Here is a 57,494-nt window from a genome sequence, read left to right as displayed (position 1 = left end):
CGGCCGCGCACCTTCGCGCTGAGTTCGGGCGGCTCGTCGGGATCGCCGATGACGCCGCGCGAGGCGGTGAACTCGCCTTCCTGTTCGGTCTGTTCGTAGCGCGTGCGTCCGGCGTCGAGCGACGCGCCGACCTGCAGCTGATGGCTGCCGACGCTGCGTGACACGCTGGCGGCGACGCCGCCCGTGAGCTGCGTCGTGCGCGAGCCGTTCAGCGACGCTTCGGCATCGCCGTCGTCGGCAGCGTCGCCGTTGACGGTGCGGCGGCGGCTCGAGCGCACGTAGGCCAGCAGGTCGAGCTCGGTGGCGGCATCGATCGCGTGGCGGGCGTTGAATGCCAGCTGCAGCAGCTCGTTGCGCGTCAGGTCGGGGTGCGTGTAGATCGCACTGCGCCGCGCGGCGTACAGGTCGGGCTCGGTGTCGATGTCGCCGCCGTCGTCGTCGAGGGTGTAGGCGGGCACGAGGCCGTTGCCGATCAGACGGCTGCGTCCGGCCAGCAGTCCGAGCGACCAGTCGGTGTCGCCCTGGCTGCGGCCGACCTTGGCGAAGACCAGGCCGATGCGGCCGTCGGAGTGATCGCGCCAGCCGTCCTCGGCGAACGCCGTGCCGGCGACGTAGTGGTGCCAGCCGTCGTCGCCGGCGCGCCCGTGCGACGCGTCGAGGCGCTTGCGGCCGAAGCTGCCCAGCGTCAGATCGGCGCGCGTGCCGGCCGCCCGGCGGCCGTCGAGCGTCGTCAGTGAAATCGCGCCGCCAAGGGTATTCAGGCCGAACGCCGGGTTGGCGCCGGGCACGAGCGCGACGCTGTCGAGCGCGTACTCGGGCACGAGGTCCCATTGCACGATGTCGCCGAAAGCCTCGTTGATGCGCACGCCGTCGAGATACACCGACAGCCCCTGCGCGGCGCCCAGCAGCCCCGAGGCGCGGAAGCCGCGGTAAGTGAGGTCGCCCTGGTAGGGGCTGCCCTGGATGTCGTTGCGCTGCACACCGGGCAGCCGGCGGTCGAACAGGTCGATCAGGTTGTCGCTGCCGGCGCCGTCGATCTCGGCACGGCGCAGGACCTGCGTGCCGTAGGGCAGCCAGTTGCGGTCGATGCCCTGGCCGGGCAGCGGCGCCGTGCCGATGATTTCCACGGTGGCGGCCGGCGTCTGGGCGTGCAGCGCCGCCGGCATCAGGGCGGCGATGCACGCTGCCGCGAGCGCAGCGGGTCGTAGGGGGGTGAACGCGTGCCGGCGGCGCGCGATGCAAAGCAGTCGAGCGGTCATGGTCTCCTCGTCGTCGATGTCGCTGGGGCGCGGACGCGCCCGTAACGGCAATGCAGCTGCCGTGCCCGCGTGCCCGGGAAAAGCTCCCGATCGCCGGCGGCGTGCTCTCGCGGCGTCGCCGCGGGTGCGGGACCGACAATGCGCGCACGATGCAACGCTCGACACCCCTTGCCACCGTGCTTGGCGCTCAGGCCCGCGCCGACGCCGCGGCCGTGGCGCCCACCGTGTCGCTCACGCGGCTGATCGTCCGGCGCTCGGCGCTCATCGTCGTCATCGTCGTCGTGCTCGCGCTCGTGCTCGCGTGGGCGCGCACCGAGCGCGACGTCGGCGACGAGCTCGGCGGTGCGATGGTGCTGGCGCAGCTGGCCGCGACACTGTCGACGGCCCACACGCGCAGCGACGACGACGTGCTCGCGCAGCTGCATGCGCTCGAGGCGGCGCAGCGCCTGCGTCACCTGCGGCTCGTCGTGCACGACGCGCAGGGGCGCACCGTGTATGCCAGCGACGCCGTCGGGCCGACCGCGGCCGATGCGCGCACGCCTGCCGTGCAGTGGGATCTGCCGCGGCCGTCGGCGCCGGCGTGGCGCGTCACGCTGCAGCCGGCGCCGGACAGCGAGCGCGCCGAAGCCCTGGCCAGCACCATCGAGTCGCTGCTCATGATGTTGCTGCTGGCCGCCGGTGCGCTGGCGGCGATGGCGTGGAGCGTGCGGCGCGCGCTGGCGCCGCTCGACGCAATGCGTCACGCCATCGTGCGCGCCGAATCGCACGACCGCGACGCTTTGCGCCACCTGCCGCCGATGCCGGTGACCGAGCTCGAGGCCGTCGCGGCGACGCTGCGCCACCTCGCGCAGGCGCTCGACGCGGCGCAGCAGCGCCAGCGGCTGCTGACGCAACAGCTGCTCGGCGTGCAGGAAGAAGAGCGCCAGCGCATCGCGCGCGAACTGCACGACGAACTCGGCCAGCGGCTGACGGCGCTGCGCGCCGACGTCGCCTGGCTGGCGCGCCGCCTCGACGAGCGCGGGGGCTGCTTCGGCGACGAGGTGCGCACCGTGCTCGCCGGCATCGCCGAGCATGGCGAATGTCTGCAGCGCGAGGTCCGCGACCTGCTCTCGCGGCTGAATCCGCTCGGCGGCGACGGCGCGGCGCCGACGCTGCGGCGTCTGGGCGAGCGCATCGAGGCGCTGGCGGCGGGCTGGCACGGCGTGCGCCAGGGCTTGCGCGTGACGGTGCACGTCGGCCACGGCGACGCGGTGGCCGACGTCGCGCTGCCGGGGCCGCTGGCGCTGACGGTCTACCGCATCACGCAGGAAGCGCTGACGAACGTCGCGCGGCATGCGCAGGCCACGCGCGCGCACGTGGAGCTGCAGCTGCACGGTGACGCGAAGCGGCCGCAGACCCTTCACTGGCGTGTCGAAGACGACGGCGTGGGCATCGACGACCTCGATGCCGCCTGGCGCCGCGGCAGCGGACTGGCCGGCCTGCACGAGCGCGTGTGGGCGCTCGGAGCGCGGCTGGAGTGCGAGCCGCTGCATCCCGCAGGGCAGGGCCGCCCCGGGTTGCGGCTGAGCGCGCGCTTCGCGTTCGACGCGTGGCCCGGCGGCCGCGTGGCAGGAGGCGCCTGATGCTGCGCATCGCACTGGCCGACGACCACGCCGTCGTGCGCGCCGGCTACCGCCGCCTGATCGAACTCGAGTCCGACATGACCATCGTGGCCGAGTTCGCCGACGCCGACGCCACCTACGCCGGCCTGTATGCCCTCGACGGGGCGCTCGACGTGCTCGTGCTCGATCTGGCGATGCCCGGGCGCAGCGGTCTGGACCTGCTGCGGCGCACGACGCTGCGCTGGCCGGCGCTGCACGTGCTCGTGTTCTCGATGCACGACGCGCCGGCGCTGGTGCACCAGGCGCTGGCGGCGGGCGCGGCGGGCTACGTCACGAAGTCGAGCGAACCGGCGCTGCTGGTCGACGCGCTGCGGCGCGTGGCGCGCGGGCAGCAGGCGCTGTCACCCGACGTCGCGCCAGATGCAGCCGGCGTGCCGTGCGACGGCGCACCGCACCTGCGACTGGGCGCGCGCGAACTGGACGTGCTGCGCCTGCTGCTCGACGGCTGTCCGCTGCCCGAGATCGCGCGGCGGCTGCACCTGAGCCCGAAGACGGTGGCCAATCACCAGAGTGCGATCCGGGCCAAGCTCGGCGTGTCCAGCGCGGTCGAGCTGCTGCGCTATGCGCGCCGCCACGGCCTGCTGGTGGACTGAGAGGGCGCCCCGGCCACCGGCCGCACGGCGTGCGTCACGCCGGCGGCGGATCGGCCACGGCCGCGCGGTAGGCGTGCCAGCTCGCGTGTCCGATGACGGGGCCGACCACGACCAGCCCGACGAACCACGGCAGCATCGCGAGCACGACGAGCACGGTGATCACGGCACCCCAGAGGATCATCACCAGCGGCTGCGTCAGCACGAGCCGCAGGCTGGTCAGGCCCGCGGTGATCGCGTCGGTCTGGCGGTGCAGGATCATCGGCATCGCGACGACGCTCACCGCGAAGATCAGCCCGGCGAAGACGCCGCCGACCGCGAGGTAGGCGACGATGAACTGCACGTTCTCGGGGTCGAGCAGCGCGCGGATCGAGCCCTTGAAGTCGGGCATGCCGTCGAAGCTGACCGCGAACACGACGAGCGCGGCGCGGCCCCACAGCATCTCGAGCACGAGCAGCACGAAACCGAAGATCGCCAGCGTGCCGGTGCGCGTCTGCCACGCGAGCAGCGAGTCGCCGAAGTCGGGCTTCTCGCCGCGCTCGAGCCGCAGGCTGGTCTGGTACAGCCCGAGGCACAGGAACGGCCCCATCAGCAGGAAGCCGGCCGACAGCGCCAGCGTGTACGCCGGCGCGTGCTCGAACACGCGCAGCAGCGCCCAGCCCATGACCATGAAGCACGCGCCGTAGAACAGACCGATGAACGGCGCGCGCGCGAAGTCGCGCGTGCCCAGCGCGAGCCAGCGCACCGGCGCCGACAGCGGCAGCCGGTTCAGCGCGATCGAGAACGCCGACGGCGATGGCTGCGGCGGGGCCGGCGCCTCGGTCGCGGCGCGTTCGGGCGCCGCCTGCGGCGGGGTCGGTGGCGAAGACGGGGCGGTCTGCATGCCGGGCAGGGTAGGCGCGGCGCGCCGCATCGTCCATCGGGCCGACCCCCACCCGGCGGCCGGTGCGGTTCAGCGCTTCGGCCACCCGACGGTCTGCGACAGCAGCACCTGCTGGTCGGGGTCGAGGCCGAGCGCGTCGGCGATCGCGGCGCGGTCGATCCACGCGCGGATCACGGCGGCCAGCCCGGCGCTGGCGGCGAACAGGTACACGTTCTGCGCGATCGCGCCGGCCGACGCAGCGGCATACAGGCTGCGCTGCTCGGCCGGCACCATGCGCTGGCGGCGGTGGTCGGCGACGTAGACCAGGTGGGCCGTTGACGCCGTCGGCGGCCCACAGCAGGTCGGCGAGCACCTGCGGTGGCAGCGGCGTCGAGGCGAACTCGCGCGACGAGCGGCGGTGCGCGAGCGCGGCCATCAGCGGCATGCTGCCGTGGCGCTGCGGGCGCGGCAGGCGGATCTGCGCGGCGGCGTCGCCGGCAGCGGGCCTCGGGCGCAGCTGGCCCATCAGGCCGAGCGCGAGCTTGGTCAGCGTCGTCATTGCGGTCCTCCGGTGTCGCGCTCGTAGACGAGCAGCAGGTTGTTCGCCGGCATCGCGACGCGCTCGCGCCGGCGCAAGCCCGCGCACCGCGCCTGCGTGTCGACGTCGTCGAGTGCGCGCAGCCCCCACGCCGGGTCGCGCTGGCGCAGGTCGGCGTCGAACGCGAGGTTGCTCGGCGCGGTGGGCACGTCGTGCTCGACGAACGGCCCGTAGACGATCAGCAGGCCCTGCGGCGCCAGGTGGCGCGCGGCACCGGCCATCAGCGCCGCGCACGCGCTCCACGGCGCGATGTGCAGCAGGTTCGCGACGTAGATCGCGTCGACGCGCGGCGGCGCGCCGCGCCACTCGGCGTCGTGCACGTCCAGGCGCAGCGGCGGCCGCACGTGGGGCAGGCCGGCGCACCACGCGGCGATCGACGCCAGCGCGTCGGGCGACGGGTCGCTCGGCTGCCAGGTCCAGCCCGGCAGCGCGGCGGCGAAGTGCGCCGCGTGCTGGCCGGTGCCGCTGGCGATCTCGAGCGCGACGCCGCGCGGCGGCAGCACGCGCTGCAGCACCGCGAGGATCGGCTCGCGGTTGCGCTCGGCCGCGGGGCTGTGGCGGCGGGCCTCGGGGACGGCAGCAGGGTCCATCGCGCGAGCATAGGACGCCGGTCGTGCCGCGGCCAGCGGGCGACGACAATCGCCGCCACCATCGCCCGAGTCCCAGATGCCTGCCGCCAGCCTGCTCGCCCTGCTCGACGACGTCGCCAGCGTGCTCGACGACGTCGCGACGATGACCAAGGTCGCGACGAAGAAGACCGCCGGCGTGCTCGGCGACGACCTGGCGCTCAACGCGCAGCAGGTCAGCGGCGTGCGCGCCGACCGCGAGCTGCCGGTGGTGTGGGCGGTGGCGCGCGGCTCGCTCGTCAACAAGGCCATCCTCGTGCCGGCGGCACTGGCCATCAGCGCGCTCGCGCCGTGGGCCGTGACGCCGCTGCTGATGGTCGGTGGCGCGTTCCTGTGCTACGAGGGGGCCGAGAAGCTGTGGCACGCGTGGCGCGGCCCCGACGCGGCGGACGCGGCCGACGCCGGGCCGCGGGCCAAGCGCCTGCAGGCGCTGGCCGACCCGCAGGTCGACCTCGTGCAGCTCGAGCGCGACAAGATCCGCGGCGCGGTGCGCACCGATCTCGTGCTGTCGGCCGAGATCATCGCGATCACGCTGGGGGCGGTGGCCGCGTCGCCGTTCGCGACGCAGGTCGCGGTGCTGGTGGCCGTCGCGCTGCTGATGACGGTGGGCGTCTACGGCTTCGTCGCCGGCGTCGTCAAGCTCGACGACCTCGGGCTGTACCTCAGCCGCCTCGATGGCGAGCGCGCCGCCGCCCGGCGCGCGCTCGGTCGCGGCATCCTGCGCGCGGCGCCGTGGCTGATGAAGGCGCTGTCGGTGGCCGGCACCGTCGCGATGTTCCTCGTCGGCGGCGGCATCGTCGTGCACGGCGTGCCGGCGCTGCATCACGCGGTGGCCTCGCTCGCCGCGCTGGCGCCGGGCGCGGCGCTGACGTGGCTGGCGGCGCTGCTGCCGACGCTGTTCGACGCGCTGGTCGGCGTCGTCGTCGGGGCCGTCGTGCTGCTCGTCGTCGCGGCGGTGCAGCGCGTGCGGCGCGCGCCGGCGGCGGGCTGAGCGCTCAGCCGCCGTCGCAGCGCGTGAAGCGCGCGCCGGCCAGCGGGGCCCAGCGTCCCGAGGCGACCTCCACCGACAACTCTGCGGCGACCGCCGCCGCGGCCGGGGGGGCCGCGGCACGCAGCCACAGGGCGCCCTCGTCGCGCGCCGCCAGCGCGAGGTGGGTGCCGTCGACGCGGCCGGCCAGCCCGCGGTCGTCGAGCCGCGCGTCGACGTGCTGGTGCTGCTGCAGCAGCCGCAGCGTGCGCCCGGCCGCCGCGCCGCGCCCGCACCAGCGGCCTGCGACGCGCGCCGGCACGACCCACAGGTGCAGCGTGCTGCGCCTGTCGCGCCCGACCGGCTTGTCGGGGGCGTCGACGACGACGCTGCGGTCGGGGCGCCAGTCGCCGAGGTCGTAGTCGTGCGAGACGATGCGCGTGCCCGGCGCGAGCGCGAGCAGCCGAGGGCGCAGCTGCAGGTTGACCTCGGGCAGCAGGTACATCGTGACGACGGTGGCGCGCGACAGGTCGGTCGTGAACAGGTCCTCGGTGCGGAACTCCACGCGGTCGGCGACGCCGGCGAGCACCGCGCTGCGGCGGCTGCGCTGCACGAGGTCGTCGACGATCTCGACGCCCAGGCCGGTGGCGCCGAAGCGGCGCGCGGCGAGGATCACGATGCGCCCGTCGCCCGAGCCGAGGTCGATCACGTGGTCGCCGCGGCGCACGCCGGCGAGTTCGAGCATCGCCAGCGTGACGTTGTCGGGCGTGACGACGAACGGCACGTCGGTGTCGGCGGCCGCCGGGCGGGCGAGCAGCGCTGCGGTCAGCAGCGCGCCGGCGAGCAGCGCGGCACGCCACGCCGCGTGCCGCGGCGCCATCGGCGCGCCGGACACCGGCAGAGGTTGCTGAACGGGGGGTCGCGGGCGGGCGTGGCGTTCGGACACGGAATTGATCCAAGTTGGCGCAGCCGCGCCGGGTATCCACGGGCTTGGCCGGCCGTGGCGCAGGCCCTGAAATCGGCAGCTCGCCACGTTCGATTGTCGTGCCGACCACGACCCCTGCGGCATGAACCCCTCACGCCCGAACCTCGAAGACCGCCGCCGATGGCTGCGCCGGCTGGCCGGCCTCGGTGCGACCGGCGCGCTGCCGCTGCTGGCGCCTGCGCTCGCGGCGCCCGACCCGTTCGAGGGCGACCCGTTCAAGTCGCATCCGTGGCCCGACATGCGCCGCGAGTTCCTCGGCAAGGACGCCCGCGTGCAGTTCGACGACCGGGTCAAGGTGAGCGGGCCGAAGTTCGCCGAGGACCCGATGAACGTGCCGATCAGCGTGCGCACCGACCTGCGCGACGTCGAGCAGATCACCGTCGTCGTCGACCGCAACCCGATCCGCAAGGTGCTCGACTACTGGCCGCTGCAGGCGCTGCCGGCGATCTCGTTTCGCTTCAAGCTCGAACAGGCGTCGCCGGTGCGCGCCGCGGTGCGCACGAAGGACGGCGTGTGGCACGTCGGCGGCACCTGGGTCGATTCGAGCGGCGGCGGCTGCACGGTGTCGGGTGTCACACGCAACGACGGCAGCTGGGTGCGCACGCTCGGCCAGGTGCACGCGCGCATGTTCGCGTCGAGCCCGGTGGGCGACGCCGCGGCGCGGCTGCGGCTGCAGGTGATGCACCCGATGGACACCGGGCTCGTCGGCGGCATCCCTGCGTTCTACGTCAACCGGCTGTCGGTGCGCGACGGCGACGACCGCGAGCTCGCCCGCCTGGCCACTTTCGAGCCGGTCAGCGAGAACCCGGTGTTCTCGTTCGACTTCCCGGTGCCGCCCAAGGGCGGCGTGCGCGTCGTCGGCAGCGACAACGGCGGCAACCGGATCCAGTCGCGCGTGCCGTCGCCATGAAGCAGACGACGATTTCGGCACTGGTGCTGGGCCTGCTGCTGGCCACTGCGTCGGCCCTGGCCGGCGGGCCGCGCGCCGACGAGAAGACGCTCGACTACCGGCTGCAGGCGCGCGCACTCGCCCCCGGCGTCTACGTCGTCGAGGGCGACAACGACGACTTCTCGCGCGCCAACGGCTGCAACATCATCAACACCGGGTTCATCGTCACCGGCGCCGGTGTCGTCGTCGTCAACACGGGCCCGAGCCGCCGCTACGGCGAGCAGCTGCGTGCGCTGATTGCACGCACGACGACCGAGCCGGTGGTCGAGGTGATCCACCTCAACCTGCACCCCGACTACTTCCTCGGCAACCAGGCGTTCGCCGACGTGCCGCGGCGCGCGACGACGGCCACGCGCGAGGGCATGGCGCGCGAGGGCAAGGCCTACGAGGACAACCTCTACCGGCTGTGCGGCGATTGGATGAAGGGCACCGAGGTGCTGCTGCCCGACGCGCCGGTGGCTGCCGGCACGTGGCGCGTCGGTGCACGCGAATTCGAGCTGATCGAACTGGCCGGCCACACCGACAGCGACCTCGTGCTCGTCGACCGTGCGAGCGGCGTCGCTTTCGTCGGCGGTCTCGTGTTCGTCGACCGCATCCCGACGACGCCGCACGCGCGCATCGACCGCTGGCTCGCGAGCCTGGACGCGCTGCCCGCGGCGCGCTGGCGCACGCTGGTGCCTAGCCACGGCCCGGTGCGCGACGACGCGCTCGGCGTCGAACAGACGCGGCGCTACCTGACCTGGCTCGACCAGCACCTGGCGCGCGCGGCGGCGGCCGGCGACGACCTCACCGACGTGCTCGCCGCGCCGGTGCCGGCCGAGTTCCGCGGCTGGGCCGCGTTCGGCACCGAGTACCTGCGCAACGTCACCCACCTGTACCCCGGCCACGAGCGCGCGGTGTTGCAAGGCGGGGCGTCGCGCTGAGCGGTGTTCACGTCGCTGCGCTGTGCAACGGTGGAACACCGCCTTGCGGGTAACCCCGCAAGTCCGGGGCGTTCGAAGTGGCTGGCGGCGCTGGCACGCGGATTGCCCTGAGCAGCACGTTCGGTGGCGATGGTGGCGCCGACGCTGATTGGTGTGACCTGGAGGAGAGATCGATGCGATTGAAGCTGACGACCCTGCTGGTGGGTGCCGCGATGGCCTCGCTGGCGGCCCATGCGACGGTCACGGATCAGATGATCCGCGACGACGCGAAGACGACGAGCGACGTGCTGAGCTGGGGCATCGGCACCCAGGGCCAGCGCTACTCGCCGCTGAAGACGATCAACAGCAGCAACGTCGCGCGCCTGGTGCCGATGTGGTCGTACTCGTTCGGCGGCGAGAAGCAGCGCGGCCAGCAGTCGCAGCCGCTGATCCACGACGGCGTGATGTACGTCACGGCGTCGTACTCGCGCATCTACGCGCTCGACGTCAAGACCGGCAAGCGGCTGTGGAAGTACGAGCACCGGCTGCCCGAGGGCATCATGCCGTGCTGCGACGTCATCAACCGCGGCGCGGCGCTGTACGACAACCTCGTGATCTTCGGCACGCTCGATGCGCAGCTCGTCGCGCTCGACCGCAAGACCGGCGACGTCGTCTGGAAGGAGAAGATCGACGACTACAGCGCCGGCTACAGCTACACCGCCGCGCCGCTGATCGCCGACGGCCTGCTGCTGACGGGCGTCTCGGGCGGCGAGTTCGGCGTCGTCGGCCGCGTCGAGGCGCGCAACCCGAAGACGGGCGAGAAGGTGTGGGTGCGCCCGGTCGTCGAAGGCCACATGGGCTACCGCTACGACAAGGACGGCAAGGCGATCGAGAACGGCGTCTCGGGCACCCCCGGCAAGACCTGGCCGGGCGACCTGTGGAAGACGGGCGGCGCCGCGACCTGGCTCGGCGGCACCTACGACCCGCGCACCGGCCTGGCGTACTTCGGCACCGGCAACCCGGCGCCGTGGAACAGCCACCTGCGCAAGGGCGACAACCTGTACTCGTGCTCGACGGTGGCCATCGACGTTAAGACCGGCCAGATCAAGTGGCACTACCAGAACACGCCCAACGACGGCTGGGACTTCGACGGCGTCAACGAGTTCGTGACGTTCGACGACGGCAACCGCATCCTCGGCGCCAAGGCCGACCGCAACGGCTTCTTCTACGTCAACGACGCGCGCACCGGCGAACTCGTCAACGCGTTCCCGTTCGTCAAGAAGGTCACCTGGGCCACCGGCATCGACCTCAAGACCGGGCGCCCGAACTACGTGCCCGAGAACCGCCCCGGCGACCCGACCGCGAGCGCCGACGGCAAGAAGGGCAGCGTCGTGTTCGCCGCGCCGAGCTTCCTCGGCGGCAAGAACCAGATGCCGATGGCGTACAGCCCCGACACGAAGCTGTTCTACGTGCCGTCCAACGAGTGGGGCATGGAGATCTGGAACGAGCCGATCACCTACAAGAAGGGTGCGGCCTACCTCGGCGCCGGCTTCACGATCAAGACGATCAACGACGACTACATCGGCGCGCTGCGCGCGATCGACCCGAAGACGGGCAAGATCGTGTGGGAGGTCAAGAACGAGGCCCCGCTGTGGGGCGGCGTGCTGGCCACCGGCGGCAACCTCGTGTTCTGGGGCACGCCCGAGGGCTACCTGAAGGCCGCCGACGCCAAGACCGGCAAGGTGCTGTGGCAGTACCAGACCGGCTCGGGCGTCGTCGCGCCGCCGGTGACGTGGGAAGACAAGGGCGAGCAGTACATCGCCGTCGTCTCCGGCTGGGGCGGTGCGGTGCCTCTGTGGGGTGGCGACGTGGCCAAGAAGGTCAACTACCTCGAGCAGGGCGGCATGGTGTGGGTCTTCAAGCTGATGAAGTGAGGACCTGAGCCGGTGCGTCTGGCACCGGCCGGACGGGGGGCTGCGGCGACGCAGCCCCTTTTTCTTGCGCGCCCGCGCCGTGCGCCGCGGGTCCGCGTGCGTCGCGACGCACCCGCTGCCGTGGCGTGCGGCTTACTGCCAGGCCACGAGCTCCATCGTCAGCGTGCCGCCGTGGACGAACGCGTAGCGCGCCGGCTCCTCGCGCGTCAGGCGCACGAGGCCGGGGCCGGGGCAGTACCACTCGGTGGTCACCAGCGGCAGGTCGCGCCAGCCGGCCACCGAGTCGGCGAACATGTGCACGCTGGCGACGCCGCGCACGCGCAGGCAGCGCGCGAAGCGGCCGGCGGGCGTCTCGACGACTTCGTCGGTGGCCTCGATCTGGTAGTGCATCGCCACCGGCGGCACGACGTGGCGCAGTTCGGGCGGGAAGTCGGCGCGCCGTCGCAGCAGGTACGTCGTCGTCGGCGCCTGCCACTGCGTGCCGACGCGGTACGGCGCCTTGAGCACGTAGCGGCGCTGCGCGTCGGGCCGCGGCTCGGCGTCGAGGTCGCTCTTGCTCGCGACGCGGTAGATGCCGCTGTCGTCGGCGCGCAGCCAGTAGTCGACGCCGTCGTCGCTGCGCCGCCGCCACGCCGGGCCGTCGTCGAGCGCCTCGCGGCCGAGCGTGCGCAGCCGCAGCGTCTCGTGCTCGACGGCGGCCGAGTCGTCGCGCTCGCTCGTCACGCGGTACGTCCACTCGTGGCCGGCGTCGAGCGGGAACAGGGCCTCGCCTGCCGGTGCGCGGCAGCCGGCCAGCGCGGCAGCGGCCAGCGCGAGCGCGGCCAGAGGCCGGGACGGGTGGGCGAGCGTTGCCGTCATTTCTCGGGCAGTTGCGGCACCGGCAGGTCGCGGATCCTGATCTCCTGCGCCTCGCTGCCGGGCCGCAGCCACGACAGGCCCTGCGCGCCGCGCCGCGGCTCGGCGGTGCCGAGCTGGCTGATGCCCTGGCGAACCTTCTTCAGCGCGTCGTTGAGCAGCGCGTGCAGGTCCTTGCTGTACGGCAGCCGGTAGGCGCGCGGCTCGGGGGCGGGCTTGCCGTCGACGAGCTCGTGGACCCAGACGTACAGCGCGCCCGGCGTCGTCTTGCCGGGCTCCTCGATGACGGCGGCGAGCAGCACGAAGCGCTCGGGCAGCGGCTCGCGGCTCGGGCGCCCCCACACGTCGCCCAGCGTGGCCGACGCCGCGAACCACAGCCCCACGGCGCCGGCGACGACGGCCGCGCGCGCCCATCCCGGCCAGCGCGAGAAAAGCAGCGCGAGCGCCGCCGCGAACACCACGGCGACGTAGAGCCACAGCAGGACGTCGGTGCCGCTCACGAGCGCTCCACGATCGACTTCGGCAGCGTGTTGACGTCGCGCACCCCGCCGTCGCGCTCGACGGTGAAGCGCACCGCGGTGGCCTCGTCGCCCTTGCGCGCGAGGTCGACGCTGCCGTAGAAGACGACGCTCGCGCGCGGGTTGACCTTGACGACCGAGACGTTGACCGTCACCGGCTGGCTGTTGCGGCTTTCGTAGTAGTGCACGTTGACGGTGTACTCGCCGGGCGCGAAGCCGCGGATCGTCACCACCTCCTGGTTCAGCGGATTCACGATCTGGCGGCCGTCGATCACGATCGTGTCGTTGGTCATCCCGCGGTCGTCGCGGTCCAGGTGCATCATGCCGCCTTCGCGCGCGCGGAACCACACGAGGTTGCCCGCCGGGTCCTGGACCCAGGTGTCGATGTCGTTGGGGTCCATGTCCGGCCACGTCACGGTGACGATGAACTCGGCCTTGGCGTCGATCACGCCGGTGCGCGCCTTCGGGTTCATCGCCACCAGCGCCACTGCGAACAGCAGCACGAAGACCAGCAGCGTGTTGAACAGCAGGTCGCTGAACGGGTCGAGGTCGTCGTGGCGGCGCCGGCGCAGGTAGGCCATCGCTGCTTCAGCCTAGATCCGGCAGTTGGGCGCGCCTGAGCGGGCCGTCATCGGGCGCGCTGGCAAGGCGCGAACCGCAGCGATGGCGCGGGCCATCGCGAGGATTCGCAACGCCGCCAGCGTGCCCGAGGGCGGCTCGATCGGGTGCGCAGCGTCCTCACCCAAGAGGTGACCGTCCGCGTGGGCGAAAACACCAAGCATGAGAGGAGGGGGTGCATGCAAATCGAGCGGCCGACTGCCGGATCTGGGGTCAGCCCAGCTCCCCGCCGGCGATCGACGCCGCGACGCGGTCGGCCAGACGGTCGAGCAGCAGCAGCTGCAGCCCGAGCCAGAGGTTGGCGACGAGGCCCACCAGCGTCGTGTACAGCGCGATCGCCATCCCCTCGGTCATCTGCTTGAGCAGCAGCTGCACCTCGGCGAGCTCGAACACCTGGCTCGCAGCCAGCCGCGACGCCATCACGATGAAGCCGACGACGGTGCCGAGCAGGCCGAGCTTGATCGCCGAGGCGGCGAACCACCACGCCGTCTCGTGCGGGCCGTGGCTGCGCTCGGCCAGGCGCTGCGCGGCCTGCGGGTCGGCACCGCCGCCCTCGAGCCGCCACAGGCGCGCCCATTCGCCGTCGGGCGCGGCCTCGCGGGCCAGTCGCCACGCGCGCCGTCCGCACCACGCGGTCACGGCCAGCGCGAGCGCGACGATCAGCAGGCTGATGCGGCTCGGGTCGCGCTCGACGAGCAGCGTCCAGCCACCGGCGCGCGCGACCTGCCAGCCGACGAACAGCGCCAGCGCCGTGTGCAGCACCCAGGCCCAGAACAGGCCCTGCGCGAGCGTGCGCGTGCCGCTAGCGGCGACCGTGCCGCCACCGCGCCGGATCGCGACGTCGAGCAGCGCCTTCACGCCTTCGGCTCCGTCGCGCTGGCAGCCGCATGCGGCGGCGCAGCGGTCACAGCTCGATCTCCATGCCGGCGTAGGCGATCTCGATCGTCCGTGCGCCCGGCACGCCAGTGCAGCCGCTGGCAGCCAGCGGCTGCAGCAGCACCTTGCGCGCGGCACGCGCTTCGAACAAGGCGGCGATCCACGGCGGCGGCAGCGTCCCCGCGGGCCCTTCGCGCCACACGCGGCAATCGCCGCCGACGATCACGCAGTCGCTGTCGTCCATCCAGGGAGCCGGCGGCGTCGAGGCCTTGTCGAGGGCGGGGGCGTAGAACAGCTGGTGGCCGCTCGCGGCGTCGCGCACGACGAGCGCGATCGCCTCGCCGGCGCCGCTGCCTTGCCCGGCGTCGAGACCCACCGCGGTGAAGTCCAGCGACGGCCAGGCGTCGATGCGAAAGCGCGCGAGCTGCGCGTCACCGGCCACCGCGACGAGGCGCCAGTGCACGTCGCAGTAGTGCTGCAGCACCGGCAGCACCGGCAGCCCGACCGTCAGCTGCTCGAACACCGCCGGCGTCGCGTACAGGTCGATCGGGTGACCGTCGCGCAGGCTCAGCAGCCCGCTCGCGTGGTCGGCGCGCGCGTCGGTCAGCACGACGGCGATCGGCTCGTCGCGGCTCGGCGGCTCCAGCGCGTCGGGCACCGCGCCGGCGGCGTCGAGCATCAGCCAGTGGTGGCCATCGACCGACAGGCCCAGGCCCGGCCGCTGGGTGGGCCGCTTCGGTGGCGGGCCGAGGACGACGATCTTCACCGCGATCGTCCGCAGGTGCGGACCGTTGTCGGTGGCAGGTTCGGCGCGGCGGCCATCGGATCTCCCTCGCAATCGTGTTGTGTCTGGTGACGGTTCCGGACCGCAGCGCCGCGCCCTGCAGGCGATGCATGCGGCCATGCGCTGCGATCGTGAGCAAGAGCCATGCCGCCAACAGGCCCTGCCGGATGGCTGGTGCGTGCAGGTCCGGCGGCTGCGGCTGGACCGCGATCGCCGGCGCCATGCCGCGCCGGCACGGGGCAGGGCCGGGCGCTCGCCGAGGCGTCAGTTCCGGTTCCAGCGCAGCTTGCGGTAGATCGTGTTGCGGCTGATGCCCAGCCGCTTCGACGCTTCCGAGATGTTGCCGCCCACCGCCTCGAGCGTGAGGCGGATCGTCTCGATCTCGATCTCCTCGAGCGAGCGGCCGGCCACCGGTGGCGCGGCGGGCAGGGTCGGCGCCGGCGGCGGTACCGGGCGCGGTGGCGGCACGGGCGGCGCCGCGACGGCCGGCGCCGCCGGGAACTCGTCGCCGGCCTGCGCCGCGGCCGCGCGTGCGTCGTCGAGGAAGTCGTCGCTGAGGTGCTCGACCGTGATCGTCGGCTGCCCGGCGGCCATCACGGCGGCGGTGCGCAAAACGTTAAACAGCTGGCGCACATTGCCCGGCCAGCGGTACGCCTGGAACAGCCGCACGACCTCGGGGCTGAGCTGCAGCGGGCGCTGCGGCGACTCGCGCTCGAGGATGCGCCGCGCCAGCGCCATCAGGTCGGTGCGCTCGCGCAGCGGCGGCAGCCGCACCGCCAGCCCGTTGAGGCGGTAGTACAGGTCCTCGCGGAACGTGTGGGCGGCGATCATCTCGCGCAGGTTGCGGTGCGTCGCACAGATGATCGCGACGTCGACGCCGATCGACTTGGTGCTGCCCAGCGGCGTGACCTGGCGCTCCTGCAGCACGCGCAGCAGGTGCGCCTGCAGCGGCAGCGGCATGTCGCCGATCTCGTCGAGGAACAGCGTGCCGCCGTTGGCCTGCACGATCTTGCCCACCGCACCCTTGCGCCGCGCGCCGGTGAACGCGCCTTCCTCGTAGCCGAACAGTTCGGCCTCGATCAGCGTCTCGGGGATCGACGCGCAGTTGACGGCGACGAACGGCTGCCGCGAGCGGCGCGAGTCGTGGTGGATCGCGCGCGCCAGCAGTTCCTTGCCGGTGCCGGTTTCGCCGAGGATCAGCACCGGGATGTCGCGGTCGAGCACGCGGCGGATCTTGGCGACGACCTGCTCGATCTGGGCGTCGCCGGTCTGCAGCTGCGCGAGGCCCGAGGGCGACGCATCGCGCGCCGATGCGGCCGGCGCGCCGGCCGGCGGCGCCGCGGGCGCAGCCGGCTCGGCGGCGGCCGGCGGGGTCCGGGGCCGGTCGGGCAGGTCGTGCCAGACCGGAAAGTTGAAGCGCGCGACGACGTGGAACTGGCGCCCGCCGGGCGTCGTGACCGCCACTGGCGTGGCCAGCGGCGAGCGGAACTGGTCGACCAGCGCGCCGACGCTGGTGCCGAACAGCGACACCAGTGTGTGCATGCGCACCGCGGCGCTGCTCATGCCGAGCTGGTCGAGCGCGCCGCGGTTGGCGCCGACGATGCGTCCCTCGGGGGAGACGGCGAGGATGCCCTCCATCAGCGTGCCGATGAACTCCACCCGGCTGTGGAAGTGCAGCCGCATCACGTGGCGGAAGTCGTCGTTGAGCCAGTGGTTCTCGATCATCCGCGCCGACATCTTCACCAGCCCCATCGTGTGCTGGTGGTAGCTGCGGTGGTCGCCGGTGACGTCGAGCACGCCGAGGATGTTGCCGCGCGGGTCGAGGATCGGCGCGGCCGAGCAGGTGAGGAAGTGGTTGGCGTGCAGGAAGTGCTCGTCGGCGTGGACGAGCGTGGGCGCCTCGTCGACGAGCGCCGTGCCGATCGCGTTCGTGCCCTTGGCGGGCTCGGACCAGTTGACGCCGGGCTGCAGCGCGACCTTCTGCGCCTTCGCGAGGAAGTCGTCGTCGCCGATCGCGTGGATGATCGTGCCGGTGGCGTCGCACAGCACGACCATGCTCTCGGTGTTGACGATCTGCTCGTAGAGCATCTCCATCACCGGCGCGGCGTGGCTGTACAGCCGCAGGTTGCGCTCGCGCACGATGCTGAGGTCGGAGCGGCCGAGCGGCGCGTGATCGGGGCGCTCGATGCGTGACAGCCCGAACGCCGCGCAGCGCTCGTGCGACTGCTTGATCGCGTCGATGTGCCCCGGATGCGGTACGGTGGCGGTCAGCGAGGCCGCACGCCCCTCGCGCTCGGCACGCATGCGCCCGGCCACGCCGGTGGCGAATGTTCGGTAGGCAGGCATCCTTCGTCTCCTCTACTGCAGCGGGCGCGGCTTCGCTGTCCGCGTCCCAGGCGCGAGTGTTCCACATGCTGCATCGCGAACCTGAACCGTTCCTGATCGGAACACGGGCCCCGGGCCGACCCCGACGCGGCGCGGCGCGGCCGGCGCCGCGGCCGATGGCACGTGGTTTGCAAAAAACGGCGCATCCCTGCATTCCAACCACGGAGCGACCTTCCGATGATCACGCTGCCCCTTCGTTTCGACCTGCGGCCGTTCGCCGCCGCCCTCGTGCTGGCGCTGTCGGGCACGGCGTTCGCCCACGGCGACGTCACGCCGCAGGCCGTCGATACCCGCGAGCTGCCGCAGCTCGGCGAGCAGTGGCGCACCGAGAACCCCTACCGCAGCAATGCGGTGGCGGTGCGCATCGGCAGTTCGGCGTACAACCAGAACTGCGCGCGCTGCCACGGGCTCGAGGCGGTCTCGGGCGGCATCGCGCCGGACCTGCGCAAGCTCGACAGTGACTGCGCGACACTGCGCGACGACAGGCGCAAGGCGGCGTGCGTGAAGGAGATGGACGACTTCTTCCTCGGCAAAGTGCGCCGCGGCGTGACGCGCAACGGCGCGGTCTACATGCCGCCTTTCGAGGGCATCTTGAGTCAGGAGGCGATGTGGTCGATCAAGTCGTACCTCGAGACGCGGCGGGAGAAGCCGATTTGACGCCGCCAGCCGACCGCCGGCGCCGCCGGCTGATCACGGCGGCGGCTGCCGCCGTCGCCACTGCTGCGCTGCCGCTGGCTGCGCGTGCGCAGGCGCTGGCGCGCGTGAAGGAGCGCGGGCGGCTGTCGGTGGCGGTCTACCACGACATGCCGCCGTTTCACGTCGGCGGCGAGGGCATCGACGTGCTGCTCGCGCGTGCGCTGGCGCAGCACCTCGGGGTCACGCTGTCGCTGCTGCCGTTCCACGCCGGCGAGAGCATGGGCGACGACCTGCGCAACATGGTCTGGCGCGGACACTATCTCGGCTTCGGTCCGGCCGACGTGATGCTGCACGTGCCGGTCGACCCGCCGCTGATGCGCGCGACGCCGCAGGTCGAGATCTTCGCGCCGTACTACCGCGAGCGGGTGATGATCGCGCGCCGGCTCGACGCCGTGCCGCGCATGGACGGTCTGGCCGACTTCGGCACGCAGCGCATCGCGGTGGCGGGGCAGAGCCTGGCCGGCTGGCTGCTGATCGGTGCCGAAGGCGGGCGTTACCGCGACCAGCTGGACACCAGGATCGCCGACGGCACCGAGGCCGCGCATCGGCTGCGGCGCGGTGAAGTCGCCGGCGCCGCGGGGCTCGCCTCCGAGCTCGAGTCGGTGCTGGGCGGCGCCAGCGGCGTGGCGATCGAGCCGCTGCCGCTGCCGCAGATGCGCAACGGCTGGGCGGTCGGTATGGCCGTCAAGCGTGACGCGCGCGATCTCGCGCAGGCGCTGCAGGCGGCCGTCGAGGCGCTCGCCGCCAGTGGCGAACTGCCGGCGATGTTCGCGTCGCGCAACGTGTCGTGGCGCCGGCCGTGACAGCGCGGCGACGCTGTCACGGCGTGGAACACCGCTAGGGTTAGACCTAGGTTTCGGCGCCGAGGCCACCTTCGCAACATACGCCACAGGCTCCGTGGCGTCGCCAGGGTAGGCTGCGCCGGTATGCCCCGTGTCCACTCCACCCCGAGGACCCCATGCAGAAGACCTTGCACATCAACCCCGACAAATGCACCGGCTGCCTGCAGTGCGAGATGGCGTGCTCGTTCGAGAACTACGCCACCTACGCGCCGGCGAAGTCGCGCATCAAGGTGTTCGACTTCCACCATACCGGGCGCAAGGTGCCCTACACCTGCACGCAGTGCGACGAGGCCTGGTGCCTGCACGCGTGCCCGGTCGAGGCGATCACGATCGACAAGCTCACGGGCGCCAAGGTCGTCAACGAGACGACCTGCGTCGGCTGCAAGGTGTGCACGATCAGCTGCCCGTTCGGCACGATCAATTACGTGCAGGAAACCGGCAAGGTGCAGAAGTGCGACCTGTGCGGCGGCCAGCCGGCCTGTGCCGAAGTCTGCCCCACCGGCGCGATCACCTACATCGACGCCAACTGGACGGGCCTCGCGAAGATGCAGGCCTGGGCCGACAAGCTCGGCAACCAACCCGCTGCCGCATAAGGAGTACGACATGTCCTGGGCAGGAAAGATCCTCCGCGTCAACCTGAGCGCCGGCACCGTCAAGGCCGAGCCGCTGAACATGGACTGGGCGCGCGCCTACCTCGGCTCGCGCGGCCTGGCCACCAAGTACATCGTCGAGGAGGTCGACCCGAAGGTCGACCCGCTGGGCCCCGACAACAAGATCATCTGGGCGACCGGCCCGCTCACCGGCACGATGGCCTCGACCGGCGGGCGCTACACCGTCGTCACCAAGGGCCCGCTGACCGGCGCGATCGCGTGCTCGAACTCGGGCGGCCACTGGGGCGCCGAGCTCAAGATGGCCGGCTGGGACATGATCATCTTCGAGGGCAAGTCGGCCAAGCCGGTGTACCTGTACGTCGAGGACGACACGGCCGAGCTGCGCGACGCCGGCCACTTGTGGGGCAAGAGCGTCTGGGAGACCGAGGAGACGCTGAAGAAGCAGCACCAGGACCCGCTGCTGCGCATCTCGAGCATCGGCCTGGCCGGCGAGAACCAGGTGCTGTTCGCCGCCGTCGTCAACGACCTGCACCGCGCGGCCGGCCGCTCGGGCGTCGGCGCCGTGATGGGTAGCAAGAACCTCAAGGCGATCGCGGTGCGCGGCACCAAGGGTGTCGGCAACATCAAGAACCCGAAGGAGTTCATGAAGGTCACCTTCGAGAAGAAGAAGGTGCTCGCCGACAACGCCGTCACCGGCCAGGGCCTGCCGACCTACGGCACGCAGGTGCTGATGAACGTCATCAACGAGATCGGCGCGCTGCCCACGCGCAACCACCGCGACGTGCAGTTCGAGGGCGCGAAGGACATCTCGGCCGAGGCGATGGCCACGCCGCGCAAGAGCGACGGCAAGCCGCAGCTCGTCACGAACCAGGCGTGCTTCGGCTGCACGATCGCGTGCGGGCGCATCAGCAAGATCGACCAGACGCACTTCAGCGTGCAGAACAAACCGCAGTACTGGGGCGCCTCGGGCGGCCTCGAGTACGAGGCGGCGTGGGCGCTCGGCGCGGCCAACGGCGTCAACGACCTCGAGGCGCTGCAGTACGCCAACCTGATCTGCAACGAGCACGGCATGGATCCGATCAGCTTCGGCGCCACCGTCGGCGCAGTGATGGAGCTGTACGAGATGGGCGTGCTGACGAAGGAGCAGCTCGGCATCGAGGCGCCGTTCGGCTCGGCGAAGGCGCTGTGCGAGTTCGCCGACATGACGGCGCGCGGCATCGGCTTCGGCAAGGAGATCGGGCAGGGCAGCAAGCGTCTGACCGCCAAGTACGGGCATCCCGAGCTGAGCATGAGCGTCAAGGGCCAGGAGTTCCCGGCCTACGACAGCCGCGGCATCCAGGGCATGGGGCTGACCTACGCGACGAGCAACCGAGGGGCATGTCACCTGCGCAGCTACACGGTCGCTTCCGAAGTGCTCGGCATCCCGGTCAAGACCGACCCGCTGAGCGCCGAGGGCAAGCCCGAGCTCGTGAAGGCCTTCCAGGACGCCACCGCGGTGTTCGACTCGGCGGGCATCTGCGTGTTCACGAGCTTTGCGTGGACGCTGGCCGACGTGCAGCCGCAGCTCGCCGCCGCCTGCGGCGAGGAGTTCACGCTCGACAACCTCAACGTGATCGGCGAGCGCATCTGGAACATGGAGCGCGACTTCAACAACCGCGCCGGCTTCACGGCCAAGGACGACACGCTGCCGCCGCGCCTGCTCAACGAGCCGGCCAAGACGGGGCCGGCGAAGGGTCTGGTCAACAAGCTGCCCGAGATGCTGCCGAAATACTACGAAGTGCGAGGCTGGAACCCCGACGGCACGCTCAAGCCCGAGACGCGCGCGCGGCTGGGGCTGTGATCCGGCGTCCGCGTTGAACCCACCCGAAGGCGGTCGCGAGACCGCCTTCTCACTTCGAGAACCCACGATGAAGCACGTGATCCTCGGCGCCGGCCCGGCCGGCGTCATCGCGGCCGAGACGATCCGCAAGCACGCGCCACACGACGAGATCCTGATCGTCGGCGACGAGCCCGAGGCGCCGTACTCGCGCATGGCGATCCCGTACCTGCTGATCGGCCACATCGGCGAGGAGGGCACGCACCTGCGGCACGGCAGCGACCACTACGCGAAGCTGCGCATCGGCATCCGGCGCGGCGTGCGTGCGACCGGTGTCGACACGAAGGCGCGCACCGTGGCGCTCGACGACGGCACCGCGGTGCCGTTCGACCGCCTGCTGATCGCCACCGGCTCGCGCCCGGCGAGCCCGCCGATCCCCGGCATCCACACCGACGGCGTGCACACCTGCTGGACGCTGAAGGACGCGAGGGCCATCATGCAGCGCGCGCAGAAGGGCGCGCGGGTGATCCAGATGGGCGCCGGCTTCATCGGCTGCATCATCATGGAAGCACTCGCGGCGCGCGGCGTGCAGCTGACGGTCGTCGAGATGGGTGACCGCATGGTGCCGCGCATGATGGGCCCGACGGCCGGCGGGATGATCAAGGCGTGGTGCGAAGCCAAGGGCGTGCGCGTGTTCACCGGTGCGCGCGTCGAGGCGATCGAGCCGCACGCGCCGCTGCGCGTGCGCCTGTCGACCGGCGACCACCTCGAGGCCGACCTCGTGATCAGCGCCACCGGCGTCAAGCCGGCGATCGGCTTCCTCGAGAACTCCGAGATCAAGTGCCTGCAGGGCGTGCTGACCGACGAGCACATGCAGACGACCGTGCCGGACATCTACGCCGCCGGCGACTGCGCCGAGGCGTTCGACAAGGTCAGCGGCAAGACGGTGGTCAGCGCGATCCAGCCCAATGCGGCCGACCAGGCGCGCGTGGCGGGGCTCAACATGGTCGGACTGAAGGCCGAGCTCAAGGGCGTCACGCAGATCAACGTGCTCGACACGCTCGGGCTGATCTCGGCCAGCTTCGGCAACTGGCAGGGCGTGCCCGGCGGCGACCACGTCGAGCTGACCGACCGCGACGCCGGCAAGCACTTGAGCCTGCAGTTCGCCGGCGACCGCCTCGTGGGCTGCAACAGCATCGGCTGGACCGAGCACGTCGGCGTGATGCGCGGCCTCGTCGAAGGGCAGGTCAGCCTCGGCGAATGGAAGGACAAACTGCTCGCCGACCCGACGCTGCTGATGGAGGCCTACCTCGCCCGCGCGCAGGCGCAGGAGGCGCGCGCCCTGGTCAAGGCCTGACGGCACGCCGGCAACGCCTGCGGCCGTCATGCGGCAACATCGCGGCATGCAGATCACGTTCAAGCTCTACGCCAGCCTCGCGCAGTACCTGCCGCCCGAGGCGCGCAGCGGCAACCAGGTCGTGCTCGACGTCGCGCCCGGCGCGACGATCGCGCAGGTCATCGAGCCGTTCGCACTGCCGATGAAGCTGGTGCACCTGGTGCTGATCAACGGCGTCTACGTGCCGCCCGAGGAGCGCGCGACGCGCACGCTCGCCGACGGCGACGTGCTCGCGATCTGGCCGCCGATCGCCGGCGGCTGAGCGGGCGGCGCGCGTGCTGCCGCACGACGGGCCCGTCTTCGAGCGCGAGATGGGCTGCACGGCCGACGAACTGCGCGGCTGGCTGCCGGGCGCCTGCCAGGGCGCCGCGCTCGCGTGGCGCGACGGCGGCGCCGACGTGACGCTGGGCGCCGGCCGGCTGCGCCTCGACTGGCAGGTGCTGCCGCCGCGGCGCATCGCGCTGATCGAGCTGCCGCGGCTGGCGGTGTGCTTTCACTTCGAAGGCGTGACCGACGACGAACGCTGCCGCTTCATGCGCCGCTTCGACCTGTGCACGCAGCGCGGCGGCGGGTAAGAAGACCAACTCGGCTGCGGCTGGCGTGTCGAAGGCGTCCATGCCAGGAATGACGTGTCTGTCTTTTCCTTCGCATGGACGCCTGCATGACCATACACGGTGATGCGCGTTCCCTTGGCGCGCGGTCGCTCTTTCCGGCCGCACGTCCGCGACGACGCGAGCGTATGGCGGATTGCTGCAGTGTGGATCACTCGCAGCGGAAGTTGGACGCGTCTTCCAGACTTCCCGAGCCGGTGTAGCGGGCGACTTTCGGGTATGGGCACAGGGGTCGGGTCCGGCCGGGCGACCAGGCCGTGGGCACGTCGGAGTTGGCACCTCCGGCATTGCCCGGGCCGCGCGCGGTGGCCGTGATGCGCTCGGGGGCCATGCCCTGTTCGACCCATGTCACCAGCGGCGTGATCAGATCGAACTGGTCGGTGGCCGGGCCGCCAGCGCAATGGCCCATTCCAGGCACACGGAAAAGGCGCGCGAAGTCCGAGGCATCACCGCCGTGCCTGTTCTGGAGGCCCTGGTACCAGCGTTCGGTATCGTGCACCGAGAAGATCGCGTCGCTGACGCCGTGATAGGCGAGGATCTTGCCGCCGCGGTTGCGCACACGGGACAGATCGGTGGGGTTGGGCGGTGTCATGAAGCTCATGGCCGACTCGGTGTAGGTGGCGTTGGTCGCCTGGATCGAATGGACCAGCGCATCGATGTCGGCGCCGAGCGTGAAGGCGGGACCATTGAATCCCACGGGTGACACGGGCGGGACGCCGAAGATCATCGCGACTGCGCCCGAGTCGAGGATCAGGGGTGCATTGAACTCCCAGAACGCCACCCCCGCCGAGGCCAGCCCGCTGTCGAACGGGAAACCCGCGTAGATCGGCGTGCCGTCGCTCTTGACCGCACCGCTGAAGATCGGTTCGAGCACGATCTTTTGCAGGGTCGACAGGCAGGTGCCGTCGCGGCCACCGGTGCAAGTCGGCACATCGCGCATGAAGTTGAACGCAGCCTGACAGGCGGTGGTGTCTTGAATGAGGCCGTCACTGGCGCCGTCGAGCGCGTCGCATTTGGCCAGCACCGCCGCCGAGACGGTGGCACGCTCGGCTTGCGTGAACGCCGTTTCCAAGCCCGCCGCTGTGGCGGGGTCACCACTGGCGAGCAAAGCATAGCGTTGCGCGCCGAAGATGTTGGCCACAGCCGCCTTTGGCAGGTTGAAGCCGGGGGCGCCGATGAGAAAGCCGTCGTACTGATCGGCATAGCGCGCGGCGGCCACCATCGCATGACGGCCACCGTTGGAGCACCCACCGATGTAGGAGCGGTCCGGGGCCTTGCCGTAAGCCCGTCGGATCAGATCCTTGGCGATCGGCGTGAGCGTGCCTACCGCCTGGTAGCCGTAGTCGAGTCGCGCCTGCGGGTCGAGACCGAAAGCCGGCCCGCCGTGGAGGGCATTGTTGTGGCCGGCATCGGAACTCAACACGGCGAAGCCTTGATGCAAGGCGTTGGTCAGTGGACCACCACCGTACGCCCCCAGGGCTGTCACGACGGCGCCGTCGATGCCGCCATTGGCCTGATACCAGAAGCGGCCGTTCCATGCCTTGGGCAGACGCATCTCGAACCCGATCGCGTAGGTCTTCCCGTCTACCGGACTCACGCGCTCGTTGACCTTGCCCGTGACCAGGCAGTGTTCGCCGATGTCCTGGCCGGCCACCTTCAGCGTGCCGGCGGCGACTGTGGCCACGCCGGTGATCGTCAGTCCTGTCGGCAGCGTGCCCCACTGGGTGGCCAGGGCCTCGCAGGTGCTGGGCAGCGCGGCCGGCGTGGCGGCGCTCAACCGGGGCGGGTCATCGCCGCCACCTCCGCAGCCGCTGATTCCGGCCACCATGAAAGCGGCCAGCGCCGCCCGGTACAACTTTCGCTCATGCATCGAGTCGTCTCCTCTGATCCGTGTGCAGGCCTCGCCGCAGGTCGCCTGTGGGTTGTGACGAGTGGCGGCCAGATAGTTAATTTAAAGAACTAACTAAGGCACTGAATGCGGAATTACACCGATGCTCGTTGGGCGCTATTGATTCAAGTGGTGAATGATGAGTTGATTCCTTCGGGAAGACGCGCGCACCGCTCGCGCGCGCGACAATCGCCGCATGAGCGCCGCCAAGAAGCCGTCCTCGGCCGATGCCATGACGCCTGCGGCACGCTTGGCCGAGGTCCAGCTCAAGTCCATCGTGGGCTATCAACTCGCCCAGGCAGCGATCGTGACGATGCAGGTGTTCGTCAGTCGCGTGGGCAGTCGTTTCGCGCTGCGGCCGGTGGAGTACACGATCCTGGCCTTGGTGACCGACAACGACGGAATCTCGCCGCGTCAGCTGGCGCAGGCTCTGGCGGTCACGCCGCCCAACATCACCGCGTGGCTGGACCGTCTCGAGGCACGCGGTCTGCTGCGACGTCAGCGCAACACGACCGACGCGCGCTCGCACCATCTCCATGCCACGCCCGAAGGCGCCGAGCTGGCGCAGCGAGCGAGTGCCGCACTGATCGAAGGCGAGAGGGAAACCTTGACCACGCTCTCCGCGGCCGAGCATGCGATGCTGCTCGAGCTGCTGCACAAGGCGGCACGCAGCCGGCGGCGTGCCTGAGCGGGGGGCTGCGCCGGGCCGATCTGGTCGGAGTGGCGCTAAGTCCGGTGGCGTCGGCAGGCGCCAGCCCGCGTTGGATTAGACGTTGCTCGTCGCGCGTACCTCGCCGATCGTCGTCAGCCCCTGCAGCACCTTCTCGATGCCGTCCTGGCGCAGCGTGCGCATGCCGTCGGCCAGCGCCTGGTCGAGCAGCTGCTCGACGCGGCCACCACCGACGATGAGCTGGCGCAGCGGCCGCGTGACGGTCAGCAGCTCGTGGATGCCGACGCGGCCGTCGAAGCCGCTGCCGTCGCAGCGCGGGCAGCCAGGGGCCTCGTGGAAGCGGATGCGCCCGTCTTCGCCAAAGCGCGCGCGCCAGTCGGCCAGCACCGCGTCACGCGACGGGCGCAGCGCCTCGGGGAACACGTGCAGGTGGTCGCCGAGCAGGTCGTCGACCTCGGCGTCGGTCGCGTCGCGCGACGTGCGGCAGTGCGGGCACAGCCGGCGCACCAGGCGCTGCGCGAGCACCGCGAGCAGCGAGTCGCCGAAGTTGAACGGGTCCATGCCCATGTCGAGCAGCCGCGTGACGGTCTCGGGCGCGCTGTTGGTGTGCAGCGTGCTGAGCACCAGGTGGCCGGTCAGCGACGCCTCGATCGCGACGTGCGCCGTCTCCTCGTCGCGGATCTCGCCGACCATGATCACGTCGGGGTCGGCGCGCAGGAAGGCGCGCAGCGCCTTCGCGAAGGTCCAGTCGATCTTCGGGTTGACCTGCACCTGGCGCAGCCCGCGCTGCGTGATCTCGATCGGGTCCTCGGCCGTCCAGATCTTGCGGTCGGGCGTGTTGATCTCGCCGAGTGCCGAGTGCAGCGTCGTCGTCTTGCCGCTGCCGGTGGGGCCCACGCACAGCACCATACCGTAGGGACGGTGGATCGCGTGGCGCAGCCGCGCGAGGTTGTCGGCCGACAGGCCGAGCTGGTCGATCGGCAGCGGCTTGGCCGACGCGAGGATACGCATCACGACGTCCTCGAGGCCGTTGGCGGTCGGGATCGTCGCGACGCGCAGCTCGATCTTGTGCTGCGGCGAGAAGCGCGCGAAGTTGATCTTGCCGTCCTGCGGCTTGCGGCGCTCGCTGATGTCGAGGTCGCACATGATCTTGATGCGCGCCACCAGCGCCGCGCGGTAGGTGTGCGGCAGCTCGAGGTAGGGCTTGAGCACGCCGTCGCGGCGGAAGCGGATGCGCACCTTCTCGCGCCCGGGCTGCGTCTCGATGTGGATGTCGGACACGCGCTGCATCCACGCGTCGACGATCATCGTGTTGACGAGCTTGACGAGCGAGTTGTCGGACTGCTCGATCGCCGGCTCGTCGTCGCGCTCGGCGGCGGGCAGCTGCTGCTGCTCGAGTGACGCCAGCAGCTGGCTCGCGTCGGGGGGTTCGAACTCGATCGGCGCGCCCTGGTGCGCGACCGCGGTGTCGGCGTGACGCGCGTCCATGCCGAAGCGCTCGTAGATCGGCGGCAGCGCGCGCGCGATGTCGCTGGCCGGTGCGAGCGCCGGCACGATCTTGCACTGCGAGACGAACTCGAGCTCCTCGAGCGCGGGGCGCACGGTGGGGTCGTCCATCGCGACGATCAGCCGCGAGCCGCGGCGCAGCAGCGGCAGCGCGTTGAGCCGGTGCGCGACCGCGAACGGCACGCAGCGCGCGGCTTCGATCTCGACCGGGAACGCGGCGAGGTCGACGACCGGGTAGCCCATCTTGCGCGCCAGCGCGGTCTGCAGGTCCTGCCGCGAGACGATGCCGTTGCGCACCAGCAGCTGGCCCAGCGGCACCGAGCGGTCGAGCTTCTGCTGTGCGAGCGCCTCGTCGAGCTGCTCCTCGGTGATCAGGCCCAGACCGAGCAGTGCCTCGCCGATGCGCATCATCGGCATGCGCGCCTGGTGGTCGATCGCGGCGACCAGTTCGTCGGCGCTGGCGACCTTCTTCGCGAGCAGCGCTTCAGCGGGCGGACGCGCCGTGGTCGGGGGCTGCGTCTTCGGCTCGGGCGGCGCGTCGAGGCGCAGCTCGGCTTCGACCGGCGGCGTGCTGCACGCCGTGCCCGGCGCGGCTGCCGTGTCGGGTGCGGCTGTCGTGTCGAGCGGCGCATCCAGCACGAAGCCGCTGTAGCGTCCCTGCGGCACGAACACCGCCTGCACCGCGCCATGGTCGCCGTGCGGGACGAAAAGGAACAGCCCGGCGTCGGTCTCGACGTGGCCGACGGTCTCGCCGCAGCGCGCCTGACCCATCGCCGTGAGCAGGCGATAGCGCTGTACCGTGGGGCGCGCGTCGTCGCTGCGCGCGGGCTGCAGCGGCACGGTCAGCGTCAGCTGCTGGATCTGCGCGAACGCGAACGGCATCGCCTGGCGGCCGCTGCCGATGCGCACGCGGGCGGTGCGCTGCGCGGGATCGAACGCGGTCAGCTGGCCGCGGATCGTGCGGCCCGTCGTACCTTCGATCGTGCACTCGGCCGGCAGCCGCGGCTGCACCGAGGCGTACGCCGGCGACGGCGGCGCTGGCCAGGCAAAGCCACTGCCAGCCGGGGTCGGCAGCGCATCGAGCGGCGGCAGGGACAGGTCCGTCATCGCTGGGGCGCGGAATCGTCGCGCGGGCAGATTCCCGCGCCACGATCGTAGGCGCCGCAGCGCGGGGCGAAGCGCCGAGATGCGGGGCGTTGGCGGCGCAGTTGCCCGCTGCGGGGCGTGCTGCGACGCCTCAGCGTCGCATCTGCTGCGGCAGGAACGTCACCAGCTCGGGAAAGACGTAGATCAGCCCGACCGCCGCGACCATCAGCACGAAGAACGGCAGCGTCACGCGCGCGATCCAGCCGATCTCGCGCTGGGTCATGCCCTGCAGCACGAACAGGTTGAATCCCACCGGCGGCGTGATCTGCGCCATCTCGACGACGAGCACGATGAAGATGCCGAACCACAGCGGGTCGATGCCGGCCTTCGTGATCGTCGGCAGGATCACGCCCATCGTCAGCACGACCATCGAGATGCCGTCGAGGAAGCAGCCGAGCAGGATGAAGAACAGCATCAGCGCCAGCAGCAGCGCGAACGGGCTCAGGCCCAGCGTCGCGATCCACTCGGCCAGGTGGCGGGGCAGGCCGATGTAGCCCATCGACAGCGTCAGGAACGCCGCGCCGGCGAGGATCAGCGCGATCATGCAGTACAGCCGCGTGCCGCCGATCAGGCTGTCGCGGAACGTGGCCCAGGTGAGCGACCCCTGCGCCGCCGAGACCACGAGCGCGCCGACGACGCCGATGGCCGCCGCCTCGGTCGCCGTCGCGATGCCGGCGTAGATGCTGCCGAGCACGGCGGCGATCAGCAGCACGACGGGGATCAGGTGGCGCGACTCGCGCAGCCTGTCGCGCAGCGGCAGCCGCGCGTCGGCCGGCGGCACGAGCTGCGGGTGGCGCCACGCCCACACCATCAGGTAACCCGAGAACAGCAGCGCGATCACGATGCCGGGCACGACGCCGGCGATGAACAGCTGCGCGATCGAGACCTCGGCCGCGACGCCGTAGACGATCATGATGATCGACGGCGGAATCAGCAGCCCCAGCGTGCCGGCGCCCGCCAGCGAGCCGATCGCGATCGCGTCGGGGTAGCCGCGCCGCTTCAGTTCGGGCAGGCTCATCTTGCCGATCGTCGCGACGGTGGCGGCGCTCGAACCCGAGACGGCGGCGAACAGCGCGCAGCCGGCGACATTGACGTGCAGCAGCCGCCCGGGCAGCGCCTGCATCCACGGCGCCAGGCCGCGGAACATGTCCTGCGAGAGCCGCGTGCGGAACAGGATCTCGCCCATCCAGACGAACAGCGGCAGCGCCGTCAGCGTCCAGCTCGATGCGCTGCCCCAGATCGTGACCGCCATCGCGTCGCCGGCCGGGCGCGCGCTGAACAGCTGCATGCCGATCCACGCCACACCCGACAGCGCCAGCCCGATCCACACCCCGCTGCCGAGGATCAGGAACAGAGAGACGACGAGCAGCGTCGTGATCGCGAGGTCGCTCATGCGCAGGTGGCGGCTACTCGTTGCGCGCGGCCTCGTCGCTGGCCACGGGCGCGCGGCGCCCGCGCAGCTCGAGCACCAGTTCGTCGACGAAGGCGATCGCCAGGATCACGGTGCCCACGGCCATCGACAGCTGCGGGATCCACAGTGGCGTCGCGTCGCTGGCGGTCGAGACGTCGTTGAACGCGTGCGACTGCCACGCCAGCCGCACGCTGTAGAACGCGAGCAGCGACGCGAGCAGCGATGCAGCGCCCAGCGCCCACACCTCGAGCGCGCGCCGCGCACCCCCGGCGAGCGCGCCCAGCACCAGCGTGACGCGGATGTGGTCGCCGCGCTTGAGCGTGTGCGCCAGCGCGAGGAAGCCGGCGGCGGCCATCAGGTAGCCGGCGTAGGCGTCGGTGCCCGGCACGTGGAAGTGCAGCGCCCGGCTGACGATGGACAGCAGCACCATCGCCAGCAGGCCGACCATGCACAGGGCCGCCGCCCAGGCGGCCCCGTCGTAGAGCGCGTCGAGCGCGCGGCGTACCACGGCCCGCGCGGCTTACTTGCGGAACGCGTCGACCAGCTGCTGGCCCTCGGGGCCGGCCTTGTCGAGCCACTCCTTGAGCATCGTCTCGCCGACCTTCTTCATGTCGGCGGTCAGCTGTGCCGGCGGCGGCGAGACGATCGTCATGCCGTTGGCGCGCAGCTTGTCGAGGCTCTCGGTGTTGGCCCTCTTGCTCGCCTCGAGTCCGCGCACCTCGGCGTCGGCGGCGGCCTTCAGCAGCGCGTCCTGCGTGGGCTTGTCGAGCGCGTCGAAGGCGCGCCGGTTGACGATCACGGCGTTCTTCGGCAGCCAGGCCTGCGTGTCGTACCAGTACTTGATGTGCTCGTAGGTCTTGGTGTCGAAGCCGGTGGCGCCGCTGGACATGTAGCTCTCGACGACGCCGGTGGCCATCGCCTGGCTGAGTTCCGCGGCCTGCACCGTCACCGGCTGCGCGCCGACGAGCTCGGCGATGCGCGCGGTCGCCGGGCTGTAGGCGCGCCACTTGACGCCCTTGAGGTCGGCGGCCGAGCTGATCGGCTTCTTGACGTAGATGCCCTGCGGCGGCCACGGCACCGCGTACAGCACCATCATGCCCTGCTCGGCGAGCTTCTTGTCGAGCATCGGCTTTTGCACGCGCCACAGCTTCATCGCGTCGTCGTAGCTGGTGGCCAGGAACGGGATGCCGTCGGCGCCGAAGATCGGCCACTCGTTCTGGAAGTTGACGAGCAGGATCTCGCCGATCTGCGCCTGCCCGCCCTGCACGGCGCGCTTGATCTCGGGCGCCTTGAACAGCGACGCGTTGGCGTGCACCGTGATCTTGAGCTTGCCGCCGGTGGCGCGGTCGACGTCGTCGGCGAACTGCTGCAGGTTGACGCTGTGGAAGTTGGTCGCCGGGTAGGCGGCGGGCAGGTCCCACTTGACCTGGGCGTGGGCCACGCCTGCGGCGAGCAGCGCGGCGGCAGCGAGAGCACGGACGGGTTGCATCGATCGACCTCCGGTAGACATGGGCGAAGCCGCTAGCATGCGGCGTGCCGGCCCGGCCGGCATCGGGAGTTGTCATGGCTTGCGCGGGCCGCGGCATCGTGTCCAAGGCCCCGCGCGCCCGTACGATCACGGGCTGAGGCGCCGTGGGGGGCCGGGAGCATGCGATGACGACGCGCTGGCAGTTCTGGATCGACCGTGGGGGCACCTTCACCGACGTCGTCGGCCGTGCGCCCGACGGCTCGCTGCGCACGCTCAAGCTGCTGTCGGACAACCCCGGCCAGTACGACGACGCCGCCGTCGAGGGCATCCGCCGGCTGCTCGGGCTGCAAGACGGCGAGCCGATCACGCCGGCGCGCGTCGAGTGCGTGAAGATGGGCACCACGGTGGCCACCAACGCGCTGCTCGAGCGCAAGGGCGAGCGCACGCTGCTGGTGACGACGCGCGGCTTCGGTGACGCGCTGCGCATCGCGCAGCAGAACCGCCCGCGCCTGTTCGACCGCCACATCGTGCTGCCCGAGCTGCTGTACGAGCGCGTCGTCGAGGCCGACGAGCGCGTCGGCGCCGACGGCACCGTCGTCGTGCCGCTCGACGAGGCGGCGCTCGCACGCGCGCTGCGCGAAGCGTTCGACGCGGGCCTGCGTGCCTGCGCGATCGTGTTCATGCACGGCTGGCGCTTCACCGCGCACGAGGCGGCCGCGGCGCGGCTGGCGCGCGACGCCGGCTTCACGCAGGTGTCGGTGTCGCACGAGGCGAGTCCGCTGATGAAGCTCATCGCGCGCGGCGACACGACCGTCGTCGACGCCTACCTCAGCCCGATCCTGCGCCGCTACGTCGACCGCGTCGCGGCGCAGATGCCGGGGGTGCCGCTGTACTTCATGCAGTCCAGCGGCGGGCTCACCGAGGCGCACCGCTTCCACGGCAAGGACGCGATCCTGTCGGGACCGGCGGGCGGCATCGTCGGCATGGTGCGCACTGCGCTCGCGGCCGGGCACGACAAGGTCATCGGCTTCGACATGGGCGGCACGTCGACCGACGTCAGCCACTACGCCGGCGAGTTCGAGCGCGCGTTCGAGACGCAGGTCGCCGGCGTGCGCATGCGCGCGCCGATGATGAGCATCCACACCGTCGCCGCCGGCGGCGGCTCGATCGTGCGCTTCGATGGTGCGCGGCTGCGCGTGGGCCCCGAGTCGGCCGGCGCCAACCCCGGGCCGGCGAGCTACCGCCGCGGCGGGCCGCTGGCCGTCACCGACGCCAACGTGATGCTCGGACGCATCCAGCCGGCGCACTTCCCGGCCGTGTTCGGGCCGCACGGCGACCAGACGCTCGACCGCGCGGTGGTCGCCGAGCGCTTCGCGGCCGTCGCGCGCGAGATGAGCGCGGCCGCCGGCCGTGCCGTGAGCGCCGAGGAAGCGGCGGCCGGCGCGCTGCGCATCGCGGTGCAGAACATGGCCGGCGCGATCAAGCGCATCTCGGTCGCGCGTGGCCACGACGTCACGCGCTACACGCTGCAGTGCTTCGGTGGCGCCGGCGGCCAGCACGCGTGCCTGGTCGCCGACGCGCTCGGGATGTCGCGCGTGTTCGTGCACCCGCTGGCCGGCGTGCTGTCGGCCTACGGCATGGGGCTGGCCGACCAGACCGCGATGCGCGAGGCGTCGGTCGAGCAGCCGCTCGACGAGGCGGGGCTGCAGGCCGCCGCGCGCCGCGCCGCCGAGCTGGCCGACGCAGCGCGCAGCGAGCTCGTCGCGCAGGGCGTCACGGCCGAGGTGGTGCAGGTGCACCAGCGCGTGCACGTGCGCTACGCCGGCACCGACACCGCGCTCGTCGTGCCGCTGCCGGTGGGCGCCGAGCCCGGAGCATCGACCGGGAAGGCGCTGGACGCGATCGGCCGCGACTTCGACGCTGCGTACCGCCAGCGCTTCGCGTTCCTGATGCCCGAGCGCGCGCGCGTGATCGAGGCCGTCTCGGTCGAGGCGGTCGCGCCCGGCGAGCGCCACGACGTACGTGGCGCGGCCGTCGTCGGCGAGCACCGGCCGCCGCCGCTCGAGCACGTGCGGCTGTACGACTTCGCCGCCGACGACGCCCCGGGCTGGCGCGACGCCGGCCTGTACCAGCGCGAGGGTCTCGTGCCCGGCGCCGTGATCGACGGCCCCGCGGTGATCGCCGAGCGCAACGCGACGACCGTCGTCGAGACCGGCTGGCAGGCGCGGCTGGCCGCCGGCGGCGCGCTCGAACTCGTGCGTGTGCAGCCGCGGGCCACCCGCCACGCGGTGGGCACCGCGGCCGACCCGGTGATGCTCGAGGTGTTCAACAACCTGTTCATGAACATCGCCGAGCAGATGGGGCTGGTGCTGCAGAACACGGCGCACTCGGTCAACATCAAGGAGCGGCTCGACTTCTCGTGCGCGCTGTTCGACGCCGACGGCAACCTCATCGCCAACGCGCCGCACATGCCGGTGCACCTCGGCTCGATGAGCGAGTCGATCAAGACCGTGATCGCGCGCAACCCCGACATGCGCGCCGGCGACGTCTACGTGCTCAACGACCCGTACCACGGCGGCACGCACCTGCCCGACGTCACCGTCGTCACGCCGGTGTACCTGCACGACGGGGAGCCCACGCCGGCGTTCTACGTGGCCAGCCGCGGCCATCACGCCGACATCGGCGGCGCGACACCGGGCTCGATGCCGCCGTTTTCGACGTCGATCGCCGAGGAGGGCGTGCTGTTCGACAACTTCCTGCTCGTGCGCGACGGCCGGCTGCGCGAGACCGAGCTGCGCGCGCAGCTGGCCTCCGGAGCCTACCCGGCGCGCAACCCCGAGCAGACGATCGCCGACCTGCGCGCGCAGATCGCCGCCAACGCCAAGGGTGTGCACGAGCTGCGCGCGATGGTCGGGCAGTTCGGCCGCGAGACGGTGGCGGCCTACATGCGGCATGTGCAGGACAACGCCGAGGAGTCGGTGCGCCGCGTGATCACGGCGCTGGCCGCGAAGCCCCCAGGCTCGCCCGAAGGCTCGCCACCCCCCGGGGGGGCTGGCCCGGCTTGGGACGGCCCGGCGCCGGGCCGCGAGGGCACCTTCGAGCTGCCGCTCGACAACGGTGCCGTGATCCGCGTGCGGGTCACGGTCGACGCCGCGCGCCGCGAGGCGACGATCGACTTCACCGGCACCAGCGCGCAGCTGCCGGACAACTTCAACGCGCCCAAGGCGGTCACGATGGCCGCCGTGCTGTACGTGTTCCGCACGCTGGTCGACGACGACATCCCGCTCAACGCCGGGTGCCTGAAGCCGCTGCACGTGATCGTGCCCGAGGGCTGCATGCTCAACCCGAGGCCGCCGGCGGCGGTGGTGGCCGGCAACGTCGAGACCTCGCAGTGCGTGACCAACGCGCTGTACGGCGCGCTCGGCGTGATGGCCGCCGGCCCGTGCACGATGAGCAACTTCACGTTCGGCAACGCGCGCCACCAGTACTACGAGACGATCGCCGGCGGCAGCGGCGCGGGGGTCATCCGGGACGACACGGGCCGCGTCGTCGGCGGCTTCGATGGCACCGCGGTCGTGCAGACGCACATGACGAACTCGCGCCTGACGGACCCCGAGGTGCTCGAGTTCCGCTATCCGGTGCGGCTCGACAGCTTCACGATCCGCCGCGGCTCGGGTGGGGCGGGGCGCTGGAAGGGCGGCGACGGCGGCGTGCGCCGCATCCGCTTCCTCGAGCCGATGACGGCGGCCATCCTCAGCAACGGCCGCGTCGTGCCGTCGTTCGGGCTGGCCGGCGGGCAGCCGGGCGCGGTGGGCGTCAACCGCGTCGAGCGCGCCGACGGCCGCGTCGAGATGCTCGGCGCGTGCGCGTCGGTCGAGATGAACCCCGGCGACGTGTTCGTCATCGAGACGCCGGGTGGCGGCGGCTGGGGCCCGCCCGCCTGACGTTCGCCGCGCGGGCGGGTCGTCGGGCGGGGTGAGCGCGGGCGGCGTGCGTCTCAGGCGCGCGTGTGCGCGACGCGGAACACGCTGACCGCGGCGACGAGCTGCTCGGCCTGCTGGCGCAGGCTCTCGGCCGCGGCGGCCGACTGCTCGACGAGCGCGGCGTTCTGCTGCGTCGCCTGGTCGAGCTGGTGGACGGCGTCGCCGATCTGGCCGATGCCCGAGGTCTGCTCGGCCGACGCGGCGCTGATCTCGGCGATCAGGTCGCTGACGCGCTTGACCTGCTGCACGATGTCTTGCATCGTCGCCCCGGCGTCGCCGACCAGCTTGGCGCCGGTATCGACCTTCTCGACGCTGGCGCCGATCAGGCTCTTGATCTCCTTGGCCGCCTGCGCGCTGCGCTGCGCGAGGCTGCGCACCTCACCGGCGACGACCGCGAAGCCGCGCCCTTGTTCGCCGGCGCGCGCCGCCTCGACGGCGGCATTGAGCGCGAGGATGTTGGTCTGGAACGCGATGCCGTCGATCGTGCCGATGATGTCGGCGATGCGCCGGCTGCTGGCGCTGATCTCGTCCATCGTCGCGACGACCTGGCCGACGACGTCGCCACCGCGCGTGGCCACGTCGCGCGCCGCGGTGGCCAGCTGCGACGCGGCGCGGGCGGTGTCGGCGTTGGTCTTGACGGTGGCGGTGAGCTGCTCCATCGACGACGCCGTCTGCTGCAGGCTGCTGGCCTGCGTCTCGGTGCGCGCGCTCAGGTCGGCGTTGCCCGAGGCGATCTCGCCGGCGGCGACCTTGACCGAGTCCGACGCCTGCTGCACCGCGTGGATCGCCTGCGCCAGGCGCTGGCGCACCGACTCGACGTCGTGCACGAGGCGGCCGACCTCGTCACGGCCGTGCGCCTGCAGCGGCTGCGTCAGGTCGCCGTCGGCCAGCCGCGCGACCGCCGCCGACGCCGCGTGCATGCGCCTGAGCAGACCGCGCGCGAGCAGCACGCTCAGGCCGATGCCGGCACCGAGTGCGACCAGCGCCGCGACGGCGATCGTCGTCTGCGCCGTCGCCGCCGAGGCGCGCGCGCTGGCGACGTCGGCGTCGATCGCGGCCATGCGCGTGGCCGTCACTTCGCTGATCTGCTTGAGCAGGCGGTCGTACTCGCCCTGCGCGGTGGTCAGGAACGTGGCCGCCATCGCGGCGCCGGTGGACTTCATGTCCAGCGTGTCTTTGATCGCCTGGTCGTACTTCGCGAAGCCGGCGGCCAGCGCCTTGACGACTTCGCGCTCGTCGTCCGAGGTCACCGCCGCGGCACGGTCGGCGAGCGCCTTCGACAGCCGCGCCGAGGTCTCGGCGAGCGCCTGGTCGATGGCGTCGATCTCCTTGGCGTTGAATCCCATCGACGAGTAGCCGATCGAGCGGTTGATCAGGCCGTTGAGGTCGCGAATGCCCGATTCGAGCGCGGCGACGAAGGTGTAGCTCGGCAGCCGCTGCGCGTGGATCGAGTCGAGGGCGGCGCGCTGCTGCGCGAAGCCCCACATCTCGCCGGCGGCGCTGAGCACCAGCAGCACGAGGCACACGGCAGGGGCGAGGAGCAGCTTGTTGCGCAGCGACAGGTTGTCGAGGAGTTGCATGGCGGGTTTCGAAGTGGGACGGACGGATCGACTGCGGCGGCGCGCAGCCGCCCGGTGCTCAGGACAGTGGCCGACGGGTGCTTGTGAGAGGAAGCAGGCCGATGCGGGCCATGACGCCGCAGGCTGGAAGCAGCGTCATCGGGTCGGTGCCAGCGCCCGATACCGATATCGACGTCGGCGCGCCGATCTTGAGCCGGCACCGTCGCCGCCGATGCACCAAACAGCGCGCCGATCGTCCCGTTCCATTCCGCACGGGCCAGGCCGCCGGTCGCTGCGAGGCACAATCCCGCCGGTTCCCCCACCACGCCGCAGGGGCGGCGCTTCGGCATGTCAGGCTCCACGTTCGGCGAGCTGTTTCGCGTCACCAACTTCGGCGAGAGCCACGGCCCGGCGATCGGCTGCGTGATCGACGGCTGCCCGCCGGGGATGGCACTCGCCGAGGCCGACATCCAGCCCGACCTCGACCGCCGCCGCCCCGGCACCAGCCGCCACGTGACGCAGCGCCAGGAGGCCGACCGTGTCGAGATCCTGTCGGGCGTCTACGAAGGCCGCACCACCGGCACGCCGATCTGCCTGCTGATCCGCAACACCGACCCGCGCAGCAAGGACTACGGCAACCTGCTCGACACGTTCCGCCCCGGCCACGCCGACTACACCTACTGGCGCAAGTACGGCCTGCGCGACCCGCGCGGTGGCGGGCGCAGCTCGGCGCGGCTGACGGCGCCGATGGTCGCCGCCGGTGCGGTGGCCAAGAAGTGGCTGCGCGAGGCCTACGGCACGACGTTCACCGGCTGGATGAGCGCGCTCGGCGAGATCGAGATCCCGTTCGACAGCGCCGAGCACATCGCCCACAACCCGTTTTTCGCGCCCAACGCGGCCATCGTGCCCCGGCTCGAGGCGTACATGGACGCGCTGCGCAAGGCCGGCGACTCGTGCGGCGCACGCATCGAGGTGCGCGCCGCGAACGTGCCGGTGGGTCTCGGCGAGCCGCTGTTCGACAAGCTCGACGCCGACATCGCCCACGCGATGATGGGCATCAACGCCGTCAAGGGCGTCGAGATCGGCGACGGCTTCGGCGTCGTCGCGCAGCGCGGCAGCGAGCACGGCGACGAGCTGAGCCCCGAAGGCTTTCGCAGCAACCACGCCGGCGGCGTGCTCGGCGGCATCAGCACAGGGCAGGACCTCGTCGTGCGCATCGCGATCAAGCCCACCAGCTCGATCCGCCTGCCCAAGGCGTCGATCGACCGCGACGGCCACCCGACCACGGTCGAGACGACCGGCCGCCACGACCCCTGCGTCGGCATCCGCGCCACGCCGATCGCCGAGGCGATGCTCGCACTGGTCGTGATGGACCACGCGCTGCGCCACCGCGCGCAGTGCGCCGACGTGCGGCTGCCGCTGCCGCCGATCGCAGGCCGCGCCCCCGCCTGAACCGGCTCCCGGCCGCCGAAGCGCCGGGATGGGCCGGCGCTGCCCGTCTTTTCGCACCTTTCCTCCCCTCAAGCCGGCGCGATCCTGTGCCGAAGTTGCGCCGAAGCCGCACGCGCGCTGGCGACGGCGCGCGCGGCCCTGCGACAACAACAAGTGCCGCGAGGCACGCTGGAAAGGTGGTAGTGACAATGGCAGCCGTACTTCGCCCCGGCACCGCGACGCCGGTGGCTTCTCCTTCCGACACCGACGCAGGCAGCGGCCCCGACGCCGCCGGCTTCTTCGCGCACCACGGGGTATGGGCCCCCGGCGTCAAGCTATTTCGCCAGCTGGGGTTTCGCGCCAAGGCGCTGATCGTCACCGCCGTGCTGGTGCTGCCGCTGCTGCTGGTCCTCGGACTGCAGATGCGTGCCGGCTTCCGCGCCGACTTCCAGGCCCACGCCGACGCCGTGCGCGAGCACGTGCAGATCGCGCACGGCGTGCTCGTCTGGGCGCACGGCCAGGAGCAGGCCGGCCGCATGAGCCGCGAGCAGGCGCAGGCGCTGGCGCGCGAGGCGATCGCGCAGCTGCGCTACGGCGACGGCGACTACTTCTGGATCAACGACATGACCCCACGCATGGTCATGCACCCGGTCAAGCCCGAGCTCGACGGCCGCGACCTCGCCGACTTCAAGGACCCCAACGGCCTGGCGCTGTTCAAGGCCTTCGTCGAGACGGTGCGACGCGACCAGGCCGGTTTCGTCGCCTACCAGTGGCCGAAGCCGGGCAGTCAGCAGCCGGTGGACAAGGTCTCGTACGTGATGGGATTCGAGCCCTGGGGCTGGATCGTCGGCTCCGGCGTCTACGTCGACGACGTCGTCTCGGATTTCGCGGCCCGTGCGTGGGCGGTAGGCGCCGTGATCGTCGTCGCGCTGCTGCTCGGCGGCTACCTCTTCTACAGCTTCTACCTGGTGATGGAAGGGGGCCTGAAGGAAACCAAGCGCCACCTGCGCGCGATGACCGAAGGCGACCTGACGACGCGCCCCGACCCGTGGGGCCGCGACGAAGCCGCGCAGCTGATGGTCGCGCTGCGCGAGATGCAGGACGCGCTGCGCACCATCGTCACCGACGTGCGCACCGGCAGCGACCAGATCCTGCACTCGAGCAGCGAGATCGCCAGCGGCGCGATGGACCTGTCGGCGCGCACCGAGAAGACGGCGGCCAACCTCGAGGAGACGGTCGCGTCGATGGAAGAGATCTCGGGCACCGTCAAGAGCACGGCCGACAATGCCAACGCCGCGGTGGCGATCGCGCGCGACAACGCCGCCGCCGCCGCCGAGGGCGGCCGCACGATGGCGCAGGTCGTGCAGACGATGGACGGCATCGGCGAGTCGTCCAAGCGCATCGGCGAGATCATCGGCGTGATCGACGGCATCGCGTTCCAGACCAACATCCTCGCGCTCAACGCCGCCGTCGAGGCCGCGCGCGCCGGCGACGCCGGCCGCGGCTTCGCGGTCGTGGCCAGCGAGGTGCGCGCGCTCGCACAGCGCTCGGGCGCGGCGGCGCGCGAGATCAAGGCGCTGATCACGACCAGCGTCGAGCAGGTGCAGGCCGGCACCGCGGTGGTCGGCCAGGCGCGCGAGGCGATCGAGCGCGTCGTCGAGAGCGCGCAGCGCGTCGGCGGGCTGATCGACGAGATCGCCACCGCCGCGCGCGAGCAGGCGCTCGGCGTCGAGCAGGTCGGCGCTGCCGCCAACGAGCTCGACCAGACGACGCAGGCCAACGCCGCCCTCGTCGAGCAGACGGCCGCCGCCGCGCAGGCGCTGCGCGAGCAGGCGGTGCAGCTGGCGCAGCGCGTCGCGCGCTTCCGCCTGCCCGCGGGCGCCGCGCCGGCGCCCGCAGCGGCGCCGGCCGACGTCGCCGACTTCGACTTCGACAAGGCCATCGAGGCGCACCGCGCGTGGAAGGTCAAGCTGCGCAGCGCGATCGCGAACCGCGAGCGGCTCGACGCCGACACGATCTGCCGCGACGACCGCTGCCCGCTCGGCCAGTGGCTGCACGGCCCCGGCGGCGCGCGCTGGGGCACGCGCCCGGCGTTCACGTCACTGCTCGACGAGCACGCCGAGTTCCATCGCGCGGCCGGCGAAGTCGCCGCGACGATCAACCGCGGCGCCTACGACGCTGCCGAGCGGCTGCTGGGCAGCGGCTCGCGCTTCGCCGAGGCGTCGAACCGCACCGTGACGGCGATCCTGCGCGCCAAGCGCGGCCTCTGACGCCCCGCCCGCGCCCGCCACGCGCCGTGGACGCCGACCTGTTCACCGACGACGCGCCGGCGCGCTCGCGCTGGCACGAGCGGCTGGCGGCGTGGCACCCGCAGCAGTGGCTGGGCACGCTGAAGCTGCGGCTGGCTGCCGGCGTGCTCGTCGCACTGCTGGCGGGCATGGCGTGGTCGGCGTGGCAGATGCAGCGGCTCGCGGCCGACGAGCTGCTCGCGCAGGCGCAGGCGCGCGAGCAGCGCGAGGCGCAGCGCACCGCCGCCGTGATCGGGCGGCGGCTGGCCGAGCTGCAGCGCACGCTCGCGCTGGTGGCCGCGCAGATGCCACCGGCGCTGGTCGCCGACCCGGCGCGGCTCGAGGCTTTCCTCGTCGGCCAGCCGGTGCTGCTGTCGGCGTTCCACTACGTCAACGTCGCCGGTCGCGATGGCCGGCTGCTGATCTCGGTCGACGACAACGGTGTGAGCCGGCCGCAGGTGTCGATCGCCGACCGCCCGCACTTCCGCCGCGCGCTGGCCGAGCGCCGGGCGCAGGTCTCGGACCCGCTGCCCGGGCGCGTGGCCGGTGAGCCGGTGGTCGTGTTCGCGCAGCCGCTGCTCGCCGATGGCGAGGTGCATGCGGTGCTGCTGGGCGTGCTGCGGCTGGCCAGCCGCGACCTGCTCGCCGACCTCGCCGAGGTGCGCAGCGACGACGACGGCACCATCGTCGTCATCACCGACGACCACGGCACGATCCTCGCGCACCCGCAGCGCGCGATGGTGCTGCGCTCGCTGGCCGACGAGCCGCGGCTGGCGTCGGCGTACCTGCAGTGGGAGGCCGAGGCGCGGCCGCTGCAGCGCGACGCCGGCCACTGGCAGCAGGCCGGCGAAGTCGTCGCGATGGGCGGCGAGGGCGTGGCCGGCTGGCACGTCTGGCGCGCCGCGCCGCGCGCGCAGCAGCTCGCGCCGCTGGCCGACGCGGCGGCGACGGCGCTGCGCCGCTCCGCCGGCATCGCCGCGGCCCTGGCCGCGCTGCTGGTGGGCTTCCTCGCGTGGCAGCTGCGCCCGCTGCGGCAGCTCGAGCGGCGTGCGCAGCGGCTGCTGCACGCAGATGGCCACGCCGGCGCCGACGACGACTGGCCGGTGGCCGACGGCGAGATCGGGCGGCTGGCGCGCACGCTGCGCCACGTGTGGGCCGAGCGCTCGCAGATGGAGGCGTTCAACACCGAGGTGCTCGCCAAGCTGCGCTCGGTGATGGCGGCCGCACCGGTGGGGCTGTGCTTCACGCGCCACGGCCGCTTCGAGCTCGTCAGTGCGCAGCTGTGCCACCTGCTCGGGCGCAGCGAGCGCGACCTCGTCGGCCAGCCGACGCAGCTGATCTTCGCGTCGAACGAGGACTACCTCGCGCTCGGGCCGCAGGTGGCGGCCGCGTTCGCGCGCGGCGAGCCCTACGTCGGCGAGTGGCAGATGCTGCGCGCCGACGGGCAGGTGTTCTGGGCCCGCCTGCGCGGACGGCCGGTCGACGCGGCCGACCCGGGCGCCGGCACGATCTGGAGCCTCAACGACATCAGCGACCAGGTGCAGGCGCGCGAGCAGCTCGAGCGCGCGGCGCTGCACGACGCGCTGACCGGCGTGGCCAACCGCAAGGGCTTCGAGGCCGCGATGGCCCGCGTGTTCGCGGCCCCGGCCACGCAGCGTCCGGCGTCGGTCGTGATGATCGACCTCGACCACTTCAAGCCGATCAACGACACCGCCGGCCACGCCGCCGGCGACGCCATGCTCGTCGCCGTCGCGCAGGCCATCGGCGGCGCGGTGCGCACGAGCGACGTCGTCGCACGGCTCGGCGGCGACGAGTTCGCGGTGCTGCTGCCGCGCTGCACGCAGGCGCAGGCTGTCGTCGTCGCCGAGAAGGTGCGCAAGGCGATCCGTGACATCGCGCTGCCGTGGCAGGGGCGCACGCTCGGCGTCGGCGCGAGCCTCGGCGTCGCCGAGCTGAGCGATGTCCACGCCGATCCGGCGCAGTGGCTCGCCGACGCCGACGACGCCTGCTACGTGGCCAAGCGCAGCGGACGTGGCGCGGTGCGCGAACGCAGCGCCGCGCTGCGCCTGGTGCACAACGAGGGTTGAGCCGCGTCTGCCCCGCGCGCCCGCACCGACGGACCGATCCGATGCTCCCGCCCGCCCGCGATGCCGTCACGCTGGACCGCCGCCGCTGGCTGCGCGCCTGCGCGGCGCTGGCGGTGGTTGCACCGCTGGCGGGCTGCGCGCGCGACGGCGCGCCGCCGCTGCGGGTGGCCGGCGTCGACTGGGCACCGTACCTGTTCGCGGAGGTCGAGCGCGTCGCCGGGCGGCTCGATGCCGGGGCCGTGCGTCTGGTCGAGATGCCGTCGTCGACCGACTGCCTGACCGCGCTGCACGCCGGCACCGTCGAGGCCGCCGGCCTGACGCTCGACGAGATGCTGGACGCGCGCAGCCGCGGCCTCGACCTGGTCGCCGTGGCCGTGTGCGACGAGTCGCAGGGTGCCGACATGCTGCTCGGCGGCCCCCGGGTCGCGTCGCTCGCGGCGCTGCGCGGCCGGCGCATCGGGCTCGAGCGCGGGGCGGTGGGCGCCTTGCTGCTCCAGGGCGCGCTGCAGGCCGCGGGTCTGCGCCCCGACGAGATCACGCCGGTCGACATGCCGATGCAGCACCACCGCGCCGCGCTGGCCGGCGGCGAGGTCGACGCCGTCGTGACCTACGGTGCGGCGGCACGCGCGCTGCTGGCGCAGGGCGCGCGCGTGCTGTTCGACAGCGCGCGCATGCCCGGTGCGATCGTCGACGTGCTGGCCGTGCGCGCCGACGCGCGCGAGCCGCACGCGTCGGGCCTGCGCGCGTGGCTGGCCGCGCACTTCGCGGCGCAGCATGCGTGGCAGCGTGATGCCGCTGCGGTGCGCCCGGCGCTGGCCGCGCGCCTGGGCATCGCCGACGCCGAGGTCGACGCGCTGTTCACCGGGCTGACCCTGGTGCCGCTGGCGGCGCAGCGCGAGTGGCTGCGGGTGCGCCTCGCGCGCGCCGCCGCCGATCTGCAGGCCGTCATGCTCGACGGCCGGCTGCTCGAGCGGCCGGCGCCGCTGAACGCGCTCGGCGACGACGCCTACCTGCCGCCGGACGCAGGGGCGAGCGCATGACGGCGCGCCCGTCGTCGCTGCGCTGGCACGTGCCGCTCGTGCTGGCCGTGCTGTGGGTGCTCGCGATCGCACTGAGCATGGGCAACGCGCTGTCGGCCCGCCACGCCGAGCTGACACGGCAGCTCGAGCGCGAGGCGCGCGCGCAGGTCGTTCACCTCGTGCGCATGGCCACGGGCGCCAGCGTCGCCGACCCGCGCTTCGTGCAAGACTTCGCGCACACGACCACCGCCCACGAGCTGCGGGCGCTGGCCGTCGTCGCGCCAGACGGCCACGTGCTGCACGGCCAGTACCGCGCCTGGGTGGGGATGCCCGCGGCCGCAACGCTCGACGGCTGGGATGCCGGGCTCGCCGAGCGCGCGCTGCGCGGCGACGATGCGCAGCTCGCGTGGCGCGACGGCGGTCGCCTCGTGCTCGCGCAGCGCGTCGAGCTCGCGGGCGGCGACGACTCGCTGCGCGGGCGCGCGCCGGCGCTGGTGTGGCTCACGCTCGATGCGCGACCGCAGCGCGAGGCGCTGACGGCGCAGGTGCTGCGCGCGCGCGTGCCCGACGTGGCCGCGACCGCGCTGCTGCTCGCCCTGCTGGGCGTGTGGCTGCACCGCCGCGTCGTGCAGCCGCTGGGTGCGCTGACGCAGGCCGCCGACGCGGTGCGCGCCGGCGTCGCGGTGGCACGCGTCGTGCCGTCGGGTGCGGCCGAGGTGCGGCGCCTCGGCGAGGCCTTCGATGCGATGCTGCGCGCACTCGCCGACTCGAACACCGAGCGCGAGGCGAGCGAGCAGCGCCTGCGCCTGGCGCTGGAGGCCAGCGGCGACGGCGGCTGGGTGTGGGACCTGGTCAGCGACCGCGTCGAGTACAGCGACGGCTTCGCCAGGCTGCTGCGCCATCCGGGGCCGGGCTTTCGCGACGCGTTCGTGTTCCGCGAGCGGCTGCACCCCGAAGACCGCGAGGCCGCGCTCGCGGCGGTGCGCCGCTCGATCGCCGACGGCGTGCCGTTCGCCGCGAGCTACCGGCTGCGCTGCTTCGACGGCGAGTACCGCTGGTTCCTCGGCCGCGGCGGCGTGCAGCGCGACGCGCAGCAGCGGGTGGTGCGCTTCTCGGGCGTGCTGTCGGACCTGCACGCGCGCCTGCAGGCCGAGGAGCGGCTGCGCCTGGCGCAGGCCGTGTTCGAGCACACGCGCGAGGGCGTGCTGATCACCGACGCGCAGCAGCGCATCGTCGCCGTCAACCCGGCCCTGGCGCGCACGCTCGGCCACGCGCCCGACGAACTCGTCGGCCGCACGCCGCACCTGCTCGTTGCGGACGGGCACGATGCGTCCTTGTTCGAGACGATCTGGCGCGACGTCGCGCGCGTAGGCCACTGGCAGGGCGAGATCGTCGCCCGCACGCGCGACGGGCGGCGGCTGCCGCAACTGGTGTCGATCAGCGCGGTGCGCGACGCCGGTGCGAAGGTGACGCACTACGTCGGCGTGTGCAGCGACATCTCGCAGCTCAAGCAGACCGAGGAGCGGCTCGACTTCCTCGCGCACCACGACGTGCTGACCCAGCTGCCCAACCGGCTGCTGCTGAACATCCGCCTCGACCAGGCGCTGGCCGCCGCCGAGCGGCACGGCACGCAAGTCGCGCTGCTGCTGCTCGACCTCGACCACTTCAAGGACGTCAACGACAGCTGGGGCCACGCCGCCGGCGACCGCCTGCTGCAGCACGTCGCGACCTGCCTGCGCCAGCGGCTGCGCCGCAGCGACACGCTCGCGCGGCTGGGCGGCGACGAGTTCGCGCTCGTGATGAACGACGTCGCCGAGCCCGACGCCGCGGCGCGGCTGGCCGCGAGCCTGCAGGCCGCGCTCGCGCAGCCGTGGCGCGGCGTCGACGGCGAGGAGATCGCGGTGGCATGCAGCATCGGCATCGCGATGTCTCCGGCGCACGGCACCGACGCGTCGACGCTGATGGCGCACGCCGACGCCGCGCTGTACCGCGCCAAGGGCGACGGCCGCGGCGTCGTGCGCTTCTACAGCGACGAGCTGACCGCCGCGGTGCGCGACAAGCTGCGCACCGAGGCGCGCCTGAAGCGCGCGCTGGCCGAAGAGCGCCTCGAGCTGCACTGGCAGCCGCAGATCGACGTCGCCAGCGGCCGTGTCGTCGGCGCCGAGGCGCTGCTGCGCTGGCGCGACCCCGACGAGGGCCTGATCCTGCCGGGGCGCTTCATCGGCGTGGCCGAGGCGAGCGGGCTGATCGACGAGATCGGCGCTTGGGTGCTGCGTGCCGCGTGCCGGCAGGCGCGCCGCTGGGCCGACGCCGGCTGGCCGCCGATCACGCTGGCCGTCAACGTCAGCGCGCGCCAGCTGCGCTGCGGCGACTTCGCCGCGCGCGTGGTCGCCGAGCTCGAGGCCAGCGGTGTGCCCGCGGCGTGCCTCGAGCTCGAGATCACCGAGAGCGTGCTGATGGCCGGCGACGCGACGGCGCAGGCGCTCGCGCGGCTCGATGCGGCCGGCGTGCGGCTGGCGATCGACGACTTCGGCACCGGCTACTCGTCGCTCGCGCAGCTCAAGCGCTTCCCGGTGCACCGGCTGAAGATCGACCGCTCGTTCGTCACCGGGCTGCCCGACGACGGCGACGACGTCGAGATCGCGTCGAGCGTGATCGCGATGGGCCACGCGCTCGGATTGCAGGTGCTCGCCGAGGGCGTCGAGACCGAGGCGCAGCTCGCGTTCCTGCGCGAGCGCGGCTGCGACAGCTTCCAGGGCTTCCTCGTCGCACCGGCACTGGCTGCGCCCGACTTCGAGGCGTTCTGGCGCGCGCGGCTCGCGCCACACCGGCTCGCCGACGTCGCCCTCGCGTGAGTCGGCGAGGCGGCCGTCGCGTCGCCTTCCTCGTGTGGCACAGCGCCCGGCGCAGCGGCGCACGTGGCGGGCGGCATCGGCCGCCGGTCCCGCAGCGCGGGCCGCATCCCCAGCGTGGCGAGACGGGGGCCCAAGTCCGGCGGGTGTCGCGAGGAGGGCCACCAGCGGGTCGGCGGATCGTGTGTCGCGGCCGATGCGGTCGTGGCAGGCGGGCGCGACGTCGCCCACGGCGCTGCGCGCGGTCGTGACGTGAGCGCGCCGGGACGTCGCCCGCCCCGCGCCCGGCAGGGCCGCATCGGGCTCGCGCAGGGCGCCAGCCGCGCGGCCGGCGCGCCCGGACGCCGGTGCAGGTTCAGGCCGTGGCCAGCCGGGGTGCGGTGCGCGTGGCTGCGGGCGGTGGGGCCGCCGGGGCCGGTGCCGCGGCGTCAGCCGCCTGCTGGCGGTACACGCCGCAGCCGACGAGCACGTCGCGCTCGAGCGGGCGCACGAACGAGGCCTTGGGCTGCACCTGGCCGGTGGCCGGGTTGACGATGTCGTACTCGACCCAGCCGCCGCCGGCGTCGGCGGCGGCCCAGGCGTCGCGCACGAAGCGGTCGCCGTCGATGCCGGGCACCTCGTGCACGCGCCGGCCTTCCATCGCCGGCTTGGCACCGTGCAGCACGTAGCGGCCCTGGCGGTCGAGCAGGAACACGTACAGGTCGCGGTCGACGAAGCCCTCGTCGGCGCTGTGCAGCACCGGCGCCGCCGCGGCGCGGCCGCGCGCGTGGATCAGCGCGAGCGCGCGCTCGACCAGCGCCCGTGCCTCGTCGGCGCTGCCCTGGCGCAGCCGGATCGACGACACCGCCTGCGCCAGCTTGGCCGCGCGCTCGACGAGCTCCTGCGACGACGAGGTCGACTCCTCGACCAGCGCGGCGTTGCGGCGCGTGATCTCGTCGAGGTTGCCGACGCTGCGCGCCATCTCCTCGAGGCCGCGGCTCTGTTCGGCGCTGGCCTGCGCGATGTGGCGCAGCCGCGCCGAGACGTCGCGCACGCCGTCGACCATCTGCTGCAGCGAGCCGCTCATGCCCTGCACGCGCTCGACGGTGGCGCCGACTTGCTCGCCCGACTGCGCGATCAGCGTGCGGATCTCGGCGGCTGCGTTGGCGCTGCGCTGCGCGAGCGCGCGCACCTCGCTGGCCACGACCGCGAAGCCGCGGCCGGCGTCGCCGGCGCGCGCGGCCTCGACGGCGGCGTTGAGCGCGAGGATGTTCGTCTGGAACGCGATGCCGTCGATGACACCGATGATCTCGCCGACGCGCTTGGAGCCGGCCTCGAGCGCGCCGAGCGAGTCGACGGTGTCGCGCATCGCGGCGCCGCCGGCCTCGGCGCGCTGGTGCAGGTCGCCGGTGATCTGGTCGAGCTGCTGCGCCTGCTCGGCGTTGCTCGCCACCGCGGCGCTGAGCTCCTCGACGGTGGTCACGAACTGGCGCAGGCTGGCCGCCTGCTCCTCGGTGCGCTGCGCGAGCGCCGCGCTGTCGTGCGCGAGCTGCTCGCCGGTGCCCGACACGCGCACCGCGCTGCTGCGGATCTCGGCCACCATCGCCGACAGGCGGTCGGCCATGCGCTCGACGACGGCGCCGATGTCGGCCAGCTCGTCGCGTCCGCGGATCGCGAAGCGGTGTGCGAGGTTGCCGTCGGCCACCGCCTGCACGCCGCGCGTGAGCGCCTTCAGCGCGCCGGTGAAGCTGAGGTAGAAGCACAGCCCGAAGTAACCGAGCAGCGCCAACCCGGCCAGCGTGGCCGCCGTCTGCAACGCGGCGCGCCACTGCAGCGCGTCGCTGCGCTGCGCGAACGCGTCGTCGAGCGCCTGCAGCACCTGGCCCTTGACGGCCACGGCCTGCGCGATCGCCGCCGTACCCTGGTCGAAGAACGGCGCCGGTTCGTCGGTCAGCGCCGCGTCGCCTTCGAACACGGCCTGCACGCGCTGCGCGTAGGCGCGCGCCGCGGCCGCGGCGTCGGCGAACGCTGCCGGCGGCGCGACGCCGGCGCGCTGCAGTGCGGCGATGCGGGCCTCGAGCTCGCCGAGCTGGCGCTGCATCGCCTCGGCGCGCGCGAGCATCTGCGCGCGCTCGTGCGCGCTGGCGTCGCCGCGCGCGAGCAGCGCCGCGCCCTGGCCGCGCAGCATGCCGAGCGCCTCGGTCCACGGCAGCAGCTGATCGACGGCGATCGACATCAGGTAGTACGACGCGGGCTCGGGGTCGAACAGCAGCCCCGAGCGTTCGGCGACGAGCTGCAGCAGCTGGCGCAGCGCCTCGACCTGCTCGCTGTGCTGCGCGAACGCGCGCGTGCGCTGCGCGTCGTGCCGGCCCTCGGCCAGCGCCGCGATCGCGTCGCGCGTCGGGGGCCACGCGTCGTCGATGCGAAACGCCGTCAGCGCGCGCACGCGCTCGTCGACGGCGCCCAGCGCTATGCGCAGCGCCTGCCGCGTCGCGTCGCGCGCGACGGTGGCCGCGGTGTCGCCCGACAGCACGCGGTTCGTGAGTCCGCGATGCGCCTGCAGCGGCGTCGCGACGTCGAGCAGCGCGCCGACCAGCCGCGCGCCCTCGGTCTCCTGGCGCGTGTAGGCGAGCTCGCCGTGCACCGCCGACAGCGCCAGTGCCAGCAGCACGAGCAGCGGGGCGAACAGCATCATCCCGGTCAGCGTGATCTTGGCGGGCAGGCGCAGTCGTCGCATCAGCGCCATGCCGGGCGCCAGGACGAGGGACAGGGGCGAGGGCATCGGGGTCTCCTTCCTGTGTGGGGATGGCGTCGGCACGAGCGCCGGCAAGGCCGGCACGGGCGGCACGTTGCGTTATCGGAGCAGCCGCCCGCGACTTGAGGCGGGGGCGCGCGGCGCAGCCGCGCCTCAGCCGCGTGACTGCGCTTCGCGCGCGCGCAGCTCGGTCTTCAGCACCTTGCCGTAGTGGTTCTTCGGCAGCGCGTCGACGACGCGGTACACCTTGGGCCGCTTGTAGCGCGCGATGTGCTCGAGGCAGTGCGCGTCGAGCCGTGCCGCGAGGTCGTCGGGCGGCACGCCGCGCGGCACGACGTACGCCACCAGCGACTCGCCCCATTCGGGGTCGGGGCGGCCGACGACGGCGACCTCGGCCACGGCCGGGTGCAGCAGCAGCGCCTCCTCGACCTCGCGCGGGTAGACGTTGTGACCACCACTGATCACGAGGTCCTTGCTGCGGTCGAGCAGCGTCAGGAAGCCCTCGTCGTCGAGGCGGCCGATGTCGCCGGTGTAGAGCCACCCGTCGCGGATCGCCGCCGCGGTGGCGTCGGGGTCGCGCCAGTAGCCGGCCATCACGACGTCGCCGCGCACGCACACCTCGCCCGGCGTGCCGGTGGGCAGCTCGCGGCCGTCGGCGTCGCGGATCGACAGCTCGACGTTGGGCTGTGCGACGCCGACCGACGCGGCTCGCTCGGCCCAGCGCGGGTGCGCGCGGTCCTCGAGGACGTGCCTGGGCAGCACGGTGATCGTCATCGGACTCTCGCCCTGGCCATAGATCTGCGCCAGATGGGGCCCCAGCACCTCGCGCGCGGCGACGAGATCGGCGAGGTACATCGGCGCGCCGCCGTAGACGACGGTGGCCAGTCCCGAGGTGTCGGCACCGTGCTCGCGCGCGTGCGCCGCGAGCCGGTTGACGAGCGTCGGCGCGGCGAAGAACGACGCGCGGCGCCAGTGTGTGGCCAGCGCGAACACCTCGGCGGCGTCGAAGCCGCCGCTGGCCGGCACGACGTTGACGCCGCCCGCGATCACATAGGGCAGGTGGTACATGCCGCTGCCGTGACTCAGCGGCGCCGGGTGCAGGCAGGCGTCGCCCGGCTGCAGCGGCTGCACGGTGGCGAGGTACGCCATCGCGCACTCGCGCAGGTTGCGCGGCGTCAGCGTCACGCCCTTCGGCCGGCCGGTGGTGCCCGAGGTGTAGAACAGCCACGCGGCGTCGCCTGCCGCGCGCTCGACGGGTACCGGCAGCGCGGGGCCGTGGCGCCACGGCGCCGGCTCGGCGGCGACGTCGTGCATCGCGCAGCCGTCGGGCACGAAGCCGGCGAGCGCCTGCGCATGCCCGGCGTCGACGAAGACCCGCCTCGCGCCGCTGTGCTGCAGGATCCAGCCTGCTTCGCGGCCGTGCAGGCGCTCGTTGATCGGCACGACGACGCCGCCCGCCCACCACGTGCCCCACAGCGCGAGCAGGTACTCGGGCGCATTGCGCAGGTACAGCCCGACACGGTCGCCTGGCGCGAGACCGGCGGCGCGCAGCCAGCCCGCGGTGCGCGCTGCGGCGTCGGCGAAGTCGCGATAGCTGTGCGTGGCCGCCAGCCCGCAGCCCAGCGCCGGGCGCGCGGCGTGCAGCCGGGCGCTGCGCTCGAGCCACAGGGCGGGGTTCATCGCAAGTCGGCGGACAGGGGCGGGTCGGACGCGCCGTATCGTAGCCGGCGTTGCGGCACGCGGCCGCGGCGGACGGCCGTCAGTGCCGCGGCGGCGAGGCGACCGGCGCGACGGCCACCGCCGGCGGCGCGTCGACGCGCGGCGCGCGTCGCGAGCGCAGGCTCCAGTCCCACAGCCGCTCGGACGGCAGCGGCAGCACGAGGAACCAGTGCTCGAGCACGGCGAGCGACAGCAGCGTCGCGGCGAAGACCAGCCCGGCAGCCGTGGCATCGGCGATGCCGTCGGCGAACGCGGCCTGCCACAGCAGCGCGGCGACGACCGTCGAGGCGAGCACCGACAGCGGGAACAGCGAGTTGCCCGGCGCGCGGCGGAAGTAGGTCTGCAGGTACGCCAGGTGCGGCGGCAGGAAGCCCTCGTTGAGGTTGCGCACGCCGAGGAAGATGTTGAGCTTGGCGCTCTGGCGCATGACCCACAGGATCACGTAGGTCCACAGGCCGACCAGGTTCTCGCCACCCCACGTGGCGGCCAGCACCGCCGCGAACAGCACGACCAGCGCCAGTTCGTGGTGCAGCACGGCCTGCACCGCGTAGCGCAGGCGCGGCCAGCCCTGTGCGCCGAGCGGCAGCGGCTCGCGCCGCGAACCGGTGACAACGCCGAGCAGGAACGCGATCTCCTGCCAGGCCCACACGACGACGCCGCAGGTGAACGCGAGGTAGGCGCCGGTGATGCGGGTGTCGTCGCGCGTCGCGTACAGGCCGAGCAGTGCGAGCAGCAGCAGCGCGGTCGCGACGGCCAGCGTGACCTTGAACGTGCGTCGCGGCAGCCCGTCGAGGTAGAGGATGACGCCGGTGCTGAACCACCACACGAACAGCGTGAACAGCACCGGGCCGAGGTACAGCGTCATCGGCGCGCTCCGGGGGACGGTGGGCTCACCACGCCGGCTGCAGGCGCACCTGCTGCGGCAGCGCGTGCGACTTCACCGGCAGCAGGTACAGCCGCGCGAAGGTCAGCACCGCGCCCGCGCTCCACCACGCGCGCTGCAGCTGGCCGACGACGCCGCCGCGCGCCTTCGCGTCGGTGGCCTTCGACATGCAGGCGAACAGCCGCTGCATGCCGGCGCGGAACGCCGGGTGGTCGATGTCGAGCGAGATCGGGAACACCTGCTTGCTGATCTCGGTCGTGATGCGAAACACCGTGTAGTCGTACTCGGTCGACGCGAGCCCCATCGCCTCGTGCAGTTGCGGGCGCATGTGGTCGCGCACGTACATCGTCGCGAACACGGCGAGCAGGAAGAAGCGGATCCACAGCAGGTTGCCGCCGCGCAGCAGGTGCGGGTGGGCGCGCATGATCAGCGCGAAGCTCTCGCCGTGGCGGAATTCGTCGTTGCACCAGCGCTCGAACCAGCGAAAGATCGGGTGGAAGCGCCGCTCGGGGTGGCGCTCGAGCTGGCGGTAGATCGTGATGTAGCGCGCGTAGCCGATCTTCTCGGACAGGTACGTCGCGTAGAAGATGTACTTCGGCTTGAAGAAGGTGTACTTCTTGGTGCGCTTGATGTCGCCGAGGTCCACGCCCATGCCGTAGTCCTTCAGCGACTGGTTGATGAAGCCGGCGTGGCGCGACTCGTCGCGCGCCATGTACTCCATCAGCTGCCTGACGTCGGGGTTCGTGACGTGCTTCTTGATCTCGTTGTAGAGCACGCAGCCGCTGAACTCGGAGGTGATCGAGCTGATCAGGAAGTCCTTGAACTCGCGGTCGAGCTCGGGCGGCAGCTCGCGGATCTCGTCGCGGAACGCCGCGTCGCGCTGGAAGTGGTCGTGGTTGTTGTCGCCTTCGTACTCGGCCATCATCGCGTCCCACTCGGCGCGCACGGGGCCGACGTCGAGGCGGTCGAAGGCGGCGAAGTCGGTCGTGTAGAAGTGCGGCGCGATGATCGAGTCGGCGCGCGCGCGCGCGGTGGCCTCGGCCGAGACACCCTTGGGCACGGGGGCGGTGGTGGTGGTCATGGCGGTCTCCGTCGTCGTGGGCGTCAGGGCCTGTCGCGCGTCATCAGCTGCGCGAAGGCGGCGGCGTTGGTGGGGCCGAACGAGCCGAGGTCGACGCTGCGCCCGGTGCCCGGGTCCTCGAGCGTCATGCGCCCGTCGGCGTGGGCGGTCAGCCGAAACGGCAGGTCGGCGCCGACATCCTGGCGTTTGCGCTCGCGTGCGAGCCCGCGCATCGTGCCGCGCAGGAAGCCCTGGGTGCCCGGCTCGATGTGGCGCACGAGGCGGCCGTCGCGCGCGTCGTAGACGTCGATGCCGCCGTCGTCGCGGTCGGCGAAGCGCAGCTCGCGCTGCTCGACGGCGGCGGCGGGGGGCATCGTCGCCGCGCCGATGCCGGTGACCCGCACGAACGCGACGATGAGCACGACGCCGACGATCATCGCGCCGGTCGCGCGCAGGATCGCGGTGGGGAACGGCGGGTGGGCGTGGCTCGGCGAACCCATGGGGGCCTCCTTCGCGTCAGGCGGTGACGATCTTGCCAGCGGCCGGTACCGGCCGCCCGGCCACCGGCATCTCGGCCAGCGCCGGCCGCGGCTGGCCGGCCGAGGCCGCCAGCGCGTCGGCCACCAGCCGGGCGACGCGATCGACGTCGGCCAGCGCGCGCAGCATCGGCTGCGGCTGGCGCACGAACCACGGCCGCGCGTGCGGCCACAGGTGCAGATAGGCGATGCGGTCGGGGCCCGACAGCGCGAGCATGATGTCGCCGCTGCCGTCGCGGTGGCGGCGCAGCGCGGCGCTGGCGATACGCGCCAGCGGCAGGTTGAACGCGATGCCGAGCACGACGCCCACGCGCATCACGATGCGGCGGTTGGTCAGCGTGTAGACGGTGGTGCGCGCCATCAGCCAGCCGATGAGCAGCAGCAGGCCGATCGCGACCGCGGCCAGCGGCAGCGTCCACGCCGCCGCCGCGAGCGCCGCACCGGCGCCGCCGCCGGCGGCGAGCCCGTCGGCGACGCGCCAGGCGAGCAGCAGCGCGAAGTAGACGGCGACCTTGCGCACGTGCAAGGCGTCGATGGCCAGCCGCTGCCAGCGTGGCGCGCCCTGCCAGACGATGTGCTCGCCGGCGGGCAGGGCTTCGGGCAGGCCGCGCACCGGTTCGAAGTCGTGTTCCATGCCGCTCATCGGGGTCTCCAGGCGGCGCGGGCCGCCGCGGGCGTCACAGCAGCGGCTCCTGGCGCTGCGGCGTCGCGTACAGCGTGCCGGCGCCGTAATAGGCCATGATCTTTTCTTCCTCGAGCAGCGTCACGAGGTCGGGGTGCTTGGTCGTCGGCACGCCGGCGAACTGGTGGGCGAGCAGCGAGCGCACCCGCACCTTGACGGTGCGGTCCTTCATGCGGCCGAACAGGAAGTCGCTCAGGCTGCCGGGCGCGTTGATGCGCGTGAAGTTCATCGGCAGCAGCACGCGCTTGCCGCCGGGCAGCTCGACCTCGAGGTAGCGGAACACGGCTTCCGAGCGGTCGACCCACAGGTCGACGACGGTGCCCGCGACCTTGCCGTCGTAGGCGACGACGGGCGCGCCGCGCGGGTCGGGGTCGCCGTGCGCGACGTCGTGGTCCGGGTCGTTGCGCAGCGGCACGATCTTCGGCTGCCCGTCGAGCGTCAGGTCGGGCACGTCGGCGCGCATCGCGTACGCGCCGGGGCCGACGCCGGCCTTCATCGGGTCGCCCACCGGCTCGATCGGCGCGCCGAGCCAGTGGGCCGCCGGGCGCGCCGAGTACGCGGGCTCGGGCTTGTGGTAGCTCGGGGCCTGGAACGTCGAGCCGTCGCGCAGCAGGAAGGTCTTGGGCGCCGGGATCGGCGGGAAACCCTGCACCTTCACGTGCTTCGAGCGCTCGTTCTCGAGCGGGTAGCCCTCGCGCTTGTTCTCGCGGTGCAGGTAGAAGATGAGCGCCGCGAAGAACGCCCAGAAGACGTAGAGCACGATCTGCGCGACGTCGATGTAGCCTGTCAGAGCGCCGGTTCCCATGGTGTTGGCCTCCTGTCGAAAGTGCGTGCCGCGGGTCAGCCGGGAAACTCGGCGAGCCCGAACCGCGCGGGGGACGTGGATGTGGACGGCACCTCGCGGCGCAGCCGCACCAGCGGGCCGATCGCCGCCAGCGTGGCGAACAGCAGCGCGATCTCGAGGTGGTAGACGAAGCTGTAGCCGACGGTCGGCGACTCGAGCGCCGGGCCGAGCGCGCCGCGGCTGGCCAGCGCCGAGACGCTGTCGCGCAGCGCGCCGCCGGCCGCGATCGCCAGCCCCGACGCCGTGGCCTGCACGGCGCCCCAGGCGCCGAGCGCGATGCCGTTGCGCGCGCCGCCTTGCGCGAGGTCCATCGCGGCGACCAGCGTGGTCACCGCGAACAGCCCGCCGCCGAAGCCGATGAAGGCCACGCCGACGCGAAACAGCGCCACCGAGCCGAGCGGGTCCGCGAAGATCACGGCCGCGAAGGCGGCGATGCCGGCCAGCGCGCCGCCGGCGGCGAGGCGGCACGGATCCGAGCCGTGCTTGAGCCAGCGCGCGGCGAGCGTGAACGCGGCGAGCGAGCCGCCGGCCAGCAGCGCCGTCAGCGACGTCGTGGCGCCGACGCCCAGGTGCAGCACCTGCCCGCCGTAGGGTTCGAGCAGGATGTCCTGCATGCTGAATGCGGCGGTGCCCAGGCCGAGCGCGACGAGCAGCCGGCTCGCGCGGCCGCCGGCGGTGAACTGCCGCCAGCTGGCGCGAAACGTCGGCCGGGCCCGCTCGGGGGCGGTCTCGCGCGGGCAGCGCGGCTCCTGCTTCCACAGCGCGACGAGGTTCAGCACCATCGTCGCGAGCGCGACGCCCTGGATGATCTGGATCAGCCTGACCTGGCGGAAGTCGGCCAGCAGCGCGCCGAAACCGAGGCTCGCGACGACCATGCCGGCGAGCAACATCACGTACATCAGCGCGACGACGCGCGGGCGCGTCGCCTCGGGCGCGAGGTCGGTGGCCAGCGCCAGCCCGGCGGTTTGCGTCGTGTGCAGCCCGGCGCCCACCAGCAGGAACGCCAGCGCCGCACCGAGCTGCCCGTACACGATCGGCCCGTGCGTGTCGCCCGACAGCACGAGCAGCGCGAACGGCATGATCGCGAAGCCGCCGAACATCAGCAGCGTGCCGAACCAGAGGTAGGGCACGCGCTTCCAGCCGAGCAGCGAGCGGTGGTGGTCGCTGCGGTGGCCGATCAGCGCGCGCAGCGGCGCGAACACCAGCGGCAGCGCGACCATCAGCGACACCAGCCACGCCGGCACGCCGAGCTCGACGATCATCACGCGGTTGAGCGTGCCGTTGAGCAGCACGAGCGCCATGCCGACCGAGACCTGGAACAGCGACAGCCGCAGCAGCCGCGCCAGCGGCAGCTCGGTGCTGGCCGCATCGGCGAAGGGCAGCAGGCGCGGGCTCACGCGCCGCCAGCCGCGCGCGAGCTGCGACGTCAGGGTCGGGCGCGCGGCGGGCGTGTTCATCGGCGCACGAGCTCCAGCGCCTGCGAGGTGTAGAAGCCGCAGGCCACGCGCAGCGTGCGCGCGGCCTGCCAGCCGGCCAGCAGCGGTTCGTCGCGCAGGCGCTGGTGCAGCTCGGCCTCGGCCACCGGCTCGATCGCGGGCGACCGGTTGCCGCGCGGGAACCACTGGCCCACCGCGTGCATCGCGGCCAGTGCCGGCGTGCGCGGCGCGAACGTGAACACGATCGACGCGCGCGTGCGCTGCGCCAGTGCCGCGAGCACGCGCACCGCGTCGGCGGTGCGGTAGTGGATCAGCGAGTCCATCGCGACGACGTGGTCGAACGCGCCGAGCGCGGGGTCGAGCATGTCGCCGCTGCGCAAGTCGATGCGCTCGCGCAGATCGGCCGGCAGCCGCTCGCGCGCGAGGTCGACCAGCGTCGGCGACAGGTCGATCGCGACGACGTGCGCGCCGCGGCGCGCGGCGTCCACCGCCAGCGCGCCGGTGCCGCAGCCGGCGTCGAGCAGGCGGCGGCCGCTGAGGTCTGCGGGCAGCCACGACAGCAGCGTCGCGCGCATGCGCTCGCGCCCGGCGCGCACGGTGGCGCGGATGCGGCCCACCGGTGCGTCGGACGTCAGCCGCGCCCACGCGTCGGCTGCGGTGCGGTCGAAGTAGTGCTCGATCTCGCTGCGGCGCTGCGTGTACGTTTGCGCGTTCAATTCATCGCCTCCGTGCCGATCGTCGCGACCTGCCGGCCGCAGGCGCAACGTTGTCAAGCGGCCGCCGCGGATCCGGCTTTGCCGGGCCGCTGGCGGCGCCCCCTCGAGGGGGAGCGCCGAAGGCGCTGCGGGGGTGGTCCATCGCTCAGAGGCTGAGAGGCAATTGATCGCCGCAGACGCCCGTCGAGTTGGCCTCAAAGCCAGAGGAACGAACGTCACGCGGCGCTGCTGCGCG

Annotated in this window: 46 protein-coding genes (1 of these 46 running past the window's edge); 20 read left to right on the top strand and 26 right to left on the bottom strand. The window is 72.7% G+C overall.

All coding sequences use genetic code 11. The features are described 5' to 3' along the window. Positions 1–1,259, bottom strand: partial view of a TonB-dependent receptor gene (locus MOJ79_RS12455; RefSeq protein ID WP_241924454.1) — the 5' portion only. The gene continues 1,036 nt to the left of window position 1, outside the view; the window shows 1,259 of its 2,295 coding nt (coding positions 1–1,259); the start codon lies at positions 1,257–1,259; the stop codon falls past the left edge of the window. Positions 1,260–1,408: 149 nt separating this feature from the next. Between MOJ79_RS12455 and MOJ79_RS12450 the strand changes: the two genes are divergently transcribed. After that, positions 1,409–2,881, top strand: a complete 1,473-nt coding sequence (locus tag MOJ79_RS12450) for a sensor histidine kinase (RefSeq protein ID WP_241924453.1) — start codon at positions 1,409–1,411, stop codon at positions 2,879–2,881. Beyond that, entirely contained in the window at positions 2,881–3,513 is a 633-nt protein-coding gene (locus tag MOJ79_RS12445; protein ID WP_241924452.1) for a response regulator transcription factor, read from the top strand. The genes MOJ79_RS12450 and MOJ79_RS12445 overlap by 1 nt, the downstream gene beginning before the upstream one ends. 34 nt (positions 3,514–3,547) lie before the next feature. Here MOJ79_RS12445 and MOJ79_RS12440 read toward each other — a convergent pair whose 3' ends face one another. From MOJ79_RS12440 to MOJ79_RS12430, 3 genes are all read right to left on the bottom strand, one after another. After that, positions 3,548–4,393: a DUF2189 domain-containing protein gene (locus MOJ79_RS12440; protein ID WP_241924451.1), complete on the bottom strand. Its 846-nt coding sequence runs from the start codon at positions 4,391–4,393 to the stop codon at positions 3,548–3,550. Positions 4,394–4,462: 69 nt separating this feature from the next. Then, a complete protein-coding gene (locus MOJ79_RS19105; protein WP_336606324.1) occupies positions 4,463–4,666 on the bottom strand; it encodes a nitroreductase family protein in 204 nt (67 codons plus the stop codon). Positions 4,667–4,927: 261 nt separating this feature from the next. Further along, positions 4,928–5,560, bottom strand: a complete 633-nt coding sequence (locus tag MOJ79_RS12430) for a DUF938 domain-containing protein (protein WP_241924450.1) — start codon at positions 5,558–5,560, stop codon at positions 4,928–4,930. Positions 5,561–5,636: 76 nt separating this feature from the next. On the opposite strand from MOJ79_RS12430, the gene MOJ79_RS12425 reads away from it, so the two are divergent. Next, a complete protein-coding gene (locus MOJ79_RS12425) occupies positions 5,637–6,587 on the top strand; it encodes a DUF808 domain-containing protein (RefSeq protein ID WP_241924449.1) in 951 nt (316 codons plus the stop codon). Between the two features lie 4 nt (positions 6,588–6,591). Here MOJ79_RS12425 and MOJ79_RS12420 read toward each other — a convergent pair whose 3' ends face one another. Next, positions 6,592–7,443 (bottom strand): SAM-dependent methyltransferase, encoded by an 852-nt coding sequence (locus tag MOJ79_RS12420; RefSeq protein ID WP_241924448.1) that lies wholly within the window; start codon positions 7,441–7,443, stop codon positions 6,592–6,594. 187 nt (positions 7,444–7,630) lie between these two features. On the opposite strand from MOJ79_RS12420, the gene MOJ79_RS12415 reads away from it, so the two are divergent. The 3 genes from MOJ79_RS12415 (at position 7,631) to MOJ79_RS12405 (ending at position 11,333) form a co-directional block, all read left to right on the top strand. Next, a complete protein-coding gene (locus MOJ79_RS12415; RefSeq protein ID WP_241924447.1) occupies positions 7,631–8,458 on the top strand; it encodes a quinoprotein dehydrogenase-associated SoxYZ-like carrier in 828 nt (275 codons plus the stop codon). Beyond that, positions 8,455–9,420 (top strand): quinoprotein relay system zinc metallohydrolase 1, encoded by a 966-nt coding sequence (locus tag MOJ79_RS12410; protein ID WP_241924446.1) that lies wholly within the window; start codon positions 8,455–8,457, stop codon positions 9,418–9,420. The genes MOJ79_RS12415 and MOJ79_RS12410 overlap by 4 nt, the downstream gene beginning before the upstream one ends. 173 nt (positions 9,421–9,593) lie before the next feature. Then, positions 9,594–11,333 (top strand): PQQ-dependent methanol/ethanol family dehydrogenase, encoded by a 1,740-nt coding sequence (locus MOJ79_RS12405; RefSeq protein WP_241924445.1) that lies wholly within the window; start codon positions 9,594–9,596, stop codon positions 11,331–11,333. Positions 11,334–11,465: 132 nt separating this feature from the next. Here the strand turns inward: MOJ79_RS12405 and MOJ79_RS12400 are convergent, their stop codons facing one another. The 6 genes from MOJ79_RS12400 to MOJ79_RS12375 all read right to left on the bottom strand — a co-directional run bounded on the left by MOJ79_RS12400 (position 11,466) and on the right by MOJ79_RS12375 (position 17,330). Continuing rightward, on the bottom strand, positions 11,466–12,191 hold the full coding sequence (locus MOJ79_RS12400) for a hypothetical protein (protein ID WP_241924444.1): 726 nt from the start codon (positions 12,189–12,191) through the stop codon (positions 11,466–11,468). Beyond that, positions 12,188–12,688, bottom strand: coding sequence for a hypothetical protein (locus MOJ79_RS12395; RefSeq protein WP_241924443.1), 501 nt, complete (start codon positions 12,686–12,688; stop codon positions 12,188–12,190). Before MOJ79_RS12395 ends, MOJ79_RS12400 begins: the two co-directional genes overlap by 4 nt. Next, positions 12,685–13,287 (bottom strand): hypothetical protein, encoded by a 603-nt coding sequence (locus MOJ79_RS12390; protein ID WP_241924442.1) that lies wholly within the window; start codon positions 13,285–13,287, stop codon positions 12,685–12,687. Before MOJ79_RS12390 ends, MOJ79_RS12395 begins: the two co-directional genes overlap by 4 nt. Before the next feature lie 250 nt (positions 13,288–13,537). After that, positions 13,538–14,182 (bottom strand): MotA/TolQ/ExbB proton channel family protein, encoded by a 645-nt coding sequence (locus MOJ79_RS12385; protein ID WP_241924441.1) that lies wholly within the window; start codon positions 14,180–14,182, stop codon positions 13,538–13,540. Between the two features lie 46 nt (positions 14,183–14,228). Beyond that, positions 14,229–14,966 (bottom strand): MBL fold metallo-hydrolase, encoded by a 738-nt coding sequence (locus MOJ79_RS12380; RefSeq protein WP_241924440.1) that lies wholly within the window; start codon positions 14,964–14,966, stop codon positions 14,229–14,231. Between the two features lie 282 nt (positions 14,967–15,248). Further along, positions 15,249–17,330: a sigma-54-dependent Fis family transcriptional regulator gene (locus MOJ79_RS12375; protein WP_241924439.1), complete on the bottom strand. Its 2,082-nt coding sequence runs from the start codon at positions 17,328–17,330 to the stop codon at positions 15,249–15,251. A 216-nt stretch (positions 17,331–17,546) separates the two neighbouring features. Between MOJ79_RS12375 and pedF the strand changes: the two genes are divergently transcribed. From pedF to MOJ79_RS12340, 7 genes are all read left to right on the top strand, one after another. Continuing rightward, complete coding sequence (gene pedF, locus MOJ79_RS12370) at positions 17,547–18,026, top strand: cytochrome c-550 PedF (protein ID WP_241924438.1); 480 nt, start codon at positions 17,547–17,549, stop codon at positions 18,024–18,026. After that, complete coding sequence (locus MOJ79_RS12365; RefSeq protein ID WP_241924437.1) at positions 18,023–18,868, top strand: substrate-binding periplasmic protein; 846 nt, start codon at positions 18,023–18,025, stop codon at positions 18,866–18,868. The genes pedF and MOJ79_RS12365 overlap by 4 nt, the downstream gene beginning before the upstream one ends. Before the next feature lie 155 nt (positions 18,869–19,023). Next, entirely contained in the window at positions 19,024–19,500 is a 477-nt protein-coding gene (locus MOJ79_RS12360; RefSeq protein WP_241924436.1) for a 4Fe-4S dicluster domain-containing protein, read from the top strand. Between the two features lie 10 nt (positions 19,501–19,510). Further along, entirely contained in the window at positions 19,511–21,358 is a 1,848-nt protein-coding gene (locus tag MOJ79_RS12355) for an aldehyde ferredoxin oxidoreductase family protein (RefSeq protein ID WP_119288802.1), read from the top strand. 67 nt (positions 21,359–21,425) lie between these two features. Next, positions 21,426–22,691, top strand: coding sequence for an NAD(P)/FAD-dependent oxidoreductase (locus MOJ79_RS12350; RefSeq protein WP_241924435.1), 1,266 nt, complete (start codon positions 21,426–21,428; stop codon positions 22,689–22,691). A gap of 46 nt (positions 22,692–22,737) precedes the next feature. Continuing rightward, on the top strand, positions 22,738–22,992 hold the full coding sequence (thiS, locus tag MOJ79_RS12345; protein ID WP_241924434.1) for a sulfur carrier protein ThiS: 255 nt from the start codon (positions 22,738–22,740) through the stop codon (positions 22,990–22,992). A 13-nt stretch (positions 22,993–23,005) separates the two neighbouring features. Next, positions 23,006–23,305 carry a hypothetical protein gene (locus MOJ79_RS12340; RefSeq protein WP_241924433.1) on the top strand — a complete coding sequence of 100 codons (300 nt, stop codon included), beginning with the start codon at positions 23,006–23,008 and terminating at the stop codon, positions 23,303–23,305. A gap of 187 nt (positions 23,306–23,492) precedes the next feature. Here the strand turns inward: MOJ79_RS12340 and MOJ79_RS12335 are convergent, their stop codons facing one another. Beyond that, complete coding sequence (locus MOJ79_RS12335; RefSeq protein ID WP_241924432.1) at positions 23,493–25,211, bottom strand: tannase/feruloyl esterase family alpha/beta hydrolase; 1,719 nt, start codon at positions 25,209–25,211, stop codon at positions 23,493–23,495. Between the two features lie 214 nt (positions 25,212–25,425). Between MOJ79_RS12335 and MOJ79_RS12330 the strand changes: the two genes are divergently transcribed. Continuing rightward, entirely contained in the window at positions 25,426–25,917 is a 492-nt protein-coding gene (locus MOJ79_RS12330; protein WP_241924431.1) for a MarR family winged helix-turn-helix transcriptional regulator, read from the top strand. A 78-nt stretch (positions 25,918–25,995) separates the two neighbouring features. Here MOJ79_RS12330 and MOJ79_RS12325 read toward each other — a convergent pair whose 3' ends face one another. From MOJ79_RS12325 to MOJ79_RS12310, 4 genes are all read right to left on the bottom strand, one after another. Next, complete coding sequence (locus MOJ79_RS12325) at positions 25,996–28,512, bottom strand: GspE/PulE family protein (protein WP_241924430.1); 2,517 nt, start codon at positions 28,510–28,512, stop codon at positions 25,996–25,998. Positions 28,513–28,642: 130 nt separating this feature from the next. Then, complete coding sequence (locus MOJ79_RS12320) at positions 28,643–29,944, bottom strand: TRAP transporter large permease (protein ID WP_241924429.1); 1,302 nt, start codon at positions 29,942–29,944, stop codon at positions 28,643–28,645. 13 nt (positions 29,945–29,957) lie between these two features. Further along, positions 29,958–30,410, bottom strand: coding sequence for a TRAP transporter small permease (locus MOJ79_RS12315; RefSeq protein ID WP_241924477.1), 453 nt, complete (start codon positions 30,408–30,410; stop codon positions 29,958–29,960). A gap of 72 nt (positions 30,411–30,482) precedes the next feature. Next, positions 30,483–31,451, bottom strand: coding sequence for a TRAP transporter substrate-binding protein (locus tag MOJ79_RS12310; RefSeq protein WP_241924428.1), 969 nt, complete (start codon positions 31,449–31,451; stop codon positions 30,483–30,485). Between the two features lie 164 nt (positions 31,452–31,615). Between MOJ79_RS12310 and MOJ79_RS12305 the strand changes: the two genes are divergently transcribed. Then, positions 31,616–35,374 (top strand): hydantoinase B/oxoprolinase family protein, encoded by a 3,759-nt coding sequence (locus MOJ79_RS12305; RefSeq protein WP_241924427.1) that lies wholly within the window; start codon positions 31,616–31,618, stop codon positions 35,372–35,374. Positions 35,375–35,427: 53 nt separating this feature from the next. Here MOJ79_RS12305 and MOJ79_RS19040 read toward each other — a convergent pair whose 3' ends face one another. Continuing rightward, entirely contained in the window at positions 35,428–36,993 is a 1,566-nt protein-coding gene (locus tag MOJ79_RS19040) for a methyl-accepting chemotaxis protein (RefSeq protein WP_272885384.1), read from the bottom strand. Positions 36,994–37,320: 327 nt separating this feature from the next. On the opposite strand from MOJ79_RS19040, the gene aroC reads away from it, so the two are divergent. From aroC to MOJ79_RS12270, 5 genes are all read left to right on the top strand, one after another. Next, positions 37,321–38,424: a chorismate synthase gene (gene aroC, locus MOJ79_RS12290; RefSeq protein ID WP_241924426.1), complete on the top strand. Its 1,104-nt coding sequence runs from the start codon at positions 37,321–37,323 to the stop codon at positions 38,422–38,424. 224 nt (positions 38,425–38,648) lie between these two features. After that, a complete protein-coding gene (locus MOJ79_RS12285; RefSeq protein ID WP_241924425.1) occupies positions 38,649–40,673 on the top strand; it encodes a methyl-accepting chemotaxis protein in 2,025 nt (674 codons plus the stop codon). A 26-nt stretch (positions 40,674–40,699) separates the two neighbouring features. After that, complete coding sequence (locus tag MOJ79_RS12280) at positions 40,700–42,778, top strand: sensor domain-containing diguanylate cyclase (protein ID WP_241924424.1); 2,079 nt, start codon at positions 40,700–40,702, stop codon at positions 42,776–42,778. Between the two features lie 41 nt (positions 42,779–42,819). Then, positions 42,820–43,818, top strand: a complete 999-nt coding sequence (locus tag MOJ79_RS12275) for an ABC transporter substrate-binding protein (protein WP_241924423.1) — start codon at positions 42,820–42,822, stop codon at positions 43,816–43,818. Further along, complete coding sequence (locus MOJ79_RS12270) at positions 43,815–46,652, top strand: EAL domain-containing protein (protein ID WP_241924422.1); 2,838 nt, start codon at positions 43,815–43,817, stop codon at positions 46,650–46,652. The genes MOJ79_RS12275 and MOJ79_RS12270 overlap by 4 nt, the downstream gene beginning before the upstream one ends. A 352-nt stretch (positions 46,653–47,004) precedes the next feature. On the opposite strand, the gene MOJ79_RS12265 is transcribed toward MOJ79_RS12270, so the two are convergent. The 9 genes from MOJ79_RS12265 to bchM all read right to left on the bottom strand — a co-directional run bounded on the left by MOJ79_RS12265 (position 47,005) and on the right by bchM (position 57,259). Continuing rightward, positions 47,005–49,410 carry a methyl-accepting chemotaxis protein gene (locus MOJ79_RS12265; RefSeq protein ID WP_241924421.1) on the bottom strand — a complete coding sequence of 802 codons (2,406 nt, stop codon included), beginning with the start codon at positions 49,408–49,410 and terminating at the stop codon, positions 47,005–47,007. Positions 49,411–49,536: 126 nt separating this feature from the next. Beyond that, on the bottom strand, positions 49,537–51,063 hold the full coding sequence (locus MOJ79_RS12260) for a class I adenylate-forming enzyme family protein (RefSeq protein WP_241924420.1): 1,527 nt from the start codon (positions 51,061–51,063) through the stop codon (positions 49,537–49,539). Positions 51,064–51,142: 79 nt separating this feature from the next. Then, a complete protein-coding gene (puhE, locus tag MOJ79_RS12255; RefSeq protein WP_241924419.1) occupies positions 51,143–51,967 on the bottom strand; it encodes a putative photosynthetic complex assembly protein PuhE in 825 nt (274 codons plus the stop codon). Positions 51,968–51,992: 25 nt separating this feature from the next. After that, entirely contained in the window at positions 51,993–53,066 is a 1,074-nt protein-coding gene (gene acsF, locus MOJ79_RS12250) for a magnesium-protoporphyrin IX monomethyl ester (oxidative) cyclase (protein ID WP_241924418.1), read from the bottom strand. 23 nt (positions 53,067–53,089) lie between these two features. Then, positions 53,090–53,545: a photosynthetic complex assembly protein PuhC gene (gene puhC, locus MOJ79_RS12245; protein WP_241924417.1), complete on the bottom strand. Its 456-nt coding sequence runs from the start codon at positions 53,543–53,545 to the stop codon at positions 53,090–53,092. Positions 53,546–53,561: 16 nt separating this feature from the next. Continuing rightward, a complete protein-coding gene (gene puhB / locus MOJ79_RS12240) occupies positions 53,562–54,224 on the bottom strand; it encodes a photosynthetic complex putative assembly protein PuhB (RefSeq protein ID WP_241924416.1) in 663 nt (220 codons plus the stop codon). 34 nt (positions 54,225–54,258) lie between these two features. Further along, positions 54,259–55,068, bottom strand: coding sequence for a photosynthetic reaction center subunit H (gene puhA, locus MOJ79_RS12235; protein WP_241924415.1), 810 nt, complete (start codon positions 55,066–55,068; stop codon positions 54,259–54,261). Positions 55,069–55,103: 35 nt separating this feature from the next. After that, complete coding sequence (locus MOJ79_RS12230; protein WP_241924414.1) at positions 55,104–56,564, bottom strand: BCD family MFS transporter; 1,461 nt, start codon at positions 56,562–56,564, stop codon at positions 55,104–55,106. Beyond that, positions 56,561–57,259, bottom strand: a complete 699-nt coding sequence (gene bchM / locus MOJ79_RS12225; protein ID WP_241924413.1) for a magnesium protoporphyrin IX methyltransferase — start codon at positions 57,257–57,259, stop codon at positions 56,561–56,563. The genes MOJ79_RS12230 and bchM overlap by 4 nt, the downstream gene beginning before the upstream one ends. Positions 57,260–57,494: the final 235 nt, after the last annotated feature.

Source organism: Calidifontimicrobium sp. SYSU G02091, from assembly GCF_022631395.1.
GTDB classification, from domain to species: Bacteria; Pseudomonadota; Gammaproteobacteria; order Burkholderiales; family Burkholderiaceae_C; genus Calidifontimicrobium; species Calidifontimicrobium sediminis.
The sequence above is the reverse complement of the archived record's forward strand: the minus strand, read 5'-3'. Positions and strand labels throughout refer to the sequence as shown.

Coding starts and splice junctions, on each gene's coding strand:
- MOJ79_RS12450 (WP_241924453.1), top strand. CDS start 1,409: ATGCAACGCTCGACACCCCTTGCCACCGTGCTTGGCGCTCAGGCCCGC.
- MOJ79_RS12445 (WP_241924452.1), top strand. CDS start 2,881: ATGCTGCGCATCGCACTGGCCGACGACCACGCCGTCGTGCGCGCCGGC.
- MOJ79_RS12440 (WP_241924451.1), bottom strand. CDS start 4,393: ATGCAGACCGCCCCGTCTTCGCCACCGACCCCGCCGCAGGCGGCGCCC.
- MOJ79_RS19105 (WP_336606324.1), bottom strand. CDS start 4,666: ATGGTGCCGGCCGAGCAGCGCAGCCTGTATGCCGCTGCGTCGGCCGGC.
- MOJ79_RS12430 (WP_241924450.1), bottom strand. CDS start 5,560: ATGGACCCTGCTGCCGTCCCCGAGGCCCGCCGCCACAGCCCCGCGGCC.
- MOJ79_RS12425 (WP_241924449.1), top strand. CDS start 5,637: ATGCCTGCCGCCAGCCTGCTCGCCCTGCTCGACGACGTCGCCAGCGTG.
- MOJ79_RS12420 (WP_241924448.1), bottom strand. CDS start 7,443: ATGGCGCCGCGGCACGCGGCGTGGCGTGCCGCGCTGCTCGCCGGCGCG.
- MOJ79_RS12415 (WP_241924447.1), top strand. CDS start 7,631: ATGAACCCCTCACGCCCGAACCTCGAAGACCGCCGCCGATGGCTGCGC.
- MOJ79_RS12410 (WP_241924446.1), top strand. CDS start 8,455: ATGAAGCAGACGACGATTTCGGCACTGGTGCTGGGCCTGCTGCTGGCC.
- MOJ79_RS12405 (WP_241924445.1), top strand. CDS start 9,594: ATGCGATTGAAGCTGACGACCCTGCTGGTGGGTGCCGCGATGGCCTCG.
- MOJ79_RS12400 (WP_241924444.1), bottom strand. CDS start 12,191: ATGACGGCAACGCTCGCCCACCCGTCCCGGCCTCTGGCCGCGCTCGCG.
- MOJ79_RS12390 (WP_241924442.1), bottom strand. CDS start 13,287: ATGGCCTACCTGCGCCGGCGCCGCCACGACGACCTCGACCCGTTCAGC.
- MOJ79_RS12375 (WP_241924439.1), bottom strand. CDS start 17,330: ATGCCTGCCTACCGAACATTCGCCACCGGCGTGGCCGGGCGCATGCGT.
- pedF (WP_241924438.1), top strand. CDS start 17,547: ATGATCACGCTGCCCCTTCGTTTCGACCTGCGGCCGTTCGCCGCCGCC.
- MOJ79_RS12360 (WP_241924436.1), top strand. CDS start 19,024: ATGCAGAAGACCTTGCACATCAACCCCGACAAATGCACCGGCTGCCTG.
- MOJ79_RS12355 (WP_119288802.1), top strand. CDS start 19,511: ATGTCCTGGGCAGGAAAGATCCTCCGCGTCAACCTGAGCGCCGGCACC.
- MOJ79_RS12350 (WP_241924435.1), top strand. CDS start 21,426: ATGAAGCACGTGATCCTCGGCGCCGGCCCGGCCGGCGTCATCGCGGCC.
- thiS (WP_241924434.1), top strand. CDS start 22,738: ATGCAGATCACGTTCAAGCTCTACGCCAGCCTCGCGCAGTACCTGCCG.
- MOJ79_RS12335 (WP_241924432.1), bottom strand. CDS start 25,211: ATGCATGAGCGAAAGTTGTACCGGGCGGCGCTGGCCGCTTTCATGGTG.
- MOJ79_RS12330 (WP_241924431.1), top strand. CDS start 25,426: ATGAGCGCCGCCAAGAAGCCGTCCTCGGCCGATGCCATGACGCCTGCG.
- MOJ79_RS12325 (WP_241924430.1), bottom strand. CDS start 28,512: ATGACGGACCTGTCCCTGCCGCCGCTCGATGCGCTGCCGACCCCGGCT.
- MOJ79_RS12320 (WP_241924429.1), bottom strand. CDS start 29,944: ATGAGCGACCTCGCGATCACGACGCTGCTCGTCGTCTCTCTGTTCCTG.
- MOJ79_RS12315 (WP_241924477.1), bottom strand. CDS start 30,410: ATGGTCGGCCTGCTGGCGATGGTGCTGCTGTCCATCGTCAGCCGGGCG.
- MOJ79_RS12310 (WP_241924428.1), bottom strand. CDS start 31,451: ATGCAACCCGTCCGTGCTCTCGCTGCCGCCGCGCTGCTCGCCGCAGGC.
- MOJ79_RS12305 (WP_241924427.1), top strand. CDS start 31,616: ATGACGACGCGCTGGCAGTTCTGGATCGACCGTGGGGGCACCTTCACC.
- MOJ79_RS19040 (WP_272885384.1), bottom strand. CDS start 36,993: ATGCAACTCCTCGACAACCTGTCGCTGCGCAACAAGCTGCTCCTCGCC.
- aroC (WP_241924426.1), top strand. CDS start 37,321: ATGTCAGGCTCCACGTTCGGCGAGCTGTTTCGCGTCACCAACTTCGGC.
- MOJ79_RS12275 (WP_241924423.1), top strand. CDS start 42,820: ATGCTCCCGCCCGCCCGCGATGCCGTCACGCTGGACCGCCGCCGCTGG.
- MOJ79_RS12270 (WP_241924422.1), top strand. CDS start 43,815: ATGACGGCGCGCCCGTCGTCGCTGCGCTGGCACGTGCCGCTCGTGCTG.
- MOJ79_RS12265 (WP_241924421.1), bottom strand. CDS start 49,410: ATGCCCTCGCCCCTGTCCCTCGTCCTGGCGCCCGGCATGGCGCTGATG.
- MOJ79_RS12260 (WP_241924420.1), bottom strand. CDS start 51,063: ATGAACCCCGCCCTGTGGCTCGAGCGCAGCGCCCGGCTGCACGCCGCG.
- puhE (WP_241924419.1), bottom strand. CDS start 51,967: ATGACGCTGTACCTCGGCCCGGTGCTGTTCACGCTGTTCGTGTGGTGG.
- acsF (WP_241924418.1), bottom strand. CDS start 53,066: ATGACCACCACCACCGCCCCCGTGCCCAAGGGTGTCTCGGCCGAGGCC.
- puhC (WP_241924417.1), bottom strand. CDS start 53,545: ATGGGTTCGCCGAGCCACGCCCACCCGCCGTTCCCCACCGCGATCCTG.
- puhB (WP_241924416.1), bottom strand. CDS start 54,224: ATGAGCGGCATGGAACACGACTTCGAACCGGTGCGCGGCCTGCCCGAA.
- puhA (WP_241924415.1), bottom strand. CDS start 55,068: ATGGGAACCGGCGCTCTGACAGGCTACATCGACGTCGCGCAGATCGTG.
- MOJ79_RS12230 (WP_241924414.1), bottom strand. CDS start 56,564: ATGAACACGCCCGCCGCGCGCCCGACCCTGACGTCGCAGCTCGCGCGC.